Source organism: Priestia sp. SB1, from assembly GCF_038898415.1.
Genome location: NZ_JBBJSS010000003.1, coordinates 558,558 through 616,228 on the forward strand (window position 1 = coordinate 558,558; position 57,671 = coordinate 616,228).

Here is a 57,671-nt window from a genome sequence, read left to right on the forward strand (position 1 = left end):
TTCGGGCTTCTTCGGCTCTCCCTGAAAAAATTTGTATGGTAAAAGAACCGCTCTCATTTTACGGACCGTTTGCTGAGCAGTACGAGGAAGCTTGGAAGCAAGCAGTGAAAAAGATTGAAGATTTATCTATTCCCATTGAATACATTGACGGCTCGTATTTAAGCGAAGCAGCTGCTTTATTGTATGACGGCCCATACGTAGCGGAGCGCTGGGCTGACTTAGGAGAATTTATTACTTCTCATGAAGAAACAGCATTTCCTGTAACCGAGCAAGTCCTTCGTTCAGGAGCTAAATCAGAATATGATGCTGCTGCTTTATTTCAAGCTTCACATAAGCTTCAATCCTTTAAACATAAAGCATATCATCAGCTTAAAAATGCTGTTCTTGTTATGCCGACAGCAGGCGGAACGTGGACGCGGGAACAAGTAAGAGAAAATCCAATTGAAACAAACAGTGACATGGGGCGTTTTACAAACCATTGTAACTTGCTCGACTTATGCGCTGTCTCTCTTCCATCTCAAGATGCAGATCTTGATTTACCGTTTGGCATTTCATTTTTCTCTACATTTGACGGCGAACAATTCATTTGCGGGCTTAGCGAAGTGTTTTTAAATGGTGAACGAACGGTTGATTCAAGAAAAGATACAACCTTAGTAGCTGTTTGCGGTTTGCATATGCGCGGGTTTCCACTTGAATTTCAAATGCGTGAACACGGAGCTTCATTCGTACGAAAAGACCAAACCGCTCCTTATTACCAGCTTTTTAAACTGCCTACTTCTCCAGCAAAACCGGGGCTGCTGCGAACGCATCAACAAGGAGAAAAAATTGAAGTTGAACTTTGGGAAATGCCCTTATCACTACTCGGCTCTTTTGCCGATTCTATCCCTTCTCCTCTTGGACTAGGCAAAATCACTCTCGAAGACGGCAGTGAAGTAGCGGGTTTTCTTTGTGAAGCTCATGCGACAGAAGATGCGGAGGATATTACGTCTTATAGAAGCTGGCGGGCTGTTTATAGTTGAATAAAAGAGCTGCCTCTAAGTCAGGGTTTCGACTTAGAGGCGGCTCTTTTGAGTTATAAAAACCTTACTATAAAAGCGCTCTTATTTTAAGGAATCACTTATTTGGTCCGGTCTTTTTTATGTACTTTTTCTCTTTTTCATCCACCAGCCTGCACCAACTATCACTCCGATTATAAGAATAACAAATATTAAACGGTCTACATCATGCAAATATTTTTGGATTTTTTCAATATCTCCAAGTCCTCCTACATAGAGCAAAAAAACAAACCACGGAAAAATGCCTAAGGTGCTGTATAAAACAAAGTCCTTAGATTTGATTTTACTAAGGCCTGCCAAATAGGTTATATAGTTTGCGATACTGATGGGACGAGAAATCGTAATACTCCATTTTCCGTATTTATGAAACCATTTTTGAGCACGCTTTATATTTTTTTCACCAAACCAGCGTTTGGTAATAGATTCAAACCTGTATCCCATCACGAACGGAATATAGTTGAATGCGATATAAATAACGGTATTGACAGCTGAAACAATAAGGATTTTCCATATTGAAAGCTGCAGCACCGAGCCAATGAGCAAAATCGATAACGTACACGGAAAAGGAATTGCCGCAGCTTCGATTGCTGTAGCAATAAAGATGCCCACTATGCCTAAGTTTTGTACAAAATCAATAAACCCTTGCACCTTTTTTCTCCTTTCAATCATACAAATTTCACGTTCTTTCATCATAACTCAAACTATTCAAAATTTCACGATTTCAAAGCAATTTTACTAGTAAAAAAAGCTTATATGCACCGGTTTGCTATATTTGATTATCTTCTATCATATGCAGTTCATAAGTGAAGTAACGCAAAAAAAGAAAATAGCAGAAAAAAACTCTTTTATTAGTTGTAATAAAAGAGTCTTTTCTGTCCTGCTATTATTTAATTTTAGCAATGATTTTCCCTTTCACATGGCGTTTTGAAAGCTCTTCTAATGCACTTGGCACTTCTTTTAACGAGATGATGCGCTCAATCATCGGAGCTACTTTCTTCTCTACTACTAATGCTAAAAGCTCATCGCCCATTTTTGCTAAATCCGCTTGCGCCATCATGTCATCAATGTGGTGTGCAGCATTTAAAGCTACTTCATGATAAGAAATCACTTTTGTAAAAGGCTTTACTTTTGTATAGTCAGGTGCACCAGCAATATGTGCTAAATGTCCTCTATAGGCAATCATATCTAAAGAATCCGTTGCGTTCTTTGCGCTCACCGTGTCAAGCACAGCATCTACGCCGCGGCCATTTGTCAGCTCCAATACTTTTTCCACGACATTTTCCTCGCGATAATCAATTACATAATCAGCGCCTAACGACTTCACATACTCATGATTATGTGCTGAAGCTGTTGAGAAAACGGTTTTTCCAGCGTTTTTAGCAAGCTGCACGCCAAAGCCCCCTACGCCTCCAGCTCCTCCGTGAATTAAGATGGTTTGAATATGGTTCATTGGAAATTTACGAAATAGTGCTTCATACGCCGTGTAACCTGCAGTAGGCAAAGCAGCAGCTTCTTCAAATGTAACAGCATCAGGAATGCGCGAAATTGAATGAGCAGTTGTGACCGCATATTCAGCATATCCGCCTTTTTTCATAAAGTCCCCGTGATAGACAACGCGGTCTCCTTTTTTCCAGTCAACTACTCCTTCTCCAACTTCATCAATTGTCCCAGCTACATCCAAACCTAGAATGTGAGGATATGTCCAATGAGGATTTCCATTAGTAGCCGTTTTATAATCCACTGGATTAAGTCCCACTGCGTGAACTTCAACTACTACTTCTCCTTTATTTGGAAGAGGTTTTTCTATTTCTTCTACTTTCATTTCTGTCCATTTATTTTTATCTTGCAATAATAATGCTTTCACAGTCTAACTCTCCTTTTTAAATCATTTGCTTAGCGTTACTTTTATTATTTTATCTAAAAATGATTTGCTTACTATTTTTATTTTAAAGAGAGCTTGTCTATAATACAAATTAGAAAATAAATAGATATCCATAAATAAATTTATAAGAAAGGATAGCATAAATGATTGATTTTGAATGGTATCGCAGCTTTATTAGCATTTACAAATATCGATCCGTTTCTGAAGCAGCCAGAGCGAGGATCTTAACACAGCCGGCCATGAGTCAGCACTTAGCTGCTTTAGAAGCTGAAATAGGCGAAGGTTTATTTATCCGTGCACCAAGAAAGATGATTCCAACAGAAAAAGGTAAAGAACTGTACACGCGTATTGTCCCGTTAATTGAAAGTCTAGAAGCTGCTTCAATTGAATTAAAAATGACCGCTTCATCTCCCGACGCGCTGCCGGTCGTAAAAATTGGTTCTCCCGTAGAGTATTTTACCGAACAAGCTTTAGAAAGAATAAAAGATGCAGGTATCCGCTGCTACAGCCAGTTTGGTATTGCTTCTGTTTTACTTGAAAAGATACAAAGCGACGAAATTGATATTGCGATTACAACCCAAAGATTGCAAATACCAGGAGTCGAATATACGGTCATTGAAGAAGAAGAGTTTGTCTTAACCGTCCCTCCTTCTTTTGAAATGACACCCAATGAAGACATAGAGGATTTTTTATACAATCAGCGGTGGATTAGCTATGGCCTTGAACTTCCTATTATCAGGCGTTTTTGGCGACAGCATTTTAAAAAACGGCCTGAAATTCAGCCTCATCATGTGATTCCAAATCTCCAAACGGTGTTAAAAGCCATTCAGCATCACATGGGAATCAGCCTGCTTCCCCGCTATTTGATTCAAGAAGCGCTCCAAGAAAAAAAGGTGAAAATCGAACTTGAACATTTAGCGGTAAAAAATCAGATCTTTCTTGCTTATAAACTTAAGCATCGAGATCATCCAGTCATTCAAAAAACGATACGCTCGTTAAAAAAAGAAACGAACCACTAATCAAACATCTTGATTAATGGTTCGTTTTTCACCTCGTCTAAAATCATTTTGTCCCAGTCTCTTCTTTTTTTGACAGTTGCTGTGCTGAATCTACTCCTACGAGATCTAAAAAGAAAATAAAAATAGGAATACCAAGAATCAGCCCCCATACGCCCAAGAAATGTTCACCAAATACTAAAATGATAAACGTAATGAATGTTGGCAAGTTTGTTTTAGATGACATAAGCTTTGGATTTAATACATAGCTTTCAAGTGCGTGAAGTACTACCACCATAATTAACACAGATAGTACTTTTACACCGCCTCCTAAACTGTAAGCGATTGTACAAAGCGGAATGAGTGAAACAAATACCCCAAGAACCGGCACTAGCCCTAGTAGAAAGACCATAACGCCAAGCGCAAGCAAATTAGGAAACCCTAACACCCACAGGGCAATAACGGATAAAATGCTGTTCACAAAAGCGATAATAAACTGAACTTCTATTACCTTGCCGAAGGAATTAACAAATTTTCTCCCCAAATAGCCAGCTTCTTTGAAAAACCAGCCCAGCCTAGATTGTTCCAGTTGGACAAATAATCGGTGAATCCGCGACTTTTCAAGTAAAAAGAATAGGCTTAACAAGAGTGCTAAGAAAACTTGTGCACTTACTTTTCCAATATTAGATAAATAGCTGTATACTAAATCAATATTCTGCTGAATATTTTCTGGTGATTTAAATCTCTTTAGATTATCGATAATATAGGTGACGAATGTATTATCAGGGGGGTGCTTGTAAAAATACATCAGCTTCTGTACAAGCTCAGTAACTTGCGTCATAATAACCGGGATATATACATATCCTACAATACCGAGAGCACCAATCAGTGCGATATAGATGACGATGAGTATAAGCGTTGAATTAAGCGGAAGCTTTCTTCTTAACGTTTGTTGAAGACGACCAATTAAAAAGGTAAAAATAAACGTAAATAACAGCAGCTGAAGCATACTTCTAATGCTGACAAGTAAAACTGTAATAATAATAAGCGTAATGATGCGAACAGTAAGTTTGTTGTGAAGCCAACTTCTTGCAATATTCATGAAACCTTCAATTCTCCTATCTCTCTTTTTCCCAAGTCATTTGTATACATATAAATAAAACGGATACGCTAGACGCTCATATCCGCTTTCGCTATATATAGTGTATCATTTAATATTCAAATTTTACTATATTTCGGCGCTTTTTAGTATGTCTTTATTTTCTCTCCGCTATTCTTTTTCATTTTCCCATACATTATGATAAATTAGCTTGTCTAAATCCCTTCTTTTTTCCCAGTTAGCTTGTTCTAAGATTGGTTTCTCGGGGTATTTATCTGTATAGCCAATTGACATGAGCGCTACAGGATCAATATGAGGAGGAATATGTAAAATGTCACGTACATCATTTTTTTTATAAAAACTTACCCATCCCATTGCCAGTCCTTCTGCATATGAAGCAAGCCACATATTTTGAATCGCACACGCAGTTGACATCATATCAGTTTCTGGAATTGAGTTTCTTCCGAGAACATGAGAGCCCCCTCTTGTTGGATCACACGTTACGCAAATAGTTAACGGCGCTTCTTTTAATCCTTGAATCTTTAGCTCTAAAAAACCTTCTTTCTTTTCACCTTCATAATGAATAGCCAGTGCTCTTCTCTCTTTATCTGCTGCCCAGGCAAGTTTATTTTTCACTTCTGTATCAGATACTAATATAAAATTCCAAGGCTGCATAAACCCGACGGAAGGTCCGCTGTGAGCAGCCTGTAGAATGTTATAAACCGTTTCATTCGGAATCTCATCAGACAAAAATGTGCGTACATCTCTTCTTCCGTAAATCGCTTTGTATACCGCTTGCTTTTCGTCGTTTGTAAACGAATTCATCTTTTTCAACCTCCATTAAACTCTTTTTTTAACTATTTTTCTAAAAAAACATTAAAAAAATGTGATCCAAACTTTATGTTTTCTCGTATTACTATATGAATCTATCATAAAGGAGGTTGCAAACATGTTCAACGACGTTTTAATGAACTTATTTAACGCGGTAAGCAGCATCATTAACACAATTGGATAATTTGATTGTACATATTGAGTAAGAGAGGAGGCATATTACATGCTAAACGAGGTACTTATGAACTTTTTTAACGCAGTAAGCAGCATCATCAACACAATCGGATAAAAAAAGCACAAAGAAAAGGGTAACTGCCATTACCACCGTCTTTATGCTTGACTAGTTCAAAATCATATATTTTACAATAAAAAGAACTCTTTGATTAGGAGTTCTTTTTATTTATCCTAACATGTTCCTTTTTATTTGTATATATACCTTGCCATTTCAACAGATTCACTTATATGTTGCAAGCATACACGTAGGTCTGCAGCTCGTAGTGCAGTTCTTTTAAGTCTTCGGCTGCTTGAGTCAATAACTTCTTTCGCTGAGCTGTATACACATCTAGAATCGCTCTTTCTACTTTTACCTTTTCTTCATATAAAATATCTAACTTATCTTCATTTCCTTCAAGGGAAATAGGCTTTAACATAGCAAATTGATAAATGGGTTGTCCATAATCCAATTTTGTTAAAATAGAACCTACTAATACATCCTGCGAGCATTCGTATACGAAGTTTAACAGCGTACTTAATTCTTCTAGACGAGAAATATCCAGCTCTGCATTTTCATTGATCACAGTCCCTATATATTGAAAGCACTCTTCTTCTAACTCATTGTAAATAGTTGTGATGCGGTGCAGTACTTCATTCAACTTCATAAAGTTCCCCCTTCACACACGCTTCTTGATACAACCATATGACAAAACTTGGTGTTTTATACTAACGAAAAAGCGAGGAATATAAACCTCGCTTTTTCTCTTTATCGATACATACTGGCAATGTCTTCAATAAACATAAGCGGTTCTTCTTCTGTTAGTTGTTTAATTGGAGAATAATCCTCTCCACCAAAACTTTGATCTATGTCTTCAATAAACGAAGAAACTTCTTCTGACTCTTCACGATTAGCCGGCACTTCGTATTTCTGTAATTCTGTACGGTGCACGACGGATAAAATATGGCGAGGAAATTGCTGCTTCGTTTTTCCAAAACAGTATACCGGCTTGTGTTTCAAAAAGCGTTCTACTTCCTCTTGCCGGTTATAAATGCTTCCATGATCACCCCAAGCTACCACAACTAGTTCAGCATCTTCCACAGCTTTTTGAATATATTCACCTGTTCTTGTTCCAACAGCTTCTTCTTTTGAAAGCATGCGTAAAAACGAAACATGATCGGTTTGATAGCTGAATAAATAAACGATTTCTAAAACTCCAAATCCCCACTTTTGCGCCAGGTCTATGCATTTGGATACAGCTGTATCATCGCTGTATTCATACGTATTTTCTGGAAAGGACAAGATAAACGTAAGTTTACGTTCGTTTACTTCACTCCATTTGCATAATAGAGAATATTTGTATGTGCCTGTTTCATCAAAAATAACTTCTTTTTTCACTGCTTCCATCCCCCTGCCTTCTTACAATCTTGTTACTTATCTATTGCAAATGAGCTAAGCAGTAATCGTAACCTTGACTGTTAAAAGTTTTATTTTATATGTATTTCAAAATCATGCCTTCATGACAACTTTTCTGCCATTTTTTCAAAAAGCATTTTTTTCTTCTATACATGCTTTTTACAGCTAGTGAACATTCACATATATATCTTTACTCTTTTCGGACCTCCAGTCAAAATAGATAAAATCAAAAGAATGGTCTATAATAAAGAAATAACCAATGAACTTTTCACTCATGTTTTTGACCGTTACGGATTTTTTCTCAGCAGGTATGTTCAAAACTGATCCTCTGAGAAAACAGAAGATAAATTTGTGTAAAGAAAGGATTTTGTAAATGGCTACTACACACACATTTACAAGAGGAGAAGAAATTGCAAATGCGATTACACACGGCGTTGGAGCCGTACTCAGCATTGTGGGATTAACGCTTTTAATCGTACTTTCTTCGTTAGAAGGAACGCCTTGGCATGTTATCAGTTTTACTATTTACGGAGTAACCATGCTGCTTCTCTATGTCTCCTCTACGCTTGTCCATAGCTTTCCGGAAGGTAAGGTAAAAGATCTTTTTGAGATATTTGACCATTCTTCTATTTATTTGTTTATTGCCGGTACGTACACTCCATTTTTATTTATCGCAGTAAAAGGAACCACCGGCTGGACACTTTTTGGAATTGTATGGGGCATCGCTCTTGCAGGAATTGTATTCAAAGCTTTTTTTGTGAAGAAATTCCTTTTTATTTCCACCATTCTTTACGTATTTATGGGATGGATGATTGTGTTTGCGTGGGATTCGTTAACTCAAAACATTGCCCATCAAGGAATTGTCCTTCTTGTAGTTGGAGGCGTGTTGTATACAATCGGAGCCGTTTTTTACGTATGGCGAGGATTTCGTTTTCACCATATGATTTGGCATATGTTTGTTCTTGGCGGAACCGTACTTCACTTTTTAGCAATCATTTTATATGTATTGCCTATAACCAATTAAAAAAGGGCCTTCTGGCCCTTTTTTAATTGGTTATAGAATTTCTTACCACAGTTTTGCCATTTGAGTCACAAGCGTATAGACTCCTAGCACAGCCATAATAACGACCACAAAACCGCCAAAAACGGTAAGCCAAGTCGGATGCTTGTAATCCCCTACTATCTTCTTTTTATACGCCGCTATAAGCATTGTACCGAGTGTAATAGGTAAGATTAACCCATTTAATGCTCCAGCTAAAATGAGCAGCGTGACCGGCTGACCAATCGTTAAGAAAACCAGGGTTGAAATCGTAATAAATGCAATGATAATCCAGTTTTCATATTTCTCAATCTTTTTGCTAAAGGATTTAATAAAGGAAACCGATGTATATGCCGAACCAATAACTGAAGTGATAGCCGCTGCTGCCATGACGACACCAAATAATTTATAGCCAATATCCCCTGCGGCTAACTGAAAAACAGAGGCTGGTGGATTATCGGGATTCAGTTTTAACCCTTGACTCAACACACCTAATGTTGCCAAAAATAGAAAAATTCGAATGATTGAAGCGATCGTAATGCCGGATACTGCTCCTCTTGTTACTTCCGGAATCGCGGCTTTTCCTTTGATTCCTGCATCTAATAAACGGTGACCTCCTGCAAATGTAATATATCCTCCTACCGTTCCTCCTACAAGAGTAACAATCGCCATTACGTCAATGTGATCCGGCCAAAATGTTTTAGATACCGCTTCTCCTACTGGCGGAGCGGAAGAAACCGCAACATACACCATTAAAATAATTAATATTCCGCCCATTAATTGAGCAAAACGATCCATTAATTTTCCGGCTTCTTTGACTAAAAAGATGGCAATAGAAATAATGGCTGTAATGACTGCACCAACTTTAGGAGAAATACCAAATAGCGCATTGAAGCCAAGACCCGCTCCTCCTACATTTCCAATATTAAATGCTAAGCCTCCGATTACAATTAAAATAGCAATAAATAAACCGAGACCTGGAAAAACACTGTTAGCAATATCCTGTGCTCTTTTTTCTGAGACGGCAATAATACGCCATACGTTTAGCTGAACGCCAATGTCTAATAAAATCGACAGTAAAATGACAAAACCAAAACTTGCGGCGAGAGCTTGTGTAAAGACCGTTGTTTGAGTTAAAAAACCTGGACCCACTGCTGAAGTAGCCATTAAAAATGCTGCTCCGAGGAGCACGCTCCAGTTGCGTTCTTTTTTCATGATGTCACCTCATTGTGGTTGAATAATGATTTGTTCTTCTTTTAGCTTGTCACAAATAGCTTTGGCAAATTCAACAGCATGTGCACCGTCTCCATGAATACAGACGGTATCTGCCTGAATCGGAATCTCTTCATTTTGCACAGTGAATACTTTCTTTTCTTTGACCATTTTAATTACTTGAGAAATAGCTGCTTTCTCATCTTGAATCACGGCGTTTTCAACGTTTCTCGGCGTCAGCATGCCGTTCTGTTGATAGGTTCGATCTGCAAATACTTCCTGAGACGTACGCAAGCCGATTTCGTTTCCAGCTTTAATCGATTCACTTCCAGCAAGACCATATAGAATAGCTTCCTCACTAACATTATAAACAGCTTCAGCAATAGCTTTAGCTATATCTCGATCCCCTGCAGCCATATTATATAAAGCGCCATGAGGTTTCACATGATGAAGGGTTCCTCCTTCTGCACGTATAAAAGCTGAAAGAGCCCCCATTTGATACACCATCAAATCATAAGCTTCTCGAGGCGTAATTTTCATATATCTACGTCCAAATCCAGCTAAATCTTGCAATCCGGGGTGCGCGCCGATCGCCACATTTTCACTCAAAGCCAGCTTTACTGTTTCTCTCATAACCGAAGGATCTCCGGCATGAAAGCCACAAGCAATGTTTGCTGACGTTACATAGCGTAAAATTTCTTTATCATTCCCTAATCTATAGTTCCCAAAGCTCTCCCCTAAGTCACAGTTCAAATCAACGGTAGCCATTTTCTTCCCCCTTATATTTTCATTCGAAGTGCTCTTTTAATATGATTGATTTTCTTTTCCTGCTCCATATATAAATGCTGCGCTTCATCCAGTGAAACGAATTGAAAAGAAACCTTTTGCCCTGGAGAAACTTGTGCCAGCGCCGAAAAATCGGCAGTTGCTACCTGCCCGATTCTAGGGTATCCTCCTGTCGTTTGATGATCTGCTAATAAAACAATGGGCTGTCCTTCTTTTGGTACTTGAATTGTACCAAACGTCACAGCGCTAGAAAGCAGCTCCTTTTCCTGCTGAAGGATTAATTTCTTTCCTTTTAGCCTATAGCCCATTCGATCAGATTGCGGCGTAACGTCAAATTCTTGATTAAAGAAATGTTGTTGACTTTCTTTCGTAAACCAATCAAATTCCGCACCTTTCATTGTGCGGATAATAGACGTCTCGTATGAAGGAAGAAGTTTAGGATGAATGGTCCAAAAAGCCTGCTGAAAAGAGCGGTCCGTTTGCTTTTTCACCAGTTTCTTTATAATTGCTTCCCCTATTTCTGTAGGAGGATGGCTTAATACTTCGTCTCCTGACTGTAATGCTTTACCGTGCAGCCCTCCTATCCGAGCGCGAAGCGAAGTAGATGTACTTCCCATAACTGCAGGAACGTTAAAGGCACCGGAAACCGATAAATAAGAACGGCAACCTAAAGTCGGAACACCAAACTGCAGCACGCTCCCTTTTTTCACATATAAAGGCCGCCACATCTTTACGGCTTCATCATTAACAGTTGGCGATAAACCCCCTCCTGTCAGGGCAATTAAAGCATCTTGCTGAAATTCAATTTTTGGTCCCATTAACGTAATTTCAATAACCGGCTGATTTTCTTGATTTCCTACTAATAAGTTGGCAATCCTTAAAGCAACTTTGTCCATTGCCCCGCTGACAATCATGCCGTCCTTTTGATATCCATGTCTGCCGATATCTTGAATCGTTGTTAATAAACCAGGACGCATCACTTTAATACTCATCTTCATCCACCTCCTTTTGTGCTTCATATTCCGTTTCAGAAATGGAAACAAATCGGATACGATCACCTGCTTGAAGTAAGCTTGGCGAGTCTTTTTCTGGGTTAAATAGTGTAAGAGGAGTACGCCCGATTAACTGCCATCCTCCAGGTGTTTCAATTGGGTACACGCCGGTTTGCATTCCTGCGATGCCAACTGACCCTTTTGGGATGCTGTTTCTCGGTGATTCTTTCCTTGGAGTCGCAATTTTTTCACTCATCCCTCCTAAGTAAGGAAAACCAGGAGCAAAGCCTATCATATACACCAAATATTCTCCGTTTGTATGAATGGAGATAACTTCATCAGGCGTTAATGAATGAAAAGCAGCTACTCTCTCTAAGTCCGGGCCGTACTTTCCTCCGTAACACACCGGAATATCAATTTGTCTAGCGACCGCTTCAGATTTTTCTTCCTGGTGGAAAAGCAGTTCTTCAATATATGTAGATATTGCTGTGTAAGGATTTCTTCTTCCTTTTTCACTCATTATCCAAGGATCATAATAGATTGTAACCGTCGTAAAAGCCGGCACATATTCAATCATTCCCTTACATAATGATTGCTCTAGCACCTCAGTAAATTGCTGAATACGTTTATGTATACCGAAATTAATTTCGTCTCCAAATGAAACGACAATGCCGCTGTCACCAAGAGGATAAAGTTGATAATCGTTACTCATTCCGTCTCCTCCTTTTTACTTAGTATTGTTTGAGCAGCTCCCTTTAATGCTGTAGTTAGACAGTTTTATTAGAATTACTAATGAAGTTATCATTTTCAAATAACATTTTCTTATATATCTAATAAAAAAAGATCAATAAATCTGTATACCGTATGAATAACATTATACAAATATAAAATAATCTTATGTTCTACTAAAACAAACTCTAAATAAAAATTCAACCTTTTTAGAATTTTATCGTCAAAAGGATCACGTTTTTTCAGTTTTCCCCATAAGAAAACTGCTTTGTTTTTTATACCAAAGCAGTTTTTTGTAAACATCTAAAAAAAGGAAAAACTCATGGGCAGTGAACCATTATATACCTCTGCGAGCAAAATCCACAAAACGAAACTTATCAAGACGATGACGTGATTCCGTATACTGAAAAAGGCTTGCATCTTCTAGATACACATAGTTTCTTACTACCACAATATGTTCATAACCTTTCAAATCTAAGTAACATTTATCTTCGTCCGTCAGCTCGTCAACGGAAATTTCTTTTTTAGCAAAGCTGATTTTCAGCCCAAGATCTTTTTCTAAGTATTCATAAATAGAGCCTTTACATATGTCTTTTGTGAGGTGAGGAACATATTTTTTATGAAAAAAATCTTTATCTAAAATAATTTTTTCTCCATCGATTTCACGTGCTCGAACTACTTTCCATATGAGATCTTTTTTCGTTGCGCCAAGCTGTGTGCACAGATCGTGATCCGCCTTGATTAATTCAAACTCTTTTACAATAGTAGTGGACGTATGTCCTAGCTTTTCCGCGACTTCTTTGAAGCTGACAAGTCCTGATACTGGAAAATCAAAGCGTGATACGTCTAATACAAAAGAACCTTTTCCTTTCATTTTTTGAATGTACCCATTTTGCGAGAGTAAATTTAACGCTTTCCGTATCGTTTCACGAGACGTTTGATACTGTTCAACAAGCTCATTTTCAGAAGGAAGTTTTGTATTAGGACGCCAGTCACCGCGTTTAATTTTATCGACTAACTGTTCGTAAATGCTGATAAATTTATTTTCTTTCAATCGCCATCACCTATTTTACTTTCTATATATACCCAATTGTATAAAAAGAACGATAGATTGTCACCCATCGTTCTTTTCACTTTTTCTCTATTTTTTTAAATGATACACGATTGATTCATACGGCCGAAGTAAGACTCGCTTGAATTCCTTTGGTGAATCTTCGTAGTTAGACAGCAATATTTCACTATGATATCCTTCAAAAGTTAGATTTTCTGGCAGTTCAAAGGCTGTTTCGCTGCCGTAGAAATTGTTTATCACGAGCAGCTTTTCATCTGCTCCATTTCGGATATAAGCGAAAATCTGCTCGTCTTCTCCAAGAATCAATTCATAGTTTCCATAGGTGATAATCTCGTACTGCTTGCGCAGTGCAATAAGCTTTTGATAAAAATAAAAGATTGAATCTTTATCCTCTAACGCTTTTTCTACATTAATTTTACGGTAGTTATCGGCCGGATGAATCCATGGCTTTCCTTTTGTAAAACCTGCATTCGGCTTATCGTTCCATTGCACCGGTGTACGGGAATTATCTCTTGATTTATGTTTTAAAATTTCTAAAATTTCATTTTCGTCCATTCCTTGTGCACGTTTTATCTCATACACATTTAATGACTCCACATCTCTATATTCATCAATAGAGGAAAATTTCGGGTTTGTCATACCTATTTCTTCCCCTTGATAAATATAAGGTGTTCCCTGCATCAGATGAATTGTTGCAGCGAGCATTTTAGCAGATTTATTATGATAGAGTTCATCGTTTCCATAGCGTGAAACAACGCGAGGCTGATCATGGTTGCACCAAAATAGTGCATTCCAGCCCCCTCCTTTATTCATTTCGGTTTGCCAAGTTGATAAAATCTCTTTTAATTTAATAAAATCAAAATCTGCTAGCGCCCACTTTTCTCCGTTTGGGTAATCAACTTTCAAATGATGAAAATTAAACGTCATGCTAAGCTCGTCCCGATCCGGATGAGAGTACTGAATGCAGTGGTCAACGGTTGTCGATGACATTTCTCCAACGGTCATACTATCATATTTTGAAAAAACTTCTTGATTCATTTCCCGCATATATTCGTGCACGCGAGGACCGTCGGTGTAGAATTTTCGGCCATCCCCTGGTGCAACCGAACCATCATCATCTAAGAAGCGCTGATCTTTTGAAATTAAATTAATAACGTCCAGACGAAATCCATCTACTCCTTTTTCAAACCAAAACGTCATCATATCATACACGCTGCGGCGCACACGCTCGTTTTCCCAGTTCAAATCCGCTTGCGTAACATCAAACAAATGCAGATACGATTGTTCTGTGAGGTTATCATGCTCCCATGCGGATCCTCCAAATTTTGAAACCCAATTCGTCGGAGCACTTCCATCTTCTTTTTGATCTTTCCAAATATAAAAATCTCTGTACGGGTTATCTTTCGATTTTTTAGCTTCTTGAAACCATTCATGTTCAGTTGACGTATGATTAACGACAATATCCATGATAACTTTAAGATCCCGCTTATGCGCTTCTGTTATTAAACGATCAAAGTCCTCCATTGTTCCGTATTCTTCTTGAATAACAAAATAATCACTTATATCATATCCATTATCCCGCTGTGGTGATTTATAAATTGGCGTTAGCCACAGAACATCTACCCCGAGCTTTTTCAAATAATCTAGCTTTTCAATAATGCCAGCTATATCACCCACGCCGTTTCCAGTCGTATCATAAAAACTTTTTGGATAAATTTGATAAACAACTGATTTTTTCCACCAAGGTTCTTGCATTTTTAACACCACCATTTAATTCTTTGAATTATGTTGAAACGAGTCTGTACCCGCGACAGTTGATGTAACGGTTGATCTTTTCTGAAGCTTTCCGAGCGTTAACGTTAAAAGAAACGGCACTACGATTACGATTATCATTCCAATAATAAAAGGCGGCCAGCTCTGTGGAACAATTGATAATGGAGCAGGAATACCACCGATTCCCACCGATGCTGCTTTTACTCCGGCTACAGATATGACAACACCGGCAATAGCTGAACCAATCACTGCAGAAATAAAAGCAAATCTAAAACGCAAATTCACACCAAACATTGCAGGCTCCGTAATGCCAAGCCACGCTGAAATCCCTGATGTTAAAGATAATCCTTTTAATTTCTCATCATTTTTTGAAAGAATCATTATCGCAAAAGCCGCAGAGCCCTGTGCAATATTCGATAATGCTACCATTGGCCATAAGAACGTACTCCCTACGCTTCCAATCAGCTGTAAATCTACGGCCAAAAATGTATGGTGCATCCCTGTAATAACAAGAGGAGCGTATAAACCTCCATATACAAGCCCTCCAATAAATGGAGCCGTTTTAAACAGCCATACAACTGCATCTGTAATAACATTTCCTATTGCAAATGTAATTGGACCAATTACAATAAAAGCGAGAAACCCTGTTACTAAAAGAGCTACAGGTGCTACAATCAAAAGTTGAAATCCATCCGGTATGCGTTTTCGTAAGAATAATTCGATTTTTGCCAAGACGAATGAAGCGACTAATACGGGTAAAACCTGTCCTTGATAGCCTACTTTCTCAACATGCAGGCCAAATAAATTCCACGTATCAATACTTCCTTTTTTTAATGCTTCTCCGTAAGACCAAGCATTTAGCAAGTCAGGATGTACAAGCATGAGCCCAAGGACAATTCCAAATAAAGGACTTCCTCCAAAACGCGTAACAGCTGACCACCCAATAAGAGCTGGCAAAAAGGCAAAAGCCGTATTCGCAATTAAATTAATCATGCTTGCGAAGTCTTTCCACTGTGTATGAACATCTACGATTGATTTATCATCGTAAAAAATTCCGGCTCCTGTTAGTACATTATTGATTCCCATCAATAAACCCGCGGTTACGATGGCCGGTAAAATAGGAATAAAAATGTCAGCTAATGTTTTTATTGCGCGCTGCAGCGGATTTAAGTTTTTAGCCGCTTCGTTTTTCACTTCTTCTTTTGATAGCTCGCCTATACCTGTAAGCGCCACCATTTCTTTATATACTTTATCCACCGTGCCTTGACCAATGACAACTTGAAACTGGCCGTTTGTAGAAAAAGATCCTTTTACTAATTCGTGCTCATCTAGCATACGTTGATTGACTTTACCGTCATCTTTTAAAACAAGTCGAAGGCGCGTTACACAGTGCGTTGCAGCAGAGATATTTTCTTTTCCGCCAACGGCTTCTACAATGCGTTCAACAGATTCTCGATTCATGTCTTTTCCCCCTTGTTTCCGCTTTCATTTCACTCCTATATCTCCTATCCCCCATATAAATCTCACCACAAACCTGTATATACAAGTTTTATGTTTTTATTCTAACCTGTATATACAAGTTCGTCAACAAAAATAAAATTACTTCTTTTTCATTTCATGATATAGTCAAAAAGCAAAGTGTATGGAAGGAGACATTACAATGCTGCAAGTAAGATTAATGGGAACACAAGAAGAAATTAATGAAGCAATCAAACAATTTGAACAGAACTACCATATAGAACATCAGTCAAAAGAATATACGCGAAGCGCTAATCCAAAATATGAGCACAAAAAAGATACTCGGGTGTATCTTTCTATGCACCCTAAAAAATAATTTCTGCTTTATTTCAGAGAAGAATAGTAGCTTTTACAAACTAAAGGATTTATATTATAATTTCAGTATTTACTATAACATCCGATTTGTATTTAAAAATCAGAAAGAGGCTTAAAAATGGCATATAACGACATATCTCTTAGAGAGAAAAGTATTGTGTTTATCGGCTTTATGGGGGTAGGAAAAACAACTATTGGAGAAATGGTTGCCAAAAAATTGTATAGAGATTTTGTTGATATAGATCAAGAAATCGAAAAAGAATTTAATATGCCTACTTCTCAGATTTTTAAAGAGCACGGTGAAACTTTCTTCAGACAAAAAGAAAAAGAAGTAATAAGTCGACTTTCACAGCAGCGCTTAAAAATTATTTCTTTAGGGGGAGGCGCTTTTTTACAAGAAGAAATTCAAGAGATTTGTTTATCTAACTGCATCGTATTCTTTTTAGATTTGTCTTGGGATTCTTGGAAAGAACGCATTAGTTTGATCATTGATAGCCGTCCTGTTTTACAAGGAAGAAGCTTAGAAGATATTGAAAAGCTATTTTACGACCGTCAAGCTATCTACTCAAACCACCATTCAAAAGTTGAAACTGATAATTTGGATATCGAAGAAGTAGCTAACTATATCGTTGATTCATTAAAAACAGCTTGGGATATTTATCAACCTTAATGAAATAAAGGTTTGTTCCCTCAACAAGCCTTTACAAAAAAAGACGTAGCTTAATGCTACGTCTTTTTTCATTCCTAATGGGAACTCATATAAAAATTGATAAAAAAGGCAATGGTGATTACATACATCATCCAATGAATTTCGCGATGGCGTCCTGCAAACAGTTTAATCGCTGTGTATGAAATGAAGCCGAATGCTAACCCTTCTGCAATGCTGTAGGTTAACGGCATCATGACAATTGTTAAGAAAGCGGGAACAACTTCAGTGAAATCGTCGAAGTTAACGTTTCGAATGTCACTTAGCATAAGCGAACCAATAATAATGAGTGCTGGAGCAGTAGCAACGCTTGGGATAAATTGAATAAGCGGTGCAAAAAACAAGGTAAATATAAATAAGATGGCAACCGTTAATGCCTTTAAGCCGGTACGCCCTCCTTCTGCAATACCTGTTGCATTTTCAATATACGTATTTAGCGCAGTGCTTCCAAAAATAGCACTCGCCATTGTACCAATTGAATCTGCTGCAAGCGCGCGATTTAAACCTGGAATTTTACCGTTTTTATCTACTAAGTTTGCTTTTTTAGATAGTCCAATCAATGTCGCTAGCGTATCAAATAATTCTACGATGGTGAAAGAAAATACAACTGAAAAAATGCCGTAGGCAACTGCACCCTTTAAATCCATTTGAAAGAATGTTTCTCCAACGCTTGGCGGCGTAGCTGAAAAGACGTCTTTCAGAGAATGTGGAACTGCTTGTACTCCTACAATCATTGCTAATATTGTCGTAGCAAAAATACTTATAATAAGAGCACCTTTTACATTTTTAGCCATCAGTACAGCTGCTAATATCAGCCCAAAAATAGCAAGTAACGGGCCTTTATCCATGACATTTCCAAGCCCTACAAAAGTAGACTCGTTTGCCACAACTAATCCAGCGTTTTTCAAACCGATAAACGCAACAAAAAGACCAATTCCAACTGCTATTGAAGACTTTAATACGTTCGGAATGGCATCAATAATCTTTCCGCGTATTCCTGTTACCGTTAAAACAAAAAATAAGACCCCGGATATAAAAACTGCTCCAAGTGCCGTTTGCCATGACAATCCTTGTCCTAATACTACTGAATACGTAAAAAACGCATTTAAACCCATCCCTGGACCGGTTACAATCGGGAAGTTTGCCCATAGAGCCATCAGCAACGTACTAAATACAATGGCATAAATGGTAGCTGCAAGAGCCGCTTCTCGAGGGATACCCGCGTCAGACATGATAATGGGATTGACGATTACCATATAACTGACCGTCATAAAAGTTGTAAGTCCTGCTAGTATTTCTTGTTTTGGTGTTGTGTTGCGCTCTGATAGTTTAAACAAGCGCTCTAATATTCCGTTACGCTCCAACACGCGCGCCTCCCTACTTCTAAAAAAAAATAAAAAATCCTACCTATTCAAATGTCCTAAAAAGGACACGATTTAGGAGGATTTTACGTTTCAAAGTAAAATCTTTTGTCCTATTATAGTCTTAATTTGTAGATATGCAAAGGTGGAAAACGCTATCATTATAAAAATTTTTATCTTCCGTTAGTTTGGAATTTTGAAAATTTATTTCTCTTATCTTTTTAGTCTGTTGCAAGAGTACTCTTTTTACTCATTTATACAAAAAAGAGATTGAGACATAACTAAATAAATCCATTCTAAAGACAAATAAATGGAATAACCGCAGAAGTCTACGCCTTGTCCTCCAATCAACAGCTAGAAGCAACTAAACAGATGAAACCTACGTTCACCTTGACAACAAAAAACTCAAATTATTAATCAATAACTCCGATTAATAATTTGAGTTTTACTTTTGTTAAAATACTTTTATCCCGGCCTCTTCTTCGTTTTACATCTTACGAAATTAAAAGTGGAATTCTTTTTAAAAGACGATCTATCGAATGATTTGCCTCTTTCAGCACAATTCCCTGGTCAATTGTTTTTAGCACGCGATTCTCCATCACAATTTCACCGTCAACCATTGTTAGTTCTACATCTCCTCGCGTTGCTGAATACACAACTCTGGAAATAGGGTCTACGCCGTAAGATGGAAAAGTATGAAGCTGATTTAAATTTAAAATGGCAAGATCCGCTTTTTTCCCAACCTCTAAACTTCCAATTTCTTTTTCAAGCCCAACTGCTTTCGCTCCTCCGATTGTAGCCATTTCGAGCACGTGTTTTGCATTCATGGCTGTTGGTCCGTAAGAGGGTTTATGAATCGTAGCGGCCAGCCTCATTTCGTTGAACATATCCAAATTATTATTACAAGGAGCACCATCAGCACCAAGGCTTAAAAATACACCTTGCTCTAATAAACTGGGCACATCTGCGATTCCCGATGCAAGTTTTAAGTTTGAGCCTGGGCAATGACTGACTTTTACTCCTTGATTCTTAATAATTTGCTTTTCTTGATCGTTTAGCCACACACAGTGCGCTAAAATAAGGCGCTCATTGGCTAATCCTAAATGGTCTAAGTACATGATATTTCTCATACCCGTTTCAGCTTCTACAATGCGAATTTCTTCTTGATTCTCAGAAGCATGAGTATGGACATGAACATTGTAAGCAGCTGATAAATGGCTCACTTCACGCAGCAAATCTTCCGTACACGACAGCACAAATCTTGGGGAGAATGCGTATCGAATACGACCGTTATTTGAATTATGCCATTTTTCAAGCAGTTCTACGCTTTCTTTAATCGAGTCAGCCGTTGTCTCCTGCAGAGCTTTTGGCAGATCGTCGCCTTTTTTATCCATCATTACTTTTCCAGCAAGAGCTCGGATTCCACTTTGAGATATAGCTTGAAAAGCAGAGTCCGTATGATGAACAGTTTCCATATCGACAATTGTTGTAGTCCCGCTTTGAATGAGTTCACCGATCCCTAACAGTGCTGAATAATAGATAGATTCTTCATCATGCGAAGCTTCAAGCGGCCATATTTTCTTCTTTAGCCAGTCTAGCAGCTCTAAATCATCTGCTTGCCCTCTAAAAAGAGTTTGACATAAATGAATATGAGTATGTATAAAGCCCGGCACAATCGTTTTATTTGCTGCGTCAATGACTTTATCTACCTTTTCCGGATGCAGATTTTTCCCGATGGCTGCAATACGATTTCCAACAATATAAAGGTCACCGTAAATAATATCATTCTTCTCATTCATCGTAATAATCTCTGCATTTTTAATTAATGTGTGCGTCATACCTTCTTTCCCCTCTTTCGTAACATCTATCTATTTCTAGCTCAAACCGAACACTAACATCTTCAAGCAATCTTTCTTACACTGGTCTTAAATATATATGGTGCATGCTCTGAGTTGAATAAGTGCAGGTAACCTCATGGGCGATAGAGACTTTGGGTAAAAAAAATTCCTAGCTGATTATACAGCTAGGAGGTTGGATTTATGATAAAATCCCAAGTCCCTTTTTCAAGAGGTTATACGAAATCGCAGGAGAATAATGTGATCTTGTATTTATAATATGGTGTTTTCAGTCTATATACCAGCTTTTTGTCAGAAGTTCTAACATTGTTTTTTTATTCTTTTTCACTATGTGACTTTTCTTAACACCCTTAATTTTCATGTTATGCAATTTATTCTCGTTTCTTCTATGTAATATTTACTAAAAATAAAGAATCTATCTTCTGTTTCTATACAAAACAGAAAAGTTATTTTATGATTTGTATGATTAAAAAACTACAAATCTATATTTTAGGGGTGATTAACTTGGAAAAAATAAATGTTGGCTGTCGTTTTACGCTTTCCGTTATGAGCGATAACTTCATCGATATTATTTTAAGCGCACTAAACGAAGTGGATATGTCTAAAGTTCGGCGAAAAACGGACCGTGTTAGTACGTTTATTGAAGGAACTGCCAAAGACGTATTTGAAGTTGTACAGGCCATTTATAAAAGTGCTGGAAAATCAGAAAAGCATATTGTGCTGAATGCCACGTTTTCAACAGGGCGTCACGAAGAATATTTCGAAGAAAGAAAAATAAACTCAAAAGAAAACATGCCTTTAAACCAACAGCTTTGTGCTTCGTTCCCTGTATCCACTCAATTTTCTTTGTATCCATTAGATACGCCGCATTATGTAGACATCATCAAAAGCGGAATTGGCGCAGTTAAACAACAGGGAGTATTTGCCGAAACCGTGCCTTTTGCAACAGCTTTAGAAGGAGATGTGGACAAAGTATTCGCTTCTCTATACGAATGCTTTATGAAATCTGTACAGCAAGCTCGTGTCGTGATGACAGTTAATATGTCAGCACACAGCCCTTCTTCAAAACGATAAATTACTTCTTATCTATTTATAAAGATAGAGTACTAGAAAGGATTTATATGAATATGGCTACAAAAAGAACGTTTTTTGCTTTTTCCCTGATAGGTGCATTATTATGTCTATTAGTCGTACCAAACTCTGTTCAGGCTAGTGAAAAACCTGCTCATTTAACGGTTGCTTCTTACACGCAGTTCTTGAAAGGGCAAGGTGATAAAAGTTCACTGTATGAATTTTCAAAACTGTCGCGTCAACAAAAACAAAAAGTTGTACAATCACTAAGGGATCCATCTCTGTTCAAAATGGATATTGAAGAGAGCAGCGGCACGGTCGAAGCTGCAAGTACAGCAGCATACGGAGCAAAAACGGCTTCATCTTTATTCAAAACAGCAGCTTATACAGCTTCTTATAAAGCGGCTGGATTTACAACAACAAAACTAACGGTGTATGTAGATTATTACACAAAAAGCTCCTCAGTAACTTCAGTCAAAAGTGTACGAGGTGTGGTCACAAAAAACGTAAACCCCCTTGTGTCTATTTCAAAAAAGAGCTCAAAATCTTGGGTACAAAATAATCGAGCCTACGGGCGAATTGACTGGCAGTGGAAAGTTGCAGCTAAAAATGCTGGAATCAAAAGACAAACCGCTTATGGTACGGCTTCCGGCGCTTCTGGCGGATCTACAGCTACAGTCAATTGATAATGAGGAATAAACGATGAAAAAAATGATGTGGTGGATTATTGGTATTACGGCCGGGATGCTTTTACTAGGAATTCTGGTAGGTTATTTATCATTTTACAGCATATAAAAACAGCAGGTAATTTCACCTGCTGTTTTTTATCTAAATGTTATATTCTTGTCATAAAATTAAAACCTCCACTTACAGTGTCTAAGTGCCTGTAAGAAGAGGTTGGGATCACAATTGTTAGTAAGCCTGGTCTCTTCTCATCTTTCAAGCACTGCTTGTGGGAGTTGGCACGGTTCTATAAAGTCCGTTGCCGAGGTTTCACAGGGCCTATCCCTCCGCCTCTCTTGATAAGAAGTTTGTCGAATTTTGTTGATAATTGTTGATAAGATAAATATTATGTTACATGCTGCACAAACAGATGTCAACTACTTTTCAGAAAATTGTTTTCCCTCTAAAACTATGATATCGCTACCATTACTATGACAACTAGGTTACAAATATATAAATTTTTTATATTTTTTTATTACGCTTTTACAGCTGACTTTTTCTCAAAAGAAGTAATAGCCTCATCTAGCATACGAATGCCGTCATCTATCTGTTCTTTTGTCACAGTAAGCGGAGGTACCATGCGAATAACTTCACTTGCATTTCCGCAAAAATAAAATAACACGCCTTTTTCTAAAGCTAAGTCCAAAATCTCGAATAAAGCGTCTCCATCTCCTTCTCCCGTATGCGGATTAACAATTTCAATTCCAATCATAAGTCCTAAACCACGGATATCTCCAATAACTGAATGTTTTTCCTTTAAAAGATGCAGCTTTTCTAATGCATAAGCGCCCATTTTTTTCGTGTTATCCAGCAGCTGTTCTTCTTTCATCACTTCAAGAGTTGCAAGAGCTGCTGAACATCCGATAGGATTCCCTCCAAATGTTGTACTATGTGTGCCAAGAGGCCACTGCTTCATTAATTCTTGAGAAGCGACCGTTGCGCTAAGCGGAATTCCAGAAGCAATTCCTTTTGCTATAGCCATAATATCTGGTACAACATCAAACGTTTGGCCAGCAAACCATTCACCGGTACGGCCAAACCCTGTTTGCACTTCATCAAAAATAAGTAATATTCCGTGACGATCACAAATCTCTCTTAACTTCTTCATCCAGCTTTTCGGAGGGATAATATAGCCGCCTTCACCTAATACTGGTTCCAAAATAACGGCAGCCACTTCTTCAGGCGTGACTTGGTGCTTAAAGAGTATTTCAAAATCTTTTTCAAGCTTTTCAGTAAAGTATACATCGCTGTCTAGCTCCGCAGAGCACTCTTTTGGATTGGCATATGGAAGTTGATATGTCAGTCCCGAAGGCTGCTGAAATTGTCTATATTTGCTTTTCGATGTTGTAACACTTAAAGCTCCCATCGAGCGGCCATGAAAACACCCTAAAAAAGAAATAACATACGGACGCTTTGTAACATGTCTCGCTAATTTTAAGGCTCCTTCAATTGCTTCTGTGCCACTATTTCCAAAGAAAAAGCAGTCTAAATTGCCCGGCGTTACTTTTCCTAACTCATCGGCTAACTTTAATATCGATTCGTACATAATGACACCTGAAGGACCGTGCAATAATTGATCTGCTCCGTCTTTGATTGCTTTTACTACTTTCGGATGTCTGTGTCCTACATTTGTCGTAGCGATTCCGGAAGTAAAATCGAGATATTCTTTACCATCCAATCCATAATAATAGCATCCTTCTTCTTTCACAACGGGCAAATTCGGATGATCTTTAGCCATTGTCGGTGCTAGCAATTCAGGCATTCTTTCAAATAAGTGACTCCAATCTTTAGACATACTACATCCTCCTTGAAATTATACAAATCAATTAATCTTATTCCGAAATATAGTTACTTATTAAACAATATTAGGAAATCCAGTTATACTAAACGCTTTAATAGAATAGTAATAAAACTTATTTTACTATGCATTTTTATTAAAATCAATTGTATAAATATTTATATATATAATTAATATGCGGAGTCTCATCCCTTCCGTTTTTCCCATAGGAGCCTTCGCCTTTCCCTCCAATCAACAGCCAGAAATACTTACATATATGAAACCCGCGTTCACCATAACCATAAAAAAATCCGAACGATTAATCGTTCGGATCCTCCCTCAACTAAAATACTACTGTCACAGCCTCTTTAAGTATATTTATTCAAGATGTTTGGCATCATTGATTGTTTCAAGACGCCATTTTCCACTTTCATAAGCAAAAGTTGTAATCGATGTATTTTGTAAAATAGTAGTCCCTGTTCCTTGTTCTCCGCTTGTTACATGATGAATGAATGTATTAATTGCCGCCCCGTGACTAACAACTGCTACTTTCTTTCCAATAGACTCCTTCATAATTTCCGTTAAACGCCGAACCATCCGTTCTTGAGCGGCTTCGAGTGTTTCAATATTATATAAAGGTTCTTCTCCCCAATTTGTTGCATAGTTTGGCACAAGCTCATGAAGCACTTCTACGTTCTTTGATTCTAGTTCTCCAAAAGAGCGCTCACGCAGCTGCTCACAAACCTCGACTTTCTCTACTTTAGCGACTGCGGCAATTTTCCCAGCCGTCTCCTGCGCACGAAGCAAATCGCTTGTGTAGACTACATCAATATGGATATCTTTAAAACGTTCCGCTACGCGTTTGGCTTGTTGCTTTCCTGTTTCGTTGAGCGGAATATCAGCATGCCCTTGAATAAGTTTGTTTTTATTCCAATCTGTTTGGCCGTGTCTAATTAAGTAAAGCATCGTAATCCCCCTTTAATCTCGTTTTAAAAATTGATAAACAGCTTTATCAACCTCTGAGCTTTCATGTAAATCCGAATGTGCTTCATGAAACGTTTGGAGATGAATGTGTTCGGTAAACTCTTGCAGTCCGTATGCACTTTCTACTGTTACCACTCCATCTGTCTTATCTCCCACATCTCCTGCTCCTGAAAAAACGTCGATCTCTTTTGAGAAATCTTGACGACTTTCGTATAGCTTGTTTAACGCTATAGAGTGAAAAGCTAAATCACGAGCCCCCATAGATTCAATATGATTGCGTGCATGAGGATACATCTCCATTAATTCCTGATAATCTAATCCTTGAATCGGCGATCCTAACGTAACTAACTTTTGAATATATTGAGGGTTAGCCAAACTAACTGCTGCTGCTGTTACTCCTCCCATACTATGTCCAACTAAATCAACAGAAGATGCTTTATATGTATCACGTACATCTTGCATAATAGCTTGAATCCATTTTTGCTGCTGTGCAATACTGGCATCTGGCTTTTTAAAGACGATATGAATAAGCGGGAGTTTTCCCTCTTTTGCTTTCATAATGTGCTTCCACTGAATAGCTCCATCTTTTTGAACGACGCAGTAAGCTACTTTAGTTCCCCATCCGTTTTGTTCAAATCGTTTAATCATTTTCCCTAAGCTTTTTTGACTGCCTAAATAGCCATGAATAAATAAAACCGGCACATTTTTCGATTGGGCGCCTCGTTTTATTTGTGGGGCAAAAATATAAAAACAAAGCGAAATAAATAATATGATACTAATCAATAAAATTAACAGCCGCAAGTTCTCACCCTCCGATCGTCTCGTCTATTACACTCATTAATAAAAAAATTTGGAGTAAATTTTATTCTGATACGTCCTGTAAGCTGCAGAACTTGTCATCTTTTTCTTGTCAACGAGCTGCTCAAAGCGCAAACGCTTTTCCGTAAGCATCTCTGTTAGCCTTTGTTCTTCATTAGCATCCGTGCATATAGAAATCAATTCTTCTATTGTAGCCATATCTCGTTTTAGCTCTTGTTCATCACTTATCATATTTGCATTTTTTAACATCCTATACGCTTGGCGCAGTTCTTCAGGTATATGTGATAAATCTTCTAACTTTAATGGTTTTCCTTCCCCAGGCAGCTTATCAAAGTCACCGTCTTTTATTGCTTGTCTAATTCTTTCTTCAGCAATTATATACGCAATATCCAAGGAAAGACCTCCTTTAAGAAAATATAAAATTCAATCTTACCTTCTATATAAAAGATGTATAAAAAACACAGCTTTTATAACCGTATTTTTTATTATACTATGATTATAAAAATTGAACTACCTTCACTTCTTGGAGAGACTATCCTCCCTTTGTGAAATCGTTTCTAGAGCTTCACTCCTTTCACTATCAAACTTTCTTGAGCAGTTTGTTAACGAGCTGAAATTCAATAAACGATTCTGCATGAGGTTTTGTTATCTTATCTTACTATATTTATACAAAAAAGCCTCCTTACGCATGTAAGGAGGTGGAAAAAGGTAATTCTAAGGTCATCATGTTATGCCTACTTTCTATAAAACCACATTTTGATAGCGTTTTCAATGTTTTTTTATTACTTTACTAATTTTCTTTTCGTTTAATGAGACTCCGTACATATAACGAAGCCTCACCAAATTTCTACTCTTCTTTATCTGATGGAATCATAATTTCTCCTTCATGCTCTTGTTTTTTCAAAAGCAGCTGGAGAATCGTTTTAGATAATTTACTAGGCTGATAGGGTTTAATCAGAAACTCACACACTCCAAGCTCTAATCCTTTGCTTCTTTCGTCTAAAGCAGATGAGATTAAGATAGGAATTTTTTCTGTCTCTGTATTTTCTTTGAGATGCCTTAAAACATCCCAGCCGTCTAACTTATTTTCTCCTAGCATGATATCTAGAACAACCACTTCAGGCTTTTGCTGATGAATAGAGTTTAATGCGTCTTCTCCGTTATTAAAATACCGAACGTGAAAGCCGCTTTCTTTTAACTCTACCTGTAAAAGCGTCGCTAAACTTTTATCATCTTCTACAATCACTACGCTTTTACGGTTATCATTCGCACTTATCATCATTTCTTCATCGTACTGAACTTCATGTAGAAGCGGGAGAACAACCGTGAATGTTGTTCCTTTTTTCCATTCTGATTGTACAGTAATGTCTCCACCATGAGCTTTTACAATTTCTTTTACAATTGCTAACCCTAGACCCGTTCCGCCAATTTTGCGCATATCGGAGTTATCTACTCTGTAGAATTTGGTAAACAAATGTCCTAGCGCTTCACTTGGTATACCAATTCCTTCATCTTGAATATCAATATAAACAGCGTGTTCCTTTTGATACACTTTAACTGTAACGTTCCCTCCATCAGGCGAATATTTTACTGCATTGCTAATTACATTATTAAACAATTGCAGAAGCTTATCTTTATCTCCCATTACTGTAAAATGCTCTTGATCGGAAATCATATCAAATTCATGCTTACTTGTTTGTATGTTCTGGACCTCAATCACCTGCTTAATAAGTGGCAGAATGTCTTGATACTTTTTATCGTAGGTTTGTTTCCCCGCTTCCATTCTTTGGACATCCAAAAAATCGTTGATTAAAGAAGTTAACCGCTGTGCTTCCTGATAAATAGTAGTTAAATACTTCTTCTGTCTTTCTTCTTTCAATGTTTTGTTTAGCATAAGCTCAGTGAACCCTAATACACTTGCTAAAGGTGTGCGCAGCTCGTGACTCACAGTGCTTACAAATTCCGACTTCATCTGATCAACTTCAAATTCTTTCGTAATATCACGATGAACGAACAATACGCCAAACATCTGACGGTTTCGATATACGTATTCGCTATAAACTTTTATAACTTTTCGCTTACCTTCCGTATGCAGATAATAAACAAAAGACTTTTCTACTTGCTCTCCCTTACAAATGGCTTTAACGTATTGTCTTAGCTCCTCTATATTTTCGACTTTTTGAGAGAGAGCATCTAGCCATTGATCACGAGAAAGCTGAAGAAGCCCGCTTTGATGCTCATATTGAAACAATTCGCTAGTCTTCGTATTCACTTGTAGAATCGTACCGCTTGTATCTACAAGCTGCATTCCTTCTTGAATCGAATTTAAAATATCTTGAGATAGCAGTCTGTCATGCTCAGACTCTTCGTAAATATAAATTTTTTCAAGAGCAATCGTAATTTGTTTGGCCAATATTTCAAATGTCTGTAATTCATGTTCTGTGTATTCATCCGCGTAGCGGCTGTAAAACATATAGGCTAGCATATCTCCCTGTGAAGACAGCACCGGTACGATAACATCATACAAATAAAACGTTTGCCGGTGATACAGGCGCTCATGTTCTATACACTCTCTTTTTACTACCATACATTTTTTCGTCTTTTGCACATGATTAATGTAATTATTATGAAGGTTTTCCATCATCTGTTTAACACTTGATGAAGATAGACCAAATGAAGCATGTGTCTTTTCATCGGTTAGCATAATAAAACCGTGATCAGCTTTCATCACCCGGCTCATGTTTGTGACAGCACTCGTGAGAACTTCTTGCTTGTGAAGAGAATTTGTTAGTCCATGCACAAATAAATTGCGCAATTCTAACTCTCCTTCTCGTTCCTTTGTCAATTCCAATGCGTGCTGAAGTTCATCTTGCTGACTGTGCAACTCATCTTGCTGTGCAATCAGCTCTTCATTTTGAGCCGTTAACTCCTGTTCGTTATTTTGCAAAGTCGATACCATTTTGTAAAAGGCCTGAGATAGCATACCGATTTCATCTCTTCTATGTTCATCAAATGTCATAGGCATTTCTTTTCCCGCAGCAATTTCGCTTGCCGTATATGCTAGCTGACTCAGCGGCTTTACAAACTTATTTAGCAATACCCGTGTAAGCAATAATAAAATGACCACTGTAAACGCTAAAAATAAAATAAAGAACGTTTGACTTTTCTGCATGTCACTCGACGTGTCATCGTACTGTGTATTTAAGTCTTTAGTTAATTCATTTTGGTAGTCATCAAGTTCTTTTTGCATTTGTTCTATTGATTTAGAAGCAGCCTTCCGCTCAGGACTAGAGCGGACTCCTTCAATGCCTTTTTTGTCGTAAATATCTTTAAAATAAGGAAGCGTTTGATTAAAATACGTGTTTAGCATCACCGTCGCTTCATTTACAAACGTACGTTCACGTCTATCTGCCGCTAGACCTGAAAGTCGATCAAGATTTTCTTCGATACTTTTTTGCTGACTTGCAGCCTCGTTATACATATCCTCTGAATCAAATGCAATAAACCCACGAGCCTGCAAAAAAGCTCTGTTCATTGATTTATCAATTGTAGATAGCAGCTGTGCCTTTTCCCGTACTTGTGCCCTGTACTGGGCATAATCAGCTGTAATTTCTTTTTGCCGTACAACAAGTACAGTTGAACCCGCCGCAAAAGCAAGTAAAAGGATACTTGCTAAGAAGATGAACTGGGTTGAGATACTTTTTCGTTTTAGTTTATTGTTCATCTAAAATTTCCTCAACACGTTCGGCTAGCAATAGGGGACTAAACGGTTTAGACATAAAATACGCAGCCCCTGCTTCTAACACTCGGCTTTGATCAGCAGCTTGATTCTTAGCTGAAAGCATCAATACTTTTGTATGGCGCTTATCTTTCATTTCTTTTAGCTGCTGAATGACTTCAAGCCCGGTGAACACGGGCATCATATAATCCAAAATAATTAAGTCAAAATCACGTTCTTTAATAAACTCCAACGCTTCTTCGCCGTTTTCTGCTTCCGTCACTTCATGTCCTTCATCTTCAAGCGTATCTACCACTAACATACGAAGCACTTCTTCATCTTCCGCTAATAAAATTTTTGCCATTGTTATTCCTCCGCTTGTAGTCGTCCATACGTTTTTTGCAATATGAAGTAGGACGGCTTTATTCGTTCGTGAAAAGTTGGATACTCCCAATCTTTCCACTTGTATAAGTAAAAATCTTTTAATAAAAGTTCTCTTTTTTTCTGAGTCGGAAACGTATCTTCCACGTCATTGTTCTTCTTATTAACAGCTACGACTCCCACTTGAATTCCTTTCATTTTCTCGCTGGATTCTAATCCTTTTTTGGACCAAATATCTCCCATTATTTCTTTTTGACTCGGGTCTTTTACATTTAAAAGCGCCCAAGGAATGCGAAGTTCAGCAATTCCATTTGATTCATTCACTTTAAAATCTGCCAGCGAATCAAATGAAGAAGAGTTAGGATCGCTGTTTCCTTCTTGGAGCTTCCCAGTTTCATAGGCGTCAAAAGGAATGGTTCTCTTGTTTTTCCCCTCTCCAATCGCTAACTCTTTGTTAAGGGCGAGCCTGATTGGATTAAACATGCCGTTATCTTTTGTATCGGTTCCTTTTACAGATGGAATCATTTGAAGCTGATGGGCATACGAAAAATAATACGTATCGTAATAGCTGTCTATCCACAAGTGACTGTCTTCTTTCCCGTTTAATTCTGCTACAAAATCAATTCCTTTTGTTTTTAAAGAAGGAATTTGAGGAATCTTTGACTGTCCCTGATTGTTAATTGTGTTAAACAAGAAATAAAGCTTTTGATCTTCCAGCTCTTTTGCACTCACGTGTAGATATAGATAACCTTCATCACTTGTAATGTTCAATGCTTTTAACTTCTTAGACGGCTTATATACCGACTTGCTGTTCAGCTTTTTCCAATCATCTGACTTGCCGTCTACTTTGACTTTCAGCTTTGTTCCTGGATCAAAACTCAACAGGCCAAAATGCTGTTCTCCCGTTTGCAAATTCGTCCAAAATGGCCTGCGGTTCGGATTGTCGTACTCCATCGTATTCCACGTTCGCTTAAACCATTCATCTTGCCATGTAAAGACCATACCGCCAGCCATTTTTTCTTCAACAATATCTTCGTACAAGCGTGACAGAATCTTTCCTTGTTCTTGTTCCGTATGAAAGCCTTGATCCCATCCGTATACGTTTCTATGGGTGAGTCCTCGCGAAGCCGGAATGCCAAATTCAGCAACAAGCACGGGCATATGATGAACTTCTTTCATATTTTGCAAATAACCTGCGTAGTTATTTTTCTCTCCTCGATGATCGCGATAAGCGAGATAACGAGGTTCGTAGTTTAAGAAATCAGGATAGTAAGGATAAATATGATAAGAAGCAAATAATCCCGGCTCAAATTTTTTAGTTGTGTGAATTAAATTAGGATTAACAGACACTTTATCTTCGTCTTCAGAAGGCTCATATGGATGAGTCAATAAATCCGTCGTCACCCAGTTCGTAAAGCTCATAGGCCGCTGCCAATCATATTTATTCTGCTCATAGGAAATTGTTTTTTCCATAAGCTGCGCAAGCCAAATTTCAAAGGGATTGCCTTTTTCCGTATAGATGTACTTCCCTTTAAAATCTTTCATTCCTTTATGTTTTTCATTTGTCGAAAGGGCTACCGTGGGATCCCATTCAACTCCTATAATCCAGCCTAAAACATAAGGAGACACGTCTGCTGTATACGTTCCGCTTGCATGTCCCGTCCGTTTTGGCAGTGTTGCATTTCCATGAATAACGTTTACTATCCTTTTCATTTCAGCTTCAAATTCTTTTGTGTTTTCCTTTGCAAAAGCATCTTGTGAATCATAGAAAACTTCTTCATTCACCCATACTCCATGAAAAAGATAAATGGGTTCTTTGGCTTTTTGGTTATACTCAGCAAGCGCTTCATAAAAGCCGGGAGGGTGAATGGTGTATACGCGGATTGAGTTTGCATTCATCTTGCCAATTTCTTCAAACCAGCGCAAATATTCTTCTTTTGAAATAGCGGTCTCACCAGGGAAATGGCCTGGCTTACTAATGCCCATATTTACTCCTTTAATCAGCAAATCTTTCCACTTGCCGTTTTGATAAACTTGCAAATAATCTTTTCCTACTTTCCCTGCTACTTTACGGTCAGTATCTTCATAGATTTCCATATTTTCATTAAAAGTAACAGAAGCAGGCTGCGATGCATGTTGCTGTTGATCTATAATCTTATTCATAAGAGACAGATAAACAGTCCAGTAAAAAGAAGACTCATCTTCTTTTCCGATTTTCTCTGTCCATTTCTTCCACACCGGGTAAAAAGAGGTTTGATAAATGGAAGGTACTTCTCCTTGATCTGCAAAATCTCCTGCAAAGTAATAAGTATCATATCGCTCTTTATTATGATGAACGACTGCTGGTATGGACAAAGGAATACCATTTTCCTTTAGCTTGTTTTTTCCTTCAGAATCCAAGTGAAAGACAAACTGAGCCTGCACATCACTTTTTTGCTGGGGCGTAATGACGTCAAACCAATATTGATAAGCAGATTCATCCTGTAAATTCAATGTTTTTTTTCCTTGTTTTGTATATTCAAACCATACTGGATTTTCTTTTAATTCTTTTTCTGTTATAATAACGAGCTTATTGGATTCATTAACAAACAGTAAGCCTTTGCCCGTAAGGTTCCACTCTTTGTTGTACTGCTTTTTGTAAGCACTTTTCACCCAAGCAGGAACTTCTTCACTGCCGAATTCATCAAAATAGCGACCAATCCAGCCGGACCACGTAACATTGTACAATTCATACAGTTCTTTGCGAACGTCTAGAGAAGTAGGACTTCCAAATGTATTAAACTCTCCAATCAGCGTTTTTGTACGTCCATTCAGTGCTTTCTTAACGTAGCTCACGTCTTCAGAAGTCATGCCGCCATACACCAGCTGAGAACGATCTCCTCTTTTAGCTTTTACGCCTAAATCTTCTTTGTATACGCCATACGTGTCCGTGATATAAATCATATCTGCAGAGTTTGTTTTTGGCAGAGATTTAATGCTGTATGTTTTATCTCCATTCGGATAAAACCCTGCATAATCTTTTGAGATTTCATAAGGCTTCCCGTCTTTGCGTACTTTCGCTTGATTCAGCATCCACATTAAGCCCTGATGCTCTCGAAACGTTTGATCTGGCACTGTTTTATCAATGACAAGCATATTCAAATCAGTTGGTTTCTTTAGCTGCCAAATAAGAAATGGCGAAGCCGTTACTGCCATAACCAAAATAACGCCGCCGATTAATAACCATTTTTTCATTGTGAAACTCCTTTTCGCTGCATGTCTCCCCAGCCTTTTTTATTGCGAATAACGTCCAACAATCCATGACAGCGCCATATAACAGTTAGAGGGCGATACCAAAAGGATTCAGTCAGGGAAAAGACAAACAGCTTAGCGATATCAGATACTTTTGGATATTTGCGAAGGCTCCACTCTTCTAGCAAAACAGCCGCCATTGAATAAAGAGAACCATATACAACCATTAAGAGAAAAAGCAAATACGCAAATTCTACATAAATCCCGCCTACAACTAGAGAAATAACAATAAACAAATAGCCTAACATTTCCATGACCGGCCCGATTAGTTCAATAAACACAAAATAAGGCATAGAAATCATTCCGATACTTCCGTATTTCGGATTAAACAGCATCTCTTTATGCTTCCAAAGACTATCAAATAAACCGCGGTGCCAGCGGTTTCGCTGTCTTCGCAAATATTTGATTTCATCAGGTGCCTCTGTCCAGCATACAGGATCTGGAATATAAACAATTTGATTGTTGGCTTTTTTCTGTTTAATCAGTCGGTGGAGGCGAACAACAAGCTCCATGTCTTCGCCGACTGTATGAGAATAACCCCCAGCTTCAATCACCCAGCGTTTAGAAAATACGCCAAATGCTCCTGACACAATAAGTAATAAATTATGGCGACTGAGACCAATGCGCCCCATAAGAAAGGCACGTAAATATTCAATAATCTGCATCACAACAAGCGGCTGCGTATCAAGTCCAATCGATACGACCGCACCGTTTTCGATTTTACATCCGTTTGCAATTCGAATACTTCCTCCTGAAGCAATTACTTCTCCGTCTGAATCAATAATTGGCTTCATAACTTTTAAAAAAGCGTCTCTTTCCAACACTGAATCACCATCGATCGAACAAAAATAAGGATAGTTGGATAAATTAATTCCTGCATTTAATGCATCTGACTTTCCTCCATTTTGTTTATCGACTACATATAAATAATCGTATAATTTAGAACGATATACAGCTTTTACTTCTTTCGTCTCCACTTGCTTTCTCACAACTCGATTCATTTTCACAAGAGAAAACTCTTCGATGAGCTTTTCTAACGTATCATCTGAAGATCCATCATTTACTACAATTACTTCATATTCCGGATATTCAATTCCAAGCAGCGAACGCACGCTTCCAATAATCCCGACAGATTCGTTATAAGCGGGAACTAATATAGATAACGGCGTTGTATAGCTAACCGCAAGCAAATCTTCATAAGGTTCTTCATCATTTAATTGATATTGCTTTCGCAGTTGAAAAGCAGAGATGATAAACATCATAAAATAAAAACAAAGCACAAAAATCATATAAGCAAATACAGCCCATCCGCAAACGGACAAAAAAAGATGCCAAACACTATTCCACAACCGTAATTCCTCCCTTTTCAAGCCATTCTGCTGCCATATCTTTCGAAAACTTGTCATCAGTCGTTTCATATACATGAACTAAGTATTCCGTACCTGTTGGGATTTTCATCATTGACTGAGCAGCATTCGAACGCACAAGAAAATGAGAATCTTTCAGCGACTGCTCGAGAAGTGACAATCCCTTCTCATCTCTCGTTTTGCCTACTAGTTTGGTAGCCATCATTCTCTCTTGCCACATATCTGATTGAAGATGTTTCGTGAGCTCCTCTACTTTTAATGGAAAAGATAAAGCGTTAAGTGATTTCAACGAACGAATTCGCAGTTCTTCTGATGAACTTTTCATGTGCATTTTTAAGAAATCGATATACTCTAACTTATGATTGATACCGACCATATCGATAAGTGGCAGCTGAATTTCTTCTTGCAGGTCTTCAAATTTATTAATAAATTGCTGAAACTGCTCACTGTTCATAGTTCCAAACAAAGAGCGGTACATAAATTCAGACAGCGGTTTAGAGGCATTCGTCATGTATATAACAAACTCAGGACGGTTTAGCTTAACTAAAATCTTTAAAATTTGATTTTTTTCAGCCGCTGTACTATTTTTTTTCTCATACATTTCTACTAATTGGTCTGTTAGCGTAGTAAGACCAAAATCTTCAATAGCATAAAGGGCATTCATTCTGACACTCCACCTAGAATGATGCAGCTCTTTTTTATATTTGGGTGTAAAAACCTTCTCCGCATAGAGCGTGATGTTATTTCGAATGTCATCACCTTGCACAGCTGCAGAAAAACCGCTCAATAGTTCCTCTACACCCGCCAGCTCTATTTTATTTTTAGGCTCTATCCGATGTTCTTCATCTTTTCTGTATAAATAAATAAAAAGAGATTCTTTTATGCTATCTTTATAGGATTCTACTTTTGCCCGGAAAGCGTTTAAACGCGCTTTTTGAATAAGTAAATAACTTAGAAAACAAACCAACAGCAATAGCAATCCGCCAAATAAGGCATATACCACTTGAATTGACATCCCCATTTATTTCACCTTCTTCATTAAATGACGTACGCGCGCTTCAAGCTCCATTAACTTAAATGGCTTTGTCATGTAATCGTCTGCCCCAAGTTCTAATGCTCTTTGAATATCTTGTTCGCTGTTTCGTGATGTAAGCATAATAACCGTGTACTGATCGTGACGTTTCTGCTGCCTTAATTTTTGCAGCACTTCTAAGCCATCCATCTTAGGCATCATTCCATCTAAAATAACAAAGTAGTGATCGCTAGAGTGAATCCATTGGGACTCCAAAAACTCGATGCCGTCTTTAAACACTTCTATTTTCACTTCATAACGATCTCCTACATCAATCTTACTCAAAAGCTCTTTCAGCATCGTTCGAATGATAGAATCATCATCAATAATAGCCATACGAAGCGTTCGCTTTTTAACCAGCTTGCTTTGAGAAGAAGCTACAATTTTTTGACGTCCTGATTCCTTCGCTATATATAATGCTTCATCAGCTTGATGAAGCGCTTTTTCTAACGGCCATTCATTGTTATGAACTTCTACAACTCCGCCGGAAAAGCTGCAATAAAACGAATTGCTTTGATGTGTGAACACTTTTTTCACAAAGGAATCCAACAGTCTATTTAATACTGTTTCTGCCTCTTTTATATTGGTTTTTGGCAGTAAAAGAATAAATTCTTCGCCTCCATATCTAAAAATGTGATCTGTTGGACGAATTTCATGCTTCATATACTCTACAAATGCTTGCAGCACGCGGTCTCCCATAAGATGTCCATACTGATCATTTATTCTTTTAAAGAAATCTAAATCTAAAATCGCTAAACAAAAAGGATCTTTTAAGCGGTCGTAGCTGGATAACTGCTGACTGTAGATTTCTTTTAAATACGTTCGGTTATAGGCTCCTGTTAATTCATCAAACATTAAATAGGAGTTAAACATTTGCTTTCGTTCAATATGGTGACCAATTCGAAGTAGACTTTCTTCCAAATCGAAAGGTTTAACAAGGAAGTCATCGGCCCCTAATTTAAAAGCCTTCAAACGCGTCTCTCTTTGATTATCAACGCTCATCATGACAATCGGAACGAACAGTTGCTTTGTTTTATCGCGTAAAAATGAAAGAATGTCAAAGCCTGTACAGTCTTTCATATGTACATCAACAACAAAACAATCCGGCTTTAATTCGTAAAAAGCTGTAATAGCTTTTTCTTTAGATGCAGTTGCTAATACGTACCATCCCTGCTTTTCAAACTGTTCTTTTAAATACATCAGCATTGAAAGATCGTCATCAACAAGTAAAATATTAGCTGTTTGTTCACTTATTTCTATCGGTTTATTTATATCTTCTGCGGATTGAATTTCATCTTGATAACAAATTTTAATAATATCTAATAAAAAAGTATTCAACTCCCTGTAATCCCAGATTTTTTTCTGTTTTTTTTCAACAGCTTCCATTAACGCGCGGGAACGATCTCCTAAATAATGCAGTCCAATAGTCGCAGACGTTCCAGAAATTGAATGCAAAAAGCGGTACACCTCTTCATGAGGTATTTCTTTATTTTGATCAGTCCACTCTTGCAGCTGCTTACGCACATTAGCTAATAATGCAATTTGATATTTATCCATCTTATACACCCTTTGTTCGATATAGTTAACACTTACCCCATATTACTCCATCCATTTTTCTATAATATTTTGTAAGTAAATGAAATATTTTCTTACTTTTATTTTAAGTATGTTTTTTCCAAATGAAAAGCAATTCCTTTTTAACCATACTTTTCCTCCAATGATTTTACTTTAAAACGATTCTTTTTTCACTTATTATTTTTCTTTCCAGATAAGTAAAATGTCCTGTTATCTTCTTTACAAATAGACCTGCAACCTTATTGACAAAATTAATGAGTCTTTGTTACCCTTATACACGTTGTAAAAAATTTAAAAGTGAATGTTAAGGAAAGCAGCCGTTTTGATGAACGATCAATCAAATCAGGTTCTTTCCTTTTTATATTTTTACTAAGGCAGATACTTTGCTAAATAAAGTTTCGCTTTATACACCGTGTCCTCTTTGTCATAGGCGCACTTAGACCGAAAACAGACGGAAAGGAGTATAAAATGTTTACTCAGCTTACAGAAAAAAACCAGAATGCAGAAGAACTAAAAGAAACACTTGATGATTTAGAGTTTCAGCTATTTCGCATGCAGGATAATTTAAAAGAAATTGCTAAAAAGTACGAAGTTATCGGTGTCGATCAGCCTGAAGATAATCAGTTAGTTATTGTATCGGCACAAAATGACGGAAACGCATGTAAAATTATGCTAAATGAATGCACAAAAGCCTATAGAGGGGCTTGGGATTTTGCCATCGATGGCGTATATGAAGATAATCACACGATTTTTATTGGTGATATTAAAGGTCCCGCTAATAAGGGATATGGCTCTGTATGTATGAATTATTTAAAAGAAGTAGCGGTTGATCAAAATGTTCATGTCATTAAAGGAGATATCGCTGAGCGCGACTGGGATCATCTCGAAAGATTAATTCATTTTTATGAAAAACATAACTTTGAAGTAAATATTGATTATACGAATAAGTGCGGAGAAATTGAATGGACTCCAGCTTATCAATAAAAAACGAACAGACAGCGTCTGTTCGTTTTTTTTATTTGATATATGCTAAGCTTTTTTTAATACTGCTAAGAGGACTTTCTATGCACTGATCTTGTTCAACAATCCACCATTTTACGCCTGCTTTATTGCCTTCTTTCATGACAGCCTTTACATTTACCCCTCCGGTACCAAGAGGAGCAAAGAATTGCTCGCCGTCTGTTGTCATATCTTTTAAATGGATAAAAGGCGTACGATTTCGATAGTGCTTCATCCACTCAACTGGATCTTCGCCTGCTTTAGTGAGCCAATAAATGTCCAGCTCTACATTTACCCCAGTTTCTTCTAGAATCGTTTGGAGAGCTGACTTTCCAGTTGACAATTTTTTTAGCTCAAAATCATGATGGTGATAGCTAAACGACATGCCTTCTTTTTTACAATAAGCATCAATGTAATTTAAAGAATCAATAAGTTCGAAATATCCTTTTTCAGTTTGTCGTTCAGGCATTAAATAAGGACAAACAATATGTGAATTTCCAACTTGCTGCTCAAAGTGAATCACTTGCTCTAAATTTGCTTCTAATTGTTCAAGCGGCACGTGACTAGAAGCTGCCTTCAGCTGTAAATCCGTTAACCATGCTCTTACTTCTTGCGCTGTATATCCTTCGTACCCTGCAAACTCTACCCCTTGATATCCTAAAGCAGCTACTTTTTGAAGAGTTCCTTTAAAGTCTTTTTTCGTTTCTTCACGCAGCGTATAAAGCTGTACTCCTACAGGTATTTCTCCCATCTTCTCTCCCCCTGTTCATTAAGAAAGTGATTGAACTATCGCTAAATCAACCCAATCTAAAGACGAACAAATTGAACTAGTATGAATTACTTGTTACACAGCTGTTGATTTCCGTGCAAGACTTCGCTTTCCGCGGGAGTCTTCGTCTTGCCCTCCAATCAACACCTAGAAGCAATTAACTACAATTAAATCTACGTTCATCCTAGAAAGGAAAAAATCCGAACGAATTTGATTCTCGATCAACAATCAGATTCTTTAGGATCCTCCTTTAACTAACATACTTTTTTCTCAACATCTGCTGCTTTTTATTTTACTGCACTTCCAAGCATTCCTGAAATAAAATGACGCTGAAGTGCTAGGAAGAAGACAATGATTGGAATGGTTGCAATCGTTACCCCCATCATTACTTGACCGTAATCAATAATTGATAATCCAATTAAGCTTGAAAGAGCAACTGGCAATGTAGCCATTTCGTTTGATGTAGTCGCAACTAAAGGCCACATAAAGTTATTCCACTGTGTCATAAATAAGAAAATAGCTGCTGCAGCCATCGCAGGCTTCATAGAAGGAAGCACAATGGTTAAAAAGATTCTCATCTCTCCAGCACCGTCCAAACGTGCTGCTTCAATCAGTTCCGTTGGAAAAGCTAAAAAGTTCTGACGTAATAAAAAGATAGCGAACGGAAAGCACAGCTGCGGAACAATAAGAGCAAAATACGTATCAAGCAAATTAAAATTCGACATCAGCTGAAAAAGCGGAATGAGCGTTGCTTGATATGGAATCATCATGGACAATAAAAGCGTCGTAAAAATTGCGTTTCGTCCTTTAAATTCAAATTTAGATAGCGCATATGCAGCTGTAGAACAAACCATTAAAGCTACAATCACATACACGACTGAAACAAATACTGAGTTAAAAAAGACGCGCCCTAAATCAATTGAAGCATTTAAATTTTGTAGATTTGTCATAAATTGATCGCCAGGCTTCAGCGTTGGAGGGTTTGTAAACATTTTTCCCGATTCATTCGTAGCGCCGATAATCATCCAGTAAAACGGAAAAATAGAGATAATCGTGAACAGCCCAAGCATGCTGTATAATCCTATTTTACGCATGATGTTGCTTTTCTTTTTAACCTTAGGCACGGTATCTACTGCGGTTGCTTCTACTCTCTCTAATACACTCATGATTTATCACCCGTAAATTTAAATTGGAAGAACGTTAAAATACCGACTAATAATACAACAACGTACGCAATGGCTGAAGCATATCCAAAATCAAAATATTTAAAGCCATTTTGATAAATATATAAGCCTAGCGTCATCGTGGAATCAGCAGGGCCGCCTTTTGTTAAGTTAAAAGGTTCGTCAAACAATTGAAGCGTGCCAATTGTTGATAAAATAGTAGCAAACAAGATAACGGGTTTTAATTGTGGAACCGTTACGTGGAAAAACTTTTGAATACGATTTGCCCCGTCTAAATCAGCTGCTTCGTAAACTTCATGAGATAAACTTTGAAGAGCTGCTAGAAAAATAACCATATTATAACCTGTCCATCTCCAAGTCATCGCCACGATGATTGAGACTTTAGCCCAGAAAGGATCTCCCAGCCACTGAATGGCATCGATACCGAAAAACCCTAAAATAGTATTCATAATTCCTTCATCTTGAAGAATGATTGAAAACAAAATAGAATAGGCAACTAGCGACGTTACTGCGGGCAAGAAAAATGAAACTCGGAAAAAACCTTTTAGTCTTAAAAGCTGACTGTTTAACGCGTTAGCTAGTACAAGCGCTAATAAAATCATGACGGGTACTTGAACGATTAAAATAATCCCCGTATTTCCAAGCGCTTTCCAGAAAATATCATCTCCGAGCAAACGTGTATAGTTTGATAAACCGGTAAATACATACTTTCCGCCTTCCATACTCTGAAAGCTTAGAATAAACGATGAAAAAATAGGATAGATGGTAAACAGCGCGAACAGCAAAAGTGCTGGAGCAATAAATAAGTAAGGCAATGATTTATTTGTCTTCATGATGACCTCCTAGTACCGCAAGAAGAAGAGATAGAAGGCAATTTTCTAGAAATCACCTTCTATGCTTCTTGATTATTTTTGAATTCGGTTTTCTAAGCGTTTTTGAGCTGCTTCAAGCGAGTCTGTAACGCCCTTACCATTTGTTACCTCTGACACAGCTTTGACTGCTTCACTGTTTGCAACTGAGTAATTGCCTGTAAAATTAACCGGCTTAATATCTTTCATTTCATCTGCGAATGTTTTCCAAATCGTCTGATTGTTAAAGTACTCATCTTGTGCAGTGAATAATTTTGAAGAATATACGGTATTTAATGATGGGAATAATCCGCCCTTCATCGCTTCTTCTTGAACTTTATCTGTTGTTGAGAAATATTCCATAAATTTGTACGCTTCATCTGCTTTTTGGCTATTTGCTGAAATCACATAGTTGCTTCCGCCTAAGTTAGAAGCACGGTTGCCTCCTTCTTCAAACGAAGGTAATAAAAATACTCCCCATTTTCCTTTTAAATCCGGAGCCTGCTGCGTAATAGAACCAGATAGCCAAGCACCAGATGGTGAACTTGCTACTTTACCTTCTGCTAAAGCACTGATTGAAGCATCCCAGCCCACTGTATTTTTAACAATGCCTGCTTCTTTTAACTTCTTATTTAACTCCATCGCTTTTTTCGCTTCTTTAGAAGTTAAATTGAGCTTACCTTTGTTATTAAAATAGAACGTACCTTGCTGCGTTAGTGCCATTCGGAATAAGCCATCGTCATTATTAAAATCTAAACCTAGTAAATCAACGCCAACTTTTTCTTTAATTTTCTTACCAGCAGCAATATAATCATCCCATGTTTTGATACTGTTTGGATCTACGCCTGCTTTTTCAAAGTAATCTGTGCGGTAGAAAACGCCTGTCGGACCTGCATCAAACGGGAAGCCGTACATGTCTCCATCCTTTGATAAAAGAGCTTTCTTAAACTCTGGAAATTTATCTTCTTGCTTATCGAATCCTTTTTTAGATAGGTTTAAAAATGCCTTTGGAAATGCATCCAAATATCCTTGGAAACGATCGTCTTCTACTAATACAATATCAGGAAGACCTTTTCCGCCAGCCTGCAATCCTGTTGTTAATTTTGAATAAACATCTTCACGTCCCATATCCACTACTTTTAATTTAAATCCTGGGTTCTCTTTTTGGTATTCTGCTGCTGCTTTCTTTAATACCGGTACGTTAATATTCCAAGCCCATGCAACAACTTCTTTTCCACCGCTACCACTTGTTTCATTAGCGGACTTTCCTCCGCATCCTGCAAGTACTAGGGTTAAAATGAGTGCAAAACTGATTAAACTAAACCAACGTTTCAATGAATACCCCTCCTATAATCTCGTCTCCTAGTGTGGCAAGTTTTTTTGTAAACGCTCACGTCTCTTTCTAGATAGAATTATTGAAAAATAATTCTGTATATTGAAAGCGTATACAATTTACTTAATCTAAATTATATGAATGAATACCCTTTTCCTCAATGGTAAATATAAAAGGCAAAAACCTTACATTTTTGCCTTTTTGTAAATTGATTTTGTTATTATGGTTTCTATTAACTTTTTCGTTCATAAAAAAAAGCGAATGTACTGTTATTGTTGAAACAGAACACAATCGCTTATTTAAAAAAATCCAATGTATACTATTTTTTTGCTACATAAGTAACACTTTCTTGCTTATTTAGGACGTTCTAAGGAAAATAATTGCCCCAATTTACTATAGTTAGAACCCGCAAGCCGGCTGACTGGCTTCACACGTTCTGCAGAAACGCGATCGTTTTCTATCACTTTTTCACTAATATGAAACATCACAACTTCACCGATAAACAAATCTGAGCTGTATGCCTCATCCGTTCCTAATGGAACAATTTGGTGAAGCTTACATTCCATTCGAATGCTGGCTTCTTGAATTCCGGGAACCTGCACTTTTTTGCTCGGTGCTAGTGTTAACCCTGTTTCCTCGACTTCACTCACGGAAGAAGGGTAAGAAGATGCCGCTTGATTCACCTGTTCCACTAAGTTTTCGTCTACAAGATGAACTACAAATTCTTTAGATGCACTAATATTTTTGGCCGTATCTTTCGTCATTTGACCTTCACTTCTCGAAACCGAAACGGCAATCAGCGGAGGCTCTGCCGCAACTACATTAAAAAAACTAAACGGCGCAGCATTCACTACACCGTCATCATTTTGACTTGTAATAAACGCAATTGGCCGGGGAATGACGACACCTGTTAGCAAATGATAATTATCTTTTGCACTTTGTACCGCTGGATCAACTACCTTCATTTTACCCACTCCTTTTCTTCCATTTACTTTATTGTATGGTAACGAAAAGAGCATAGATTAGCTAGCAACTTGCTCACCAAACATGCAAAGAAGAGGCTGAGACATAGCTGCATCCATCTCATCTGAAAACCAACAAAATGAAAAAATCCGAACGATAAATCGTTCGGATCTTCTCTTTAGTTTAGCACCGTTACTTTCACTGTACGACGTCCAAATGCTTTTGCAGCTGACTCAGAAGGTACTAATACGTCAATTCGATATCCTTTAATCGCACCGCCCGTATCACCTGCTGTTGCCACTCCGTATCCTTCTACATATACTTTTGAACCTAATGGAATAACGGATGGATCTACCGCAATAATTTTATGAGTGCCTGAACTTACATTTTGTCCAGTGGCTGTTACGCCGCTGCAGCCTGCACAATTAGCTGTATAAGCTGTTGCTTCTACATACATTTCTTTTCCAGAATGCTTTTGTGTGCTTTCTTCTTTTTTCGTTTCTTTTGCTTCTGAAGAAACGGCTGCTTTCTTCTCTGTAGCCGCAGCTGTTTTTACTTCTTGTTTCGGCTCTGTTTTTACTTCTTTTTTAGCTGTTGCTAATTCAGCTTGACGCTTTGCTTCTGCATCAGCCTCAGCCTTTTCAGCCGCCTGCTGTTTTGCCACTTGCTCAGCTTGCTTTTGAGCTGCTTCTTTTTCTTTTGCAATCTTATCTTGAATGCCTGTTAGTTCAGACTGAAGATTTGCTTTTTCTGAAGAAGCTGCATCAATTTCATTTACGACCGTACTGTATTTTTCTTGCATAGTTGTTAACGTTGCTGTTTGTTTCGCAACGTTTTTATCTAATTCAGCTTGTTTAGCCGCTAGGCTACTTTTTGCTGCTTCTAATACTTTTTCTTGCTTATCAATTTCTTTTTTATCTTTTTCAATTTGATCTAAGTCATTTTGATGCTGCTTTAAAATATCATTATCTGCTGACAATAAAGTTGTGACCGCACCCATACGTGCAACAAAATCTCCAAAGTTATCAGCATTCATTAATGTATCAATAACAACGCTTGTTTTATCGTCCTGCTGTAAAGCAACTAATCGATTTTCAATAATATCTTTACGACTTAACACTTTTTCCTGAAGCAAAACGATCTCTTTTTTCTTTTTCTCAATCATTTTGTTCGCTTCTGAAATCTGCTTTTCAGTCGATGCTAACTCTTTTTTATTGCTAGAGATTACTGTATGTAATGAATTTAATTGTGACTGTATGTTTTGAACATCTGAATTGATAGACTGTTTCTCTTTCTCTTTTTGTTGAACAGCCTTTTCTGTTTCTTTAATTTTATTTTCAGTAGTCTGGAGCGCTTCTTCATTCGATTGGGCGTGAGTCTCTGTAATGCCGGTCATGAAGAAAATCCCTGTGACTGCTGCAAGAGTCATACGCTTAAAAATTTTCATAAAGTAATAGTCCCCTTTCCTCATAGACATAGTTATACCATAAAAAACTAGCTGTTTATGTTACAATACAGTTAAAAGTTTCCCATAATCTGTATAACCAAGAATCTCTTTCTGGGAATTTACCACCAAAATCCCTTGATAGAGAGGTTTACTGTTTATTAAAAAAGATATATTTTTGTCACAAAGGGGGCAAAATTACTCTTTAAAAATCAAAATAAACGCTTATTATTACAGCTATATTACAAATTTTTCACAGAAAATTATGTGTTTTGCCGCCTTTTTTCTGTGTTTTTTACTTTTTATTACATAAATTCCACCTACATAATTCCTACACTATTTATAAAGTTGTGACTTTTTCACTTCTTTTTTACACTTTATATATATAAAAAGACGCCCATAAATCAAATGAGCGTCTTTTTTCTTCACACGTATAAAGCCATTATTTTTCAGAGGTTACTAGTTTTAAAGGCACTGGAATTTGCTTATCTACTTTTTTGCCTTGAAGAACATTTTTAGCAGACTTTACGGCAAGTTTACCAATTAAAACAGGCTGCTGGGCTACAGTTGCTCCTAGTTTTCCTTCTTTTACTGCTTTAATTGCATCGTCGTTTCCATCAAACCCTACTACTAATACATCTTTTCCTGAGCTGTTAATCGCTTGAATAGCTCCTAATGCCATTTCATCATTGTGAGCAAATACGGCTTTGATACCAGGGTTTCCTTGAAGAACGTTCTCCATAACGTTTAAGCCTTTTGTACGGTCAAAATCAGCTGACTGTTTAGCCGTAATATCTAGCTTTTGATCTGCAACGTTGTGGAACCCTTTTCCTCGTTCACGAGTTGCTGAAGCTCCGGGCACGCCTTCAAGTTCTGCTACCTGAGCTTTTTCACCTACTTTTTTTACAATGTAATCAGCAGCCATTTGACCACCTTTTACATTATCTGAAGCTACCAGTGTTTCCACTTTTCCTTTTTCTGCTGAACGATCTAGCGTAATAACTGGAATCCCTACATTATTAGCCGATTGTACAGCTGTTGAAATAGCGGCTGAATCCGTTGGGTTAATAAGCAGAATGTTAACACCTTGCTGCATTAAATCTTCTACATCGTTAATTTGTTTTGCTGAATCATTTTGAGCATCTACTACAACTACTTCCATGCCCAGTTTTTTTGCTTCTTTTTGTACTCCTTCTTTTAGGGAAACAAAGAACGGATTGTTTAATGTAGACACGGATAAACCAATTTTAATATCTTTTAAATTTTTACTTTCAGATGGTTTCGCCCACTCAGGAGGCTGAAGTGAACAAGCCCCTAACAGTAATAATGAAAATGATAATAGCACGAGCCAAATTTTCTTCATGTTTTTCCCTCCTAAGCTGACTTTTTGCGATCAATTAATACCGCAATTAAAATAACAATTCCTTTTACGACCATTTGGTAAAACGACGAAACGCCGAGTAAGTTCAAACCGTTGTTTAATGTTCCGATAATCAGCGCACCAATTAACGTTCCAACAATGCGTCCACGTCCTCCGGAAAGGCTTGTGCCACCCAGTACTACTGCGGCGATAGCATCTAACTCGTAAGACGTACCTGCCGTTGGCTGAGCAGAATTCAAGCGAGAAGTCAAAATCGCTCCTGATAGCGCTGCCAATAATCCTGCTAGTGAGTAAATCATAACCTTAACTTTCGGAACTTTGATTCCTGAAATAAATGCTGCTTTTTCATTTCCACCGATTGCATATGTTCTACGGCCAAACGGTGTTTTATGCAAAATCACCCATAGGACAGCAAACGCTAGTACCATCGTAATTGCTGGAACAGGAATACCTAGGAAATAGCCTCGGCCAAATAACTGGAAGTAATAGTTTTCGCCTAAGCCCGTAATCGGATTTCCATCTGTATAAACAAGCGTTAACCCTCTAAAAATTGTCATCGTCGCTAGCGTCGCAATAAACGGCGCCATTTTTCCTTTTGTAATAAGTAAGCCGTTAACCATACCCATTACAGCTCCTAACACACATCCTATTAAAATAGCTAAAATAGGATCTACACCTGACACAATCATACCTGCCATTAACGCACTTGATAGAGCAAGTATAGAGCCCACGGATAAATCAATTCCCCCTGTTAAAATAACAAATGTCATACCGAATGCAATTAAAGCATTAATAGCCACTTGACGCAGCAAGTTTAAAATATTTAAAGGTTCTAAAAAGCTTGGATTTAAAATCGATACAATGACAATAAGAATAAATAGACCTAGTAACGGACCTAGCTTTTGCATCACGTTATCAACGCGATTTTCTTTTATCGCTGTGTTTGCTTTCATTTTACTGACCTCCTGTTGCAAATGTCATAATTTTTTCTTGAGTTGCTTCTTCACTTGTCAGTTCACCTGTTATCTTTCCTTCATGCACAACCAAAATGCGATCACTCATGCCGAGTACTTCCGGAAGCTCTGAAGACACCATGATAATAGCCACGCCTCTGTCTGTCAGTTCATTCATAAGCTGATAAATTTCACGCTTCGCCCCGACGTCAACTCCTCGAGTTGGTTCATCTAAAATTAGCACTTTTGGTCCAATGCCAATCCACTTGGCAATAACTACTTTTTGCTGATTTCCTCCCGATAAATTAGCCGCACTCGTCTCAGACGACTCGGTTTTGATCGTTAAACGTTTAATAAGCAAATCTACAAATTGCTGCTCGCTTTTTTGTTCAATAAAGCCTTTTGGCGAAAAGCTGAATAGACTTGGAAGTGCAATATTTTCTCGAATAGAAAAATCCAGAACGAGCCCTTCTGTTTTACGATCTTCTGTAATGAACCCGAGACCTAATTTAATGGCTTGGTCTGGCTTTGTGATACTGACCCGTTTGCCATTTAAGATAATTTCGCCTTTTTCTAACGGATCAAGCCCGAAGATAGCGCGCATAATTTCGGTTCTTCCAGCTCCCATTAGCCCCGCAACGCCGACAATTTCTCCTGATCGCACTGAAAAATGAACGTCTTGAAACACACCTTTTCTCTCCAAGCCTTTTGCTTCAAAAACAACGTCTCCCTTAGGAGATGTCCTAGCAGGAAATCGATCCGTTAGCTCTCTTCCTACCATTTTGCGAACAACATCATCGAAGCTGGTTTCTGGAATCGGCTTTTTGTCTACCGTCTGTCCGTCACGCATGACCGTAATGGAATCACAAATAGCGAAAATCTCTTCCATACGATGTGAAATATAGACAATCGATACACCTTGTTTTCGCAAGGCATTAATTACGTCAAATAACTTTTGAATTTCTCTTTCAGTAAGCGCTGCGGTCGGCTCATCCATGATAATCACTTTTGCATTCGTCATCAGCGCTTTGGCTATCTCAATCATTTGCTGCTGTCCGACAGAACAAAGTCCTGCTTCTTGATCAAGAGGAATGGTAACAGCTAATTTTTCAAACTGCTTCTTTGCTAACGCTTTCATTTCTTTTGTTTTTAAAAAACCTAAAGGTGTTTTTAATTCTTTGCCGATAAATAAGTTTTCAAGCACCGTCATTTCAGGCCAAACGTTCAGCTCTTGATGAATAAAGGTAATTCCGTTTTGTTCTGCTTCTTTTGGGTTTTGAAAATACGTCTCTTTGCCATCAATCAGAATCTGTCCTTCATCTTTTTTATGAAGGCCGGTTAAAATATTCATCAGCGTAGATTTCCCCGCTCCGTTTTCCCCCATTAGTGCGTGAACTTCACCTTCATGTAATTCAAAATCCACGCCCCTTAGTACACGGTTTGCTCCAAAGGCTTTATGAATTCCTCTCATTGCAATATGCATGCTGTTCACCTCTTTTAAAAAATAACTCCCGCTTGTAAAATACAGTTTGCATAAGGAGTTGCTTCTCCTGTACGAATCACAACTTTCGCTTTGCTTGTCAACATTTTCAATTGTTCATGCGATACTTCTTCTACTAAGATGTTTTGCTTTTCCATCAACTCGTAAGCCTTTTGGTTTCTTTCTTTCATTTCAGAAGCAATCACTATTTTTTCTGTAGCCATATCTTCTAACACAGCTACTACTACATCTTCAAAGCTAGGCACTCCTAGCTTTAAAGATAAATCAATTTTAGGCATGTCACCCGGAACAGGTAACCCTGCATCTGCAATGACAATAGTGTCTGTATGACCTAGATCTGTTAGTATTTTCGTAATATGACTGTTAATCATTCCGTGACGTTTCATTTACAGACTCTCCTCCACTTCTTTTCGAGTCGGCATGCCGCCTTGCGCACCAAATTTAGTGACGGATAGCGAAGCTGCGCGATTAGCAAACTGAATTCCTTTTTCAAAACCCATTCCTTCGGCAAGTGCCACAGCAAGCGCTGCGTTAAACGTATCTCCTGCTCCTGTCGTATCAATCGTTTCTACTTGATAAGAAGGAACCAATACTTCTTTCTCGCCGTTAAAATAGCGTACGCCTTGTTTTCCTTCTGTAATAAACAATTTATTTGGATACTGTTTTAATACTTCTTCTTTTTCTTTTCCTTCAAATAAAAGCGCTGCTTCATGTTCATTTGGAGTGATGTAAGAAACTTGTTCAATCACTTCTGCTTTTAATGGTCTTGCAGGCGCTGGATTTAATAAAAGCGGTACTTTAAGTTCCTGACAAAGCTGAGCAACATATTCAACCGTTTCTTCTGGAATTTCTTGCTGAATAAGTACGATATCAGCTTCTTTAATTTTTTCTTTTGCTTTTTCTACGTAGTCGGGCGTAATATGGTCGTTTGCTCCTTTGACAACTACAATGCTGTTATCTCCTTCAGCGAGTATAATGTGAGCTGTTCCGCTATCTGAATCTGTAACCGGTTTCACATTTTCCACAGATACACCGTTTGATTTGAAATTCTCCAGGATTGCTTTTCCGTAATGATCTTCGCCCACACATCCAATCATACTAACATCCGCTCCAAGACGGGCTGCCGCAACAGCTTGGTTCGCTCCTTTTCCTCCCGGAACGGTTTTAAATGATTCTCCTAACACTGTTTCTCCAGCTCCAGGACGAATATTTGATGTTACTACTAAATCCATTGATGAACTTCCAATCACAGTTACTTTAGCCATGTTCCTCAACCTTTCGTGTCGTATTTCGTTCAATAAACGTAACGGGTAGTTGTACTTGCTTTTGAATTAAAGGTTCTTTCTTAATGCATTTCATTAACAGACCTGCTGCTTGCTTGCCCATTTCATAAGCAGGCTGACGAATTGTAGACAGGGCTGGAAACGAAAAGCGGCTTTGCGGAATATCATCAAAACCAATCACTTGAAGATCATCAGGCACGCTTTTCTCTAATCGAAACGCCTCATGTAAAACAGCTGTGGCTACAATGTCATTACTTGCGATAATCCCGTCTGTTTCAGGGTACTTTTGAAAGATTTCCTTTGCCCATTTCTGCGCATCGTCAAATGCTAGAGAATTTGTATTTAATACGTAAAAGTCTGCATCAGACTGACTCAAGACAGAAAGAGAGCCTTGAAAACGTTCCTGAGCAGGCTTTACATTTACTGGACCTTTGATAAGAGTAATTCTTTTACTTCCTCTTTTGATTATTTCTTCTGCAGCGATTTTCCCGCCTTCAAAACCATCAGCATAAACGGATGGATACTGATCAGAACTTCTATCTAAAAACACGACGGGAAATGTAAGACCTTCATACAGTTTCTGAGCTAAACTTGTTGTTGCCGTAATCATTCCTACTACATGATTTTGCGTAAACGTTTGGAGATATGTTAATTCTTTCTCTAACTGCTCATCACTATTGCCAAGAATTAAACGAAATCCATGGCTATGTACTTCATCTTCTATTCCTCGTGCGAGCTGAGGGAAAAAAGGGTTTGTGATGTCTGGAAGCAATAGACCAATCAAACGTGATTCACGTGTATAAAGCGAACGGGCTACTTCGTTAGGGCTGTAGTTTAATCTTTGAATTGTATTCATTACTCGCACACGCGTGTCTTCTTTTACATACCCTGTACTGTTTAAAACACGCGAAACGGTCGCAACGGACACGCCTGCTTCTTTTGCTACATCACGAATTGTTACCACTTTATTTCCCTCCCTCCATATATGTAACCGTTTACACAAATGATATCATGGAAAAGTGAAGTTGACAATCTTTTTATCAAAAAAAACATCACTCCATTAAGAAGTGATGTTTCTTTCATTAGATATTAGCGTCTAGTTTCTTAAATAATTTCAAAAATTGCTCTTGATCTTTCGGCTCATAGCAAGAAAAGAAATGAGCAATCATCTTTTGCACAATTTCATTTGCTTCTTCAATCACTTGTTCACCTTTAGCAGTTAACTCAATGTTTACCTTACGGCGATCCTCTTTAGAGTGATAGCGTGAAACTAACTCTAAGTCTATTAAACGAGTAATAACAGGAGTGATCGCACTAGGCTTTACACGCATCTCCTCTGCCAGCTTGGTTACTCCAATATGACTGCATTTACCGATAATTAATAAGATATGATATTGAAAAGGCGTAATCCCTTGTGAAAGTAACCTTTCTTTTATCTCTGTCATTACCTTTTTGTTAAGGGATATCGAAATTCTCTGGACCTCTTCAATAAATGTGAGCTGTTCCATGTTTTGACGTCCCCTTTCTTATAATCAGGGAGTCGATGTTAACATGTCAGCCCCCTGCTGCACTCCAAGCGAAACCTAACCTGGGGAGAGCGGCTGGTTTCGCGGAATGCTTATAACCTATTTTCTATCTGTTTTATTCCGTACTATTATAATAGAAGAAACTCATTCATTATCGTTTTTCTTAAACGATCTTAAAGCTTTACGAAAAGCGTCATCATTCATAACGTCACGTTCTTCTTTTGTAAAAACCGTGTCGTCTTTTTCGCCTTCTCTAAACTTTTGCAGCACTTGACGATACATATCATCGTTCATGACATCTTTTTCTCTCTTATGTCTAGATGTTCTTGTTTCCGTCTTCGCCTGCGGCTCTTTTGGCTCTTCTTTTGGTGCTGCAGGTTTTTCTTCTGCTACTTTTTTCTCTTCTACTTTTGGCTCTTTAGGAGCATTTGAAGCAGCCGCTTCTTTTTTAGGTGGAACTGTACGCTGGCGCTTAGAAGATGATGCTTTAGCATTCATTGTAATAATTAGGACAACCAGAATCACAGCTACAACGATCAGTAAAATACCTAACATACTGTCACCTACTGTCCTTGTGTCATTCGTTTAGTCACTTGAACAACACGTTCTCCTAACGCTTTACCTAGCGCTTGGTCGTTCTCTGTTAATAATTCGTCACCTTCGATTGGACAAGTAATTCCCACACCGTAATAAGTACCGTACAGCGCATTTTCTGGAATGTTACCTGGTAAGCCAGCGATAACCATTCCTTGGTGAAGCATTGGTGTAATTAAATTTAAAAGCGTTGCTTCTAAGCCACCGTGCGTTGTAGCTGTTGTACAGAACACCGCACCTACTTTATCAATTAATTTACCTTCTGCCCATAAATAACCTAATTTATCAATCCACGTTTTTAACCCTGAACTGATTGTTCCAAAATGCCCTGGGCAGCCCCAAATAATAGCATCCATTTCAGGCAGTTCACGTACATCTGCTTCTTCGACATGCTTTACATATACAGTTGCTTCTCCAGACAGCTCAGCGCCAGAAGCAATCGCTTTAGCTAATGCCTCTGTATGTCCGCCTTCACTATCATATACGATACAAATTTTCATCCTTTATCCCTCCGTTGCTTATGAGTTCATATCTTTTGGTGCCGGTAACATACGAATATCGTCTGTTGTTTCTTTTTCTGTCTCTTCTACTTCTACCACTGGATCTTTACGAACATCACGTAGGAAGAAACTTAAAATCAATCCAATAATGGCAATGATAACTGTCCAGTAAAACGCGTCGTTAATTCCTTGTACAGTTGCTTGCGCTTGAACTTTTCCAGCTAATGTTGTTAAAGCTTGTTTTTGCGCTTCTGTTTGAGAAAGGTGAAGCGTTTGAGCAATCTTTTGCACAAATACCTGGAAGTTATTCATAAAGAATGGATCAGATGTAGTCATTGAACTGCTCATTTCATTCACATGATATGTTGTGCGATTTGTAAAGATTGTAGTCATTAAACTGATACCGATTGAACCACTCACCTGACGAAGCGTGTTCGACATAGATGTACCGTGGCTGCTTAATTTTGCCGGCAGCTGATTTAAACCAGCTGTCATAATCGGCATCATTAATAATGACATACCGAATGCACGAATCATATAAATAATAACAATATGACTAAACGGTGTTTCAAGCGTTAATTTTGTAAATTCAAATGTTGTCACAACCGTAATCAACATCCCGACAATCCCTAGTGGACGCGGTCCTAATTTATCAAACAGCGTACCAGAAATCGGTGACATGACTAGCATAACAAGTGCACCAGGCAAGATTAATAAGCCTGAGTCAAACGCTGAATAGCCACGGATGTTTTGCAAATAAATCGGTAATAAGAACATACCAGCATACATGCTGATTGTAATGGCAATACTGATGATATTAGATAATGAGAAAATATTGTATTTAAATACTCTCACATCAAGTAATGGACTTTTAAGTCGAAGCTGCTGTACAACAAAGATGATTAATAAGACAATACCGCCGATCATCGTTGATAATACAACTGAATCCGTCCAGCCATCGTTTCCAGCTTCACTGAAGCCGTATAGAAGTAAAGCCATACCTGCAAGAGATGTAAACACAGAAATTAGATCTACTTTTACATTTTGAGGCGGTTTAATATCTTTTAATTTAAAAGCTGCAATTATAAGTACGAGTGCACCTAGTGGCACCATTCCCGTAAATAAAATGTGCCAGTCATAGTTTTGAATAACCCATCCTGAAAGCGTCGGTCCAATTGCCGGAGCGAACATCATGGCTAAACCAAAGATACCCATTCCTTTTCCGCGCATATGAGGAGGGAAAATAAATACGATAATGGTCATAACTAGAGGTGCTAGCACTCCGCCCCCGACTGCTTGAACCAGGCGTCCAATTAGCATAATTGAGAAAGTCGGCGCGATTCCGCAGACAAGCGCTCCAATTGTAAAGCAGGCCATCGCAAATAAGAATAAGCGACGAACGCCAAAACGTTCAATTAAATAGGCCGATAATGGAATAAGTGCACCATTTACAAGCATATATCCTGTAAGCAACCACTGTGCGGTATTAGCCGTAACGCCAAACTCTGTAATCAGATGCGGAATCGCAACATTTAGCAGCGTTTGGTTTAAAATTGCTAAGAACAATCCAAGCATAAGTACGACTAGTAGCGGGATATGCTTTTTAACTGAGCTTTCCTCTGGTTGTATCGTGTTTGCTGACATCAGTTCCTTCCTCCTTTCTTCTCTTCTTAATCATGTACGTTCTTAGTTTTTAGAGATTTTAACTTCTGCGTTCATACCTGGCAGTACGTTTTCAGAGTAGTTAGAAATAGAGATTTTAACAGGAACTGTTTGTGATACTTTCGTATAGTTGCCGTCTGAATTAGAGCTTGGCATTAATGAGAAAATTGAGTTTGTTGCATAACCGATTTCTTCTACTTTTCCATCGATTGTTGTTTTAGTATCTCCGTCAACTGTTACATCAACGTCATCGCCAGCTTCAATATCTTTTAATTTGTCTTCTTTAATGTTTGCAATGATGAATAAGTTATTCATATCTACTTCGCTAGCAATTTGTTGACCAGCTTGAACCATTTGATTTTCTTTTACCTGTGTTTTGATGATTTTACCATCCTCTGGTACTGTAACTGTTTTTTCTCCATCTTCTGATTGGATTTTAGCTACCTCATCGTCTTTTGAAACATCCTTACCTTCTTCAATACTCCAGCTTGCTACTTTACCTGCCGTTGGCGCTACTACTGTATAAAGATCGCCCGACACTTTTGCATTGTCTGTGGATACATAATTAGATTTTTGAATATAATAGTATCCCCCACCAATAATTAAAGCTAATACTACAATAATTCCGATAAAGTTCATTAAAATTAAACGCCCTCTTGACATTTATTTTACCTCCTTAATATTTCATTCAGTTAAGTATTACGCTAGATAACTTTATCACAAAGATATTTAGTTGTAAATAACTTTGATTTTAATTTATTTTTAAAACTAAACATTTATGTTTCATAAAGTTTTCCCGACTGAATACTTTACTACATCTTTAACTGAAATACAACTTAAAAGTTTTGGTTTCTTTACAAGTACTTTACTTTACTTTAAAGTTAGATATATAAGCATAGGGTTATACACAAAAACAGCTCCTTTTTTTGGAACAAACTCCCTATATACATAAACCACAATAGGTAACTAGCAGCAATTGTTTAACACCTATAATGATAAAGAAAAGGTGATTATGATGGATCAGCAGTTAATAGATAAACTAGAAAAACTTGACCAAGTTAAAACCTCATTATTTGAACTCAAGCGAAAGCTCTTGGAAGATAAAATCAGTGAGCAGCCCTATAATTTGACCATTACAAAATTTTTAATTCTAAAATTCATTGGAATCAGCTCTAAACGTATGGTAGCCGAAATTTCTTCAAATCTAAAGCTAACCTCCGGGGCTACTACCATTTTATTAAATCAATTAGAAGATGATGCACTCATTAAGCGCGTACGTGACCAAAAAGACCGCCGAATTGTATGGATATCCTTAACGGAGGCTGGCGAAACATTAGTGAACTATGTAATTGAGCAGCGAAATTTATTTTGGCAAGACATGCTTTTTGCTCTAACTCCAGAAGAACAGGATGAGTACCTCCGCATGCTTGAGAAAATGGAAAAACGAATTAGACAAACGGTAGATCGTTAATGATAAAAAGCGTGTGTCCATTTATTTTATGGACACACGCTTTTTATGACCCGCTACCATTGAAGGCTTTAGAAACCTTTTTGCTTTCTGCCTTTAAAATTCAGGATTGTTCTTTAAAAACCCCCTCCAAGCCTGTGCTGTAGCTTTCTCAATTTCTTCTTTAGAAGCATGAAGCCTTTTAGCGCTGTCTCCATAGCCAATTTCGATTTTGCCTTTTTTCAGTTCTTCAAATATTGAATCAGCAAAGTCATCAAGCGGTGCTCCAAATGTATGAAGTCCCGGTCCTCCTAAATCCGTGTTCACGGCTGGAGGAAGAATTTCTATTACTTCGGTATTTGTTTCTTCTACTTGATGTCTTAAACTAATCGTAAACGACCTTAACGCCGCTTTTGTTGCGCTGTAAATTGGCACCCATGCTCCAGGTGTTAAAGACAGCCCCGACGTTACGTTAATAACCGCAGCACGTTCTTGTTGAACGAAATGAGAAATCAATAGCGAAGTTAAATGAATAGGAGCACTTACATTACTCATTAGTTCTTTTTCGTAATACTGCCACTCTTCGTGCATGTGTAAAAGATTTACGCGCTGCTGAATGCCTGCATTATTCACAATAACATTTAATTTTGGGAACCTTTCAGTCGCCCATTTTACCAGCTCTACTCTGCTTTCTTCTATTGATACGTCGCACACTTTTGTATGTAACGAAGGGAATCTTTCTTTTGCTTCTTGCAGCTTTGATTCCCTTCTTCCACAAATAATAACTTCATTTCCTTCCTTTAAAAAACGTTCTGCAAGCGCCAATCCAATTCCAGACGCTCCGCCCGTAATTAAAATAGTGTTTCCTGACATTTTCATTACTTTTCCTCCTCGTTCAACCATCACATTTCCTAATTAATAAACAAAGCGCTACTGCATGAATGACAATAGCGCTTTGTTTATTATTTATCTTACAAGACGTTTTAGTCTTAATTTAACATTAAAAGTCAAAGTTATCTGGATCTGGACCTACGCGATGATTTTGATTTAATGCGTTAATTTTTTCAACTTCTTCTGCATTTAATTCAAAATCAAATACGTCTGCATTTTGGATAATACGATGTTCTTTTGTTGACTTAGGAATCGTTACTACTTCGTTTTGTAAGTCCCAACGTAAGATAACTTGAGCAGTTGATTTTCCGTGCTTTTCAGCAATTTGAGTTAACACTTCGTTATCAAGCAGCTCACCTTGTGCAAGCGGTGACCATGCTTCCACTTGGATTCCTTGTTTTTTGCAGTATTGACGCACTTCTGTTTGTGTTAAAAGTGGATGAAATTCGATTTGGTTTACCATCGGCTTAACTTCTGCATCTGCAATTAAGTCTTCTAGATGATGCACTTGGAAATTCGATACGCCGATTGCACGAATCTTCCCGTCTTTATAAAGCTTTTCAAGTGCTTTCCACGTATCTTTATACTTACCTTCAACCGGCCAGTGAATTAAGTATAAATCTAAATATTCAAGACCTAGCTTGTTTAAGCTTGTTTCAAACGCTTGAAGAGTTGTGTCATATCCTTGATCTGCATTCCACACTTTTGATGTAACAAATAGTTCTTCGCGAGAAACACCTGATTCTTTGATCGCTTGTCCCACGCCT

At 37.8% G+C, this 57,671-nt stretch carries 53 protein-coding genes and 1 riboswitch (2 of these 54 cut by a window edge); of the genes, 9 read left to right on the forward strand and 44 right to left on the reverse strand.

From position 1 onward, the window contains the following. Positions 1-1,019, forward strand: partial view of an allophanate hydrolase gene (gene atzF, locus WKH56_RS13395; RefSeq protein WP_063248246.1) — the 3' portion only. Its footprint begins 730 nt before the window's first position; the window shows 1,019 of its 1,749 coding nt (coding positions 731-1,749); its start codon lies off the left edge, out of view; the stop codon is at positions 1,017-1,019. A 117-nt stretch (positions 1,020-1,136) separates the two neighbouring features. Here atzF and WKH56_RS13400 read toward each other — a convergent pair whose 3' ends face one another. Continuing rightward, on the reverse strand, positions 1,137-1,703 hold the full coding sequence (locus WKH56_RS13400) for a DedA family protein (RefSeq protein ID WP_223260295.1): 567 nt from the start codon (positions 1,701-1,703) through the stop codon (positions 1,137-1,139). Positions 1,704-1,938: 235 nt separating this feature from the next. Further along, a complete protein-coding gene (locus tag WKH56_RS13405) occupies positions 1,939-2,919 on the reverse strand; it encodes a zinc-binding dehydrogenase (RefSeq protein WP_328175410.1) in 981 nt (326 codons plus the stop codon). Positions 2,920-3,080: 161 nt separating this feature from the next. On the opposite strand from WKH56_RS13405, the gene WKH56_RS13410 reads away from it, so the two are divergent. Then, positions 3,081-3,956, forward strand: coding sequence for a LysR family transcriptional regulator (locus tag WKH56_RS13410; protein ID WP_028412217.1), 876 nt, complete (start codon positions 3,081-3,083; stop codon positions 3,954-3,956). 43 nt (positions 3,957-3,999) lie between these two features. On the opposite strand, the gene WKH56_RS13415 is transcribed toward WKH56_RS13410, so the two are convergent. The 4 genes from WKH56_RS13415 to WKH56_RS13430 form a co-directional block, all read right to left on the reverse strand. Next, entirely contained in the window at positions 4,000-5,034 is a 1,035-nt protein-coding gene (locus WKH56_RS13415; protein WP_028412216.1) for an AI-2E family transporter, read from the reverse strand. A gap of 168 nt (positions 5,035-5,202) precedes the next feature. Beyond that, complete coding sequence (bluB, locus tag WKH56_RS13420; protein WP_342835878.1) at positions 5,203-5,856, reverse strand: 5,6-dimethylbenzimidazole synthase; 654 nt, start codon at positions 5,854-5,856, stop codon at positions 5,203-5,205. A 464-nt stretch (positions 5,857-6,320) separates the two neighbouring features. Next, positions 6,321-6,740 carry a hypothetical protein gene (locus WKH56_RS13425; RefSeq protein WP_016763238.1) on the reverse strand — a complete coding sequence of 140 codons (420 nt, stop codon included), beginning with the start codon at positions 6,738-6,740 and terminating at the stop codon, positions 6,321-6,323. A gap of 101 nt (positions 6,741-6,841) precedes the next feature. Continuing rightward, on the reverse strand, positions 6,842-7,480 hold the full coding sequence (locus WKH56_RS13430; protein ID WP_205689676.1) for a DUF1643 domain-containing protein: 639 nt from the start codon (positions 7,478-7,480) through the stop codon (positions 6,842-6,844). Between the two features lie 382 nt (positions 7,481-7,862). Here WKH56_RS13430 and trhA point away from each other — a divergent pair, with 382 nt between their 5' ends. After that, positions 7,863-8,513, forward strand: a complete 651-nt coding sequence (gene trhA / locus WKH56_RS13435; protein ID WP_013055671.1) for a PAQR family membrane homeostasis protein TrhA — start codon at positions 7,863-7,865, stop codon at positions 8,511-8,513. 42 nt (positions 8,514-8,555) lie between these two features. Here trhA and WKH56_RS13440 read toward each other — a convergent pair whose 3' ends face one another. The 7 genes from WKH56_RS13440 to treP form a co-directional block, all read right to left on the reverse strand. Continuing rightward, the gene (locus WKH56_RS13440; protein ID WP_048020121.1) at positions 8,556-9,743 is read right to left on the reverse strand and encodes an NRAMP family divalent metal transporter; all 1,188 of its coding nucleotides are present in this window, start codon (positions 9,741-9,743) and stop codon (positions 8,556-8,558) included. Positions 9,744-9,752: 9 nt separating this feature from the next. Continuing rightward, positions 9,753-10,508, reverse strand: coding sequence for a LamB/YcsF family protein (locus tag WKH56_RS13445; RefSeq protein ID WP_049163066.1), 756 nt, complete (start codon positions 10,506-10,508; stop codon positions 9,753-9,755). Between the two features lie 11 nt (positions 10,509-10,519). Beyond that, positions 10,520-11,518 carry a 5-oxoprolinase subunit C family protein gene (locus tag WKH56_RS13450; RefSeq protein ID WP_328175408.1) on the reverse strand — a complete coding sequence of 333 codons (999 nt, stop codon included), beginning with the start codon at positions 11,516-11,518 and terminating at the stop codon, positions 10,520-10,522. Next, complete coding sequence (pxpB, locus tag WKH56_RS13455) at positions 11,508-12,230, reverse strand: 5-oxoprolinase subunit PxpB (protein ID WP_328175407.1); 723 nt, start codon at positions 12,228-12,230, stop codon at positions 11,508-11,510. Before pxpB ends, WKH56_RS13450 begins: the two co-directional genes overlap by 11 nt. 354 nt (positions 12,231-12,584) lie before the next feature. Further along, positions 12,585-13,301: a trehalose operon repressor gene (gene treR / locus WKH56_RS13460; RefSeq protein ID WP_168760399.1), complete on the reverse strand. Its 717-nt coding sequence runs from the start codon at positions 13,299-13,301 to the stop codon at positions 12,585-12,587. Between the two features lie 87 nt (positions 13,302-13,388). Next, complete coding sequence (treC, locus tag WKH56_RS13465; protein WP_328175406.1) at positions 13,389-15,074, reverse strand: alpha,alpha-phosphotrehalase; 1,686 nt, start codon at positions 15,072-15,074, stop codon at positions 13,389-13,391. Between the two features lie 15 nt (positions 15,075-15,089). Continuing rightward, positions 15,090-16,553: a PTS system trehalose-specific EIIBC component gene (gene treP, locus WKH56_RS13470; RefSeq protein ID WP_328175405.1), complete on the reverse strand. Its 1,464-nt coding sequence runs from the start codon at positions 16,551-16,553 to the stop codon at positions 15,090-15,092. A 199-nt stretch (positions 16,554-16,752) separates the two neighbouring features. Between treP and WKH56_RS13475 the strand changes: the two genes are divergently transcribed. Together WKH56_RS13475 and WKH56_RS13480 are read left to right on the forward strand one after the other, a co-directional pair. Next, positions 16,753-16,926, forward strand: a complete 174-nt coding sequence (locus WKH56_RS13475) for a YvzF family protein (protein WP_080754382.1) — start codon at positions 16,753-16,755, stop codon at positions 16,924-16,926. 117 nt (positions 16,927-17,043) lie between these two features. Next, a complete protein-coding gene (locus tag WKH56_RS13480) occupies positions 17,044-17,595 on the forward strand; it encodes a shikimate kinase (protein WP_033578182.1) in 552 nt (183 codons plus the stop codon). Positions 17,596-17,669: 74 nt separating this feature from the next. On the opposite strand, the gene WKH56_RS13485 is transcribed toward WKH56_RS13480, so the two are convergent. Together WKH56_RS13485 and WKH56_RS13490 are read right to left on the reverse strand one after the other, a co-directional pair. Beyond that, entirely contained in the window at positions 17,670-18,995 is a 1,326-nt protein-coding gene (locus WKH56_RS13485; protein WP_328175404.1) for an NCS2 family permease, read from the reverse strand. A 491-nt stretch (positions 18,996-19,486) separates the two neighbouring features. Then, positions 19,487-20,830, reverse strand: coding sequence for a 5'-deoxyadenosine deaminase (locus WKH56_RS13490; protein WP_057239143.1), 1,344 nt, complete (start codon positions 20,828-20,830; stop codon positions 19,487-19,489). A 513-nt stretch (positions 20,831-21,343) separates the two neighbouring features. On the opposite strand from WKH56_RS13490, the gene WKH56_RS13495 reads away from it, so the two are divergent. Together WKH56_RS13495 and WKH56_RS13500 are read left to right on the forward strand one after the other, a co-directional pair. Then, complete coding sequence (locus tag WKH56_RS13495) at positions 21,344-21,922, forward strand: YkoF family thiamine/hydroxymethylpyrimidine-binding protein (RefSeq protein ID WP_231099256.1); 579 nt, start codon at positions 21,344-21,346, stop codon at positions 21,920-21,922. A 53-nt stretch (positions 21,923-21,975) separates the two neighbouring features. Next, the gene (locus WKH56_RS13500; protein ID WP_063248252.1) at positions 21,976-22,605 is read left to right on the forward strand and encodes a hypothetical protein; all 630 of its coding nucleotides are present in this window, start codon (positions 21,976-21,978) and stop codon (positions 22,603-22,605) included. 243 nt (positions 22,606-22,848) lie between these two features. Next, positions 22,849-22,948: riboswitch (SAM riboswitch) on the reverse strand. A 169-nt stretch (positions 22,949-23,117) separates the two neighbouring features. On the opposite strand, the gene WKH56_RS13505 is transcribed toward WKH56_RS13500, so the two are convergent. The 10 genes from WKH56_RS13505 to WKH56_RS13550 all read right to left on the reverse strand — a co-directional run bounded on the left by WKH56_RS13505 (position 23,118) and on the right by WKH56_RS13550 (position 37,608). Continuing rightward, the gene (locus WKH56_RS13505; RefSeq protein ID WP_034269726.1) at positions 23,118-24,437 is read right to left on the reverse strand and encodes an aspartate aminotransferase family protein; all 1,320 of its coding nucleotides are present in this window, start codon (positions 24,435-24,437) and stop codon (positions 23,118-23,120) included. A gap of 360 nt (positions 24,438-24,797) precedes the next feature. Continuing rightward, entirely contained in the window at positions 24,798-25,385 is a 588-nt protein-coding gene (locus tag WKH56_RS13510; RefSeq protein ID WP_047751571.1) for a histidine phosphatase family protein, read from the reverse strand. A 12-nt stretch (positions 25,386-25,397) separates the two neighbouring features. Next, the gene (locus WKH56_RS13515; RefSeq protein ID WP_168760394.1) at positions 25,398-26,204 is read right to left on the reverse strand and encodes an alpha/beta fold hydrolase; all 807 of its coding nucleotides are present in this window, start codon (positions 26,202-26,204) and stop codon (positions 25,398-25,400) included. 36 nt (positions 26,205-26,240) lie between these two features. Next, entirely contained in the window at positions 26,241-26,615 is a 375-nt protein-coding gene (locus tag WKH56_RS13520; RefSeq protein ID WP_014461362.1) for a DnaJ family domain-containing protein, read from the reverse strand. Between the two features lie 454 nt (positions 26,616-27,069). Beyond that, positions 27,070-29,946, reverse strand: a complete 2,877-nt coding sequence (locus tag WKH56_RS13525) for an ATP-binding protein (protein WP_048020111.1) — start codon at positions 29,944-29,946, stop codon at positions 27,070-27,072. Continuing rightward, positions 29,936-30,304, reverse strand: a complete 369-nt coding sequence (locus WKH56_RS13530; RefSeq protein ID WP_028412195.1) for a response regulator transcription factor — start codon at positions 30,302-30,304, stop codon at positions 29,936-29,938. Before WKH56_RS13530 ends, WKH56_RS13525 begins: the two co-directional genes overlap by 11 nt. A 2-nt stretch (positions 30,305-30,306) precedes the next feature. Next, positions 30,307-33,555 (reverse strand): hypothetical protein, encoded by a 3,249-nt coding sequence (locus WKH56_RS13535; RefSeq protein ID WP_342835897.1) that lies wholly within the window; start codon positions 33,553-33,555, stop codon positions 30,307-30,309. Then, a complete protein-coding gene (locus tag WKH56_RS13540; protein ID WP_033578173.1) occupies positions 33,552-34,961 on the reverse strand; it encodes a glycosyltransferase family 2 protein in 1,410 nt (469 codons plus the stop codon). The genes WKH56_RS13535 and WKH56_RS13540 overlap by 4 nt, the downstream gene beginning before the upstream one ends. Next, positions 34,951-36,000 carry a HEAT repeat domain-containing protein gene (locus WKH56_RS13545; RefSeq protein WP_165635520.1) on the reverse strand — a complete coding sequence of 350 codons (1,050 nt, stop codon included), beginning with the start codon at positions 35,998-36,000 and terminating at the stop codon, positions 34,951-34,953. Before WKH56_RS13545 ends, WKH56_RS13540 begins: the two co-directional genes overlap by 11 nt. Beyond that, positions 36,001-37,608, reverse strand: coding sequence for a GGDEF domain-containing response regulator (locus tag WKH56_RS13550; protein ID WP_221833157.1), 1,608 nt, complete (start codon positions 37,606-37,608; stop codon positions 36,001-36,003). It lies immediately after the preceding gene. Positions 37,609-38,094: 486 nt separating this feature from the next. Here WKH56_RS13550 and WKH56_RS13555 point away from each other — a divergent pair, with 486 nt between their 5' ends. Next, positions 38,095-38,610 (forward strand): GNAT family protein, encoded by a 516-nt coding sequence (locus WKH56_RS13555; RefSeq protein ID WP_013055642.1) that lies wholly within the window; start codon positions 38,095-38,097, stop codon positions 38,608-38,610. A gap of 31 nt (positions 38,611-38,641) precedes the next feature. On the opposite strand, the gene WKH56_RS13560 is transcribed toward WKH56_RS13555, so the two are convergent. The 17 genes from WKH56_RS13560 to WKH56_RS13640 form a co-directional block, all read right to left on the reverse strand. After that, the gene (locus WKH56_RS13560) at positions 38,642-39,376 is read right to left on the reverse strand and encodes a sugar phosphate isomerase/epimerase family protein (protein ID WP_049163048.1); all 735 of its coding nucleotides are present in this window, start codon (positions 39,374-39,376) and stop codon (positions 38,642-38,644) included. A gap of 305 nt (positions 39,377-39,681) precedes the next feature. Beyond that, positions 39,682-40,488 carry a carbohydrate ABC transporter permease gene (locus WKH56_RS13565; protein WP_013055640.1) on the reverse strand — a complete coding sequence of 269 codons (807 nt, stop codon included), beginning with the start codon at positions 40,486-40,488 and terminating at the stop codon, positions 39,682-39,684. Between the two features lie 68 nt (positions 40,489-40,556). Beyond that, positions 40,557-41,411, reverse strand: coding sequence for a carbohydrate ABC transporter permease (locus WKH56_RS13570; RefSeq protein ID WP_014461372.1), 855 nt, complete (start codon positions 41,409-41,411; stop codon positions 40,557-40,559). 72 nt (positions 41,412-41,483) lie between these two features. Beyond that, positions 41,484-42,761: an ABC transporter substrate-binding protein gene (locus WKH56_RS13575; protein WP_028412189.1), complete on the reverse strand. Its 1,278-nt coding sequence runs from the start codon at positions 42,759-42,761 to the stop codon at positions 41,484-41,486. A 351-nt stretch (positions 42,762-43,112) separates the two neighbouring features. Further along, a complete protein-coding gene (locus tag WKH56_RS13580; protein ID WP_016763208.1) occupies positions 43,113-43,724 on the reverse strand; it encodes a flavin reductase family protein in 612 nt (203 codons plus the stop codon). Between the two features lie 176 nt (positions 43,725-43,900). Then, positions 43,901-45,169 (reverse strand): 3D domain-containing protein, encoded by a 1,269-nt coding sequence (locus WKH56_RS13585; RefSeq protein ID WP_034269680.1) that lies wholly within the window; start codon positions 45,167-45,169, stop codon positions 43,901-43,903. 439 nt (positions 45,170-45,608) lie between these two features. Next, entirely contained in the window at positions 45,609-46,529 is a 921-nt protein-coding gene (gene rbsB, locus WKH56_RS13590; RefSeq protein ID WP_014461376.1) for a ribose ABC transporter substrate-binding protein RbsB, read from the reverse strand. A gap of 11 nt (positions 46,530-46,540) precedes the next feature. Beyond that, positions 46,541-47,500 carry a ribose ABC transporter permease RbsC gene (gene rbsC / locus WKH56_RS13595; RefSeq protein ID WP_033578167.1) on the reverse strand — a complete coding sequence of 320 codons (960 nt, stop codon included), beginning with the start codon at positions 47,498-47,500 and terminating at the stop codon, positions 46,541-46,543. Position 47,501: 1 nt separating this feature from the next. Further along, complete coding sequence (locus WKH56_RS13600) at positions 47,502-48,983, reverse strand: sugar ABC transporter ATP-binding protein (RefSeq protein WP_028412185.1); 1,482 nt, start codon at positions 48,981-48,983, stop codon at positions 47,502-47,504. A 14-nt stretch (positions 48,984-48,997) separates the two neighbouring features. After that, complete coding sequence (gene rbsD, locus WKH56_RS13605) at positions 48,998-49,387, reverse strand: D-ribose pyranase (protein WP_063248257.1); 390 nt, start codon at positions 49,385-49,387, stop codon at positions 48,998-49,000. Beyond that, complete coding sequence (gene rbsK / locus WKH56_RS13610; RefSeq protein ID WP_063248258.1) at positions 49,388-50,266, reverse strand: ribokinase; 879 nt, start codon at positions 50,264-50,266, stop codon at positions 49,388-49,390. After that, positions 50,259-51,248, reverse strand: a complete 990-nt coding sequence (locus WKH56_RS13615; RefSeq protein WP_028412183.1) for a LacI family DNA-binding transcriptional regulator — start codon at positions 51,246-51,248, stop codon at positions 50,259-50,261. Before WKH56_RS13615 ends, rbsK begins: the two co-directional genes overlap by 8 nt. A 118-nt stretch (positions 51,249-51,366) precedes the next feature. After that, the gene (locus tag WKH56_RS13620; RefSeq protein WP_028412182.1) at positions 51,367-51,792 is read right to left on the reverse strand and encodes a MarR family winged helix-turn-helix transcriptional regulator; all 426 of its coding nucleotides are present in this window, start codon (positions 51,790-51,792) and stop codon (positions 51,367-51,369) included. A gap of 162 nt (positions 51,793-51,954) precedes the next feature. Beyond that, positions 51,955-52,365: a hypothetical protein gene (locus WKH56_RS13625; RefSeq protein WP_063248259.1), complete on the reverse strand. Its 411-nt coding sequence runs from the start codon at positions 52,363-52,365 to the stop codon at positions 51,955-51,957. Positions 52,366-52,373: 8 nt separating this feature from the next. After that, positions 52,374-52,904 carry an NAD(P)H-dependent oxidoreductase gene (locus WKH56_RS13630; RefSeq protein WP_014461382.1) on the reverse strand — a complete coding sequence of 177 codons (531 nt, stop codon included), beginning with the start codon at positions 52,902-52,904 and terminating at the stop codon, positions 52,374-52,376. A gap of 18 nt (positions 52,905-52,922) precedes the next feature. Then, on the reverse strand, positions 52,923-54,548 hold the full coding sequence (locus WKH56_RS13635; RefSeq protein ID WP_028412180.1) for a DHA2 family efflux MFS transporter permease subunit: 1,626 nt from the start codon (positions 54,546-54,548) through the stop codon (positions 52,923-52,925). 42 nt (positions 54,549-54,590) lie between these two features. Then, positions 54,591-55,229, reverse strand: a complete 639-nt coding sequence (locus WKH56_RS13640) for a biotin/lipoyl-containing protein (protein WP_168760387.1) — start codon at positions 55,227-55,229, stop codon at positions 54,591-54,593. A 352-nt stretch (positions 55,230-55,581) separates the two neighbouring features. On the opposite strand from WKH56_RS13640, the gene WKH56_RS13645 reads away from it, so the two are divergent. Then, positions 55,582-56,037 carry a MarR family winged helix-turn-helix transcriptional regulator gene (locus WKH56_RS13645; RefSeq protein ID WP_025749716.1) on the forward strand — a complete coding sequence of 152 codons (456 nt, stop codon included), beginning with the start codon at positions 55,582-55,584 and terminating at the stop codon, positions 56,035-56,037. A 93-nt stretch (positions 56,038-56,130) separates the two neighbouring features. Here WKH56_RS13645 and WKH56_RS13650 read toward each other — a convergent pair whose 3' ends face one another. Together WKH56_RS13650 and WKH56_RS13655 are read right to left on the reverse strand one after the other, a co-directional pair. Then, positions 56,131-56,892 (reverse strand): SDR family oxidoreductase, encoded by a 762-nt coding sequence (locus WKH56_RS13650; protein WP_048020103.1) that lies wholly within the window; start codon positions 56,890-56,892, stop codon positions 56,131-56,133. A 121-nt stretch (positions 56,893-57,013) separates the two neighbouring features. Then, a protein-coding gene (locus WKH56_RS13655; protein ID WP_048020102.1) for an aldo/keto reductase crosses the window boundary here: on the reverse strand, positions 57,014-57,671 show its 3' portion. The gene runs 170 nt beyond the window's last position; 658 of the gene's 828 nt are visible here — the last part of the coding sequence; its start codon lies off the right edge, out of view — the gene reads right to left on this strand; its stop codon occupies positions 57,014-57,016.

Bases quoted from the DNA above. Each gene is read 5' to 3' on its own strand.
- WKH56_RS13410 (WP_028412217.1), top strand. From the start codon at position 3,081: ATGATTGATTTTGAATGGTATCGCAGCTTTATTAGCATTTACAAATAT.
- WKH56_RS13415 (WP_028412216.1), bottom strand. From the start codon at position 5,034: ATGAATATTGCAAGAAGTTGGCTTCACAACAAACTTACTGTTCGCATC.
- bluB (WP_342835878.1), bottom strand. From the start codon at position 5,856: ATGAATTCGTTTACAAACGACGAAAAGCAAGCGGTATACAAAGCGATT.
- WKH56_RS13425 (WP_016763238.1), bottom strand. From the start codon at position 6,740: ATGAAGTTGAATGAAGTACTGCACCGCATCACAACTATTTACAATGAG.
- WKH56_RS13430 (WP_205689676.1), bottom strand. From the start codon at position 7,480: ATGGAAGCAGTGAAAAAAGAAGTTATTTTTGATGAAACAGGCACATAC.
- trhA (WP_013055671.1), top strand. From the start codon at position 7,863: ATGGCTACTACACACACATTTACAAGAGGAGAAGAAATTGCAAATGCG.
- WKH56_RS13440 (WP_048020121.1), bottom strand. From the start codon at position 9,743: ATGAAAAAAGAACGCAACTGGAGCGTGCTCCTCGGAGCAGCATTTTTA.
- WKH56_RS13445 (WP_049163066.1), bottom strand. From the start codon at position 10,508: ATGGCTACCGTTGATTTGAACTGTGACTTAGGGGAGAGCTTTGGGAAC.
- WKH56_RS13450 (WP_328175408.1), bottom strand. From the start codon at position 11,518: ATGAGTATTAAAGTGATGCGTCCTGGTTTATTAACAACGATTCAAGAT.
- pxpB (WP_328175407.1), bottom strand. From the start codon at position 12,230: ATGAGTAACGATTATCAACTTTATCCTCTTGGTGACAGCGGCATTGTC.
- treC (WP_328175406.1), bottom strand. From the start codon at position 15,074: ATGCAAGAACCTTGGTGGAAAAAATCAGTTGTTTATCAAATTTATCCA.
- treP (WP_328175405.1), bottom strand. From the start codon at position 16,553: ATGAATCGAGAATCTGTTGAACGCATTGTAGAAGCCGTTGGCGGAAAA.
- WKH56_RS13475 (WP_080754382.1), top strand. From the start codon at position 16,753: ATGCTGCAAGTAAGATTAATGGGAACACAAGAAGAAATTAATGAAGCA.
- WKH56_RS13480 (WP_033578182.1), top strand. From the start codon at position 17,044: ATGGCATATAACGACATATCTCTTAGAGAGAAAAGTATTGTGTTTATC.
- WKH56_RS13490 (WP_057239143.1), bottom strand. From the start codon at position 20,830: ATGACGCACACATTAATTAAAAATGCAGAGATTATTACGATGAATGAG.
- WKH56_RS13500 (WP_063248252.1), top strand. From the start codon at position 21,976: ATGGCTACAAAAAGAACGTTTTTTGCTTTTTCCCTGATAGGTGCATTA.
- WKH56_RS13505 (WP_034269726.1), bottom strand. From the start codon at position 24,437: ATGTCTAAAGATTGGAGTCACTTATTTGAAAGAATGCCTGAATTGCTA.
- WKH56_RS13510 (WP_047751571.1), bottom strand. From the start codon at position 25,385: ATGCTTTACTTAATTAGACACGGCCAAACAGATTGGAATAAAAACAAA.
- WKH56_RS13525 (WP_048020111.1), bottom strand. From the start codon at position 29,946: ATGAACAATAAACTAAAACGAAAAAGTATCTCAACCCAGTTCATCTTC.
- WKH56_RS13530 (WP_028412195.1), bottom strand. From the start codon at position 30,304: ATGGCAAAAATTTTATTAGCGGAAGATGAAGAAGTGCTTCGTATGTTA.
- WKH56_RS13535 (WP_342835897.1), bottom strand. From the start codon at position 33,555: ATGAAAAAATGGTTATTAATCGGCGGCGTTATTTTGGTTATGGCAGTA.
- WKH56_RS13545 (WP_165635520.1), bottom strand. From the start codon at position 36,000: ATGGGGATGTCAATTCAAGTGGTATATGCCTTATTTGGCGGATTGCTA.
- WKH56_RS13550 (WP_221833157.1), bottom strand. From the start codon at position 37,608: ATGGATAAATATCAAATTGCATTATTAGCTAATGTGCGTAAGCAGCTG.
- WKH56_RS13555 (WP_013055642.1), top strand. From the start codon at position 38,095: ATGTTTACTCAGCTTACAGAAAAAAACCAGAATGCAGAAGAACTAAAA.
- WKH56_RS13560 (WP_049163048.1), bottom strand. From the start codon at position 39,376: ATGGGAGAAATACCTGTAGGAGTACAGCTTTATACGCTGCGTGAAGAA.
- WKH56_RS13565 (WP_013055640.1), bottom strand. From the start codon at position 40,488: ATGCGTAAAATAGGATTATACAGCATGCTTGGGCTGTTCACGATTATC.
- WKH56_RS13570 (WP_014461372.1), bottom strand. From the start codon at position 41,411: ATGAAGACAAATAAATCATTGCCTTACTTATTTATTGCTCCAGCACTT.
- WKH56_RS13580 (WP_016763208.1), bottom strand. From the start codon at position 43,724: ATGAAGGTAGTTGATCCAGCGGTACAAAGTGCAAAAGATAATTATCAT.
- WKH56_RS13585 (WP_034269680.1), bottom strand. From the start codon at position 45,169: ATGAAAATTTTTAAGCGTATGACTCTTGCAGCAGTCACAGGGATTTTC.
- rbsB (WP_014461376.1), bottom strand. From the start codon at position 46,529: ATGAAGAAAATTTGGCTCGTGCTATTATCATTTTCATTATTACTGTTA.
- rbsC (WP_033578167.1), bottom strand. From the start codon at position 47,500: ATGAAAGCAAACACAGCGATAAAAGAAAATCGCGTTGATAACGTGATG.
- WKH56_RS13600 (WP_028412185.1), bottom strand. From the start codon at position 48,983: ATGCATATTGCAATGAGAGGAATTCATAAAGCCTTTGGAGCAAACCGT.
- rbsD (WP_063248257.1), bottom strand. From the start codon at position 49,387: ATGAAACGTCACGGAATGATTAACAGTCATATTACGAAAATACTAACA.
- rbsK (WP_063248258.1), bottom strand. From the start codon at position 50,266: ATGGCTAAAGTAACTGTGATTGGAAGTTCATCAATGGATTTAGTAGTA.
- WKH56_RS13620 (WP_028412182.1), bottom strand. From the start codon at position 51,792: ATGGAACAGCTCACATTTATTGAAGAGGTCCAGAGAATTTCGATATCC.
- WKH56_RS13625 (WP_063248259.1), bottom strand. From the start codon at position 52,365: ATGTTAGGTATTTTACTGATCGTTGTAGCTGTGATTCTGGTTGTCCTA.
- WKH56_RS13630 (WP_014461382.1), bottom strand. From the start codon at position 52,904: ATGAAAATTTGTATCGTATATGATAGTGAAGGCGGACATACAGAGGCA.
- WKH56_RS13635 (WP_028412180.1), bottom strand. From the start codon at position 54,548: ATGTCAGCAAACACGATACAACCAGAGGAAAGCTCAGTTAAAAAGCAT.
- WKH56_RS13640 (WP_168760387.1), bottom strand. From the start codon at position 55,229: ATGTCAAGAGGGCGTTTAATTTTAATGAACTTTATCGGAATTATTGTA.
- WKH56_RS13645 (WP_025749716.1), top strand. From the start codon at position 55,582: ATGGATCAGCAGTTAATAGATAAACTAGAAAAACTTGACCAAGTTAAA.
- WKH56_RS13650 (WP_048020103.1), bottom strand. From the start codon at position 56,892: ATGAAAATGTCAGGAAACACTATTTTAATTACGGGCGGAGCGTCTGGA.